The organism is Streptomyces sp. NPDC006476 (assembly GCF_040612015.1).
In the GTDB taxonomy this organism is placed as follows: domain Bacteria; phylum Actinomycetota; class Actinomycetes; order Streptomycetales; family Streptomycetaceae; genus Streptomyces; species Streptomyces griseorubiginosus_B.
In genome coordinates this window covers 54,058-110,116 of the sequence record NZ_JBEXPK010000031.1, presented here as the reverse complement: position 1 = coordinate 110,116, position 56,059 = coordinate 54,058, and the positions used below count along the sequence as shown (strand labels likewise).

The 56,059-nt window shown below is 71.4% G+C and carries 53 protein-coding genes and 5 pseudogenes (2 of these 58 running past the window's edge); 22 read left to right on the top strand and 36 right to left on the bottom strand.

The window, feature by feature from the left end; translation table 11 throughout:
- Positions 1–517, bottom strand: the 5' portion of a protein-coding gene (locus tag ABZZ74_RS31095; protein WP_356770549.1) for a TetR/AcrR family transcriptional regulator. 53 nt of this gene lie to the left of the window's left edge; only the first 517 of its 570 coding nucleotides appear in the window; it begins with the start codon at positions 515–517; its stop codon lies beyond the left edge, outside the window.
- A gap of 136 nt (positions 518–653) precedes the next feature.
- Between ABZZ74_RS31095 and ABZZ74_RS31090 the strand changes: the two genes are divergently transcribed.
- From ABZZ74_RS31090 to ABZZ74_RS31080, 3 genes are all read left to right on the top strand, one after another.
- Positions 654–1,511: a MoxR family ATPase gene (locus ABZZ74_RS31090; protein ID WP_356770569.1), complete on the top strand. Its 858-nt coding sequence runs from the start codon at positions 654–656 to the stop codon at positions 1,509–1,511.
- Entirely contained in the window at positions 1,508–2,863 is a 1,356-nt protein-coding gene (locus ABZZ74_RS31085; protein WP_356770547.1) for a VWA domain-containing protein, read from the top strand. Before ABZZ74_RS31090 ends, ABZZ74_RS31085 begins: the two co-directional genes overlap by 4 nt.
- A gap of 120 nt (positions 2,864–2,983) precedes the next feature.
- Positions 2,984–3,955 (top strand): NAD(P)-dependent alcohol dehydrogenase, encoded by a 972-nt coding sequence (locus tag ABZZ74_RS31080; protein ID WP_356770545.1) that lies wholly within the window; start codon positions 2,984–2,986, stop codon positions 3,953–3,955.
- Between the two features lie 31 nt (positions 3,956–3,986).
- Here the strand turns inward: ABZZ74_RS31080 and ABZZ74_RS31075 are convergent, their stop codons facing one another.
- Positions 3,987–4,349: a cupin domain-containing protein gene (locus tag ABZZ74_RS31075; RefSeq protein ID WP_356770543.1), complete on the bottom strand. Its 363-nt coding sequence runs from the start codon at positions 4,347–4,349 to the stop codon at positions 3,987–3,989.
- 133 nt (positions 4,350–4,482) lie between these two features.
- Here ABZZ74_RS31075 and ABZZ74_RS31070 point away from each other — a divergent pair, with 133 nt between their 5' ends.
- Positions 4,483–4,878, top strand: a complete 396-nt coding sequence (locus ABZZ74_RS31070; RefSeq protein ID WP_356770541.1) for a nuclear transport factor 2 family protein — start codon at positions 4,483–4,485, stop codon at positions 4,876–4,878.
- Here the strand turns inward: ABZZ74_RS31070 and ABZZ74_RS31065 are convergent.
- The 4 genes and pseudogenes from ABZZ74_RS31065 to ABZZ74_RS31050 all read right to left on the bottom strand — a co-directional run bounded on the left by ABZZ74_RS31065 (position 4,873) and on the right by ABZZ74_RS31050 (position 9,725).
- Entirely contained in the window at positions 4,873–5,856 is a 984-nt protein-coding gene (locus tag ABZZ74_RS31065; protein ID WP_356770539.1) for a threo-3-hydroxy-L-aspartate ammonia-lyase, read from the bottom strand. The two genes, ABZZ74_RS31070 and ABZZ74_RS31065, sit on opposite strands and share 6 nt — an antisense overlap.
- A 527-nt stretch (positions 5,857–6,383) precedes the next feature.
- A pseudogene (locus tag ABZZ74_RS31060) lies at positions 6,384–7,070 on the bottom strand (PAS domain-containing protein); the annotation flags it as partial.
- Positions 7,067–8,425 (bottom strand): hypothetical protein, encoded by a 1,359-nt coding sequence (locus tag ABZZ74_RS31055; protein WP_356770538.1) that lies wholly within the window; start codon positions 8,423–8,425, stop codon positions 7,067–7,069. The gene ABZZ74_RS31055 and the pseudogene ABZZ74_RS31060, both read right to left, overlap by 4 nt.
- A 79-nt stretch (positions 8,426–8,504) precedes the next feature.
- Positions 8,505–9,725: a 4-hydroxybenzoate 3-monooxygenase gene (locus tag ABZZ74_RS31050; protein WP_356770536.1), complete on the bottom strand. Its 1,221-nt coding sequence runs from the start codon at positions 9,723–9,725 to the stop codon at positions 8,505–8,507.
- A gap of 199 nt (positions 9,726–9,924) precedes the next feature.
- Here ABZZ74_RS31050 and ABZZ74_RS31045 point away from each other — a divergent pair, with 199 nt between their 5' ends.
- The 3 genes and pseudogenes from ABZZ74_RS31045 (at position 9,925) to ABZZ74_RS31035 (ending at position 12,877) form a co-directional block, all read left to right on the top strand.
- Complete coding sequence (locus ABZZ74_RS31045; RefSeq protein WP_356770534.1) at positions 9,925–11,163, top strand: SpoIIE family protein phosphatase; 1,239 nt, start codon at positions 9,925–9,927, stop codon at positions 11,161–11,163.
- 129 nt (positions 11,164–11,292) lie between these two features.
- Complete coding sequence (locus ABZZ74_RS31040; RefSeq protein WP_356770532.1) at positions 11,293–12,093, top strand: SDR family NAD(P)-dependent oxidoreductase; 801 nt, start codon at positions 11,293–11,295, stop codon at positions 12,091–12,093.
- A gap of 35 nt (positions 12,094–12,128) precedes the next feature.
- A pseudogene (locus ABZZ74_RS31035) lies at positions 12,129–12,877 on the top strand (SDR family NAD(P)-dependent oxidoreductase).
- A 10-nt stretch (positions 12,878–12,887) separates the two neighbouring features.
- Here ABZZ74_RS31035 and ABZZ74_RS31030 read toward each other — a convergent pair.
- The 17 genes from ABZZ74_RS31030 to ABZZ74_RS30950 all read right to left on the bottom strand — a co-directional run bounded on the left by ABZZ74_RS31030 (position 12,888) and on the right by ABZZ74_RS30950 (position 28,359).
- Positions 12,888–13,940 (bottom strand): MBL fold metallo-hydrolase, encoded by a 1,053-nt coding sequence (locus ABZZ74_RS31030; RefSeq protein WP_356770530.1) that lies wholly within the window; start codon positions 13,938–13,940, stop codon positions 12,888–12,890.
- Positions 13,937–15,469 carry a class I adenylate-forming enzyme family protein gene (locus ABZZ74_RS31025; RefSeq protein WP_356770528.1) on the bottom strand — a complete coding sequence of 511 codons (1,533 nt, stop codon included), beginning with the start codon at positions 15,467–15,469 and terminating at the stop codon, positions 13,937–13,939. The genes ABZZ74_RS31030 and ABZZ74_RS31025 overlap by 4 nt, the downstream gene beginning before the upstream one ends.
- A gap of 82 nt (positions 15,470–15,551) precedes the next feature.
- Positions 15,552–15,872: an EthD family reductase gene (locus ABZZ74_RS31020; RefSeq protein WP_356770526.1), complete on the bottom strand. Its 321-nt coding sequence runs from the start codon at positions 15,870–15,872 to the stop codon at positions 15,552–15,554.
- A gap of 9 nt (positions 15,873–15,881) precedes the next feature.
- Positions 15,882–16,262, bottom strand: a complete 381-nt coding sequence (locus ABZZ74_RS31015; protein ID WP_356770524.1) for a hypothetical protein — start codon at positions 16,260–16,262, stop codon at positions 15,882–15,884.
- Positions 16,259–16,642: a nuclear transport factor 2 family protein gene (locus ABZZ74_RS31010; protein ID WP_356770522.1), complete on the bottom strand. Its 384-nt coding sequence runs from the start codon at positions 16,640–16,642 to the stop codon at positions 16,259–16,261. Before ABZZ74_RS31010 ends, ABZZ74_RS31015 begins: the two co-directional genes overlap by 4 nt.
- A 66-nt stretch (positions 16,643–16,708) precedes the next feature.
- A complete protein-coding gene (locus ABZZ74_RS31005; RefSeq protein WP_208785009.1) occupies positions 16,709–17,335 on the bottom strand; it encodes a TetR/AcrR family transcriptional regulator in 627 nt (208 codons plus the stop codon).
- Positions 17,336–18,137: 802 nt separating this feature from the next.
- Positions 18,138–18,977: an enoyl-CoA hydratase-related protein gene (locus tag ABZZ74_RS31000; protein ID WP_356770520.1), complete on the bottom strand. Its 840-nt coding sequence runs from the start codon at positions 18,975–18,977 to the stop codon at positions 18,138–18,140.
- Complete coding sequence (locus ABZZ74_RS30995; protein ID WP_356770518.1) at positions 18,974–19,741, bottom strand: SDR family oxidoreductase; 768 nt, start codon at positions 19,739–19,741, stop codon at positions 18,974–18,976. Before ABZZ74_RS30995 ends, ABZZ74_RS31000 begins: the two co-directional genes overlap by 4 nt.
- Positions 19,738–20,514, bottom strand: a complete 777-nt coding sequence (locus ABZZ74_RS30990; RefSeq protein WP_356770516.1) for an SDR family oxidoreductase — start codon at positions 20,512–20,514, stop codon at positions 19,738–19,740. The genes ABZZ74_RS30995 and ABZZ74_RS30990 overlap by 4 nt, the downstream gene beginning before the upstream one ends.
- Positions 20,511–21,725 (bottom strand): acyl-CoA dehydrogenase family protein, encoded by a 1,215-nt coding sequence (locus ABZZ74_RS30985; protein ID WP_356770514.1) that lies wholly within the window; start codon positions 21,723–21,725, stop codon positions 20,511–20,513. The genes ABZZ74_RS30990 and ABZZ74_RS30985 overlap by 4 nt, the downstream gene beginning before the upstream one ends.
- A 12-nt stretch (positions 21,726–21,737) precedes the next feature.
- Positions 21,738–22,709, bottom strand: coding sequence for a phosphotransferase family protein (locus ABZZ74_RS30980; RefSeq protein WP_356770513.1), 972 nt, complete (start codon positions 22,707–22,709; stop codon positions 21,738–21,740).
- Complete coding sequence (locus ABZZ74_RS30975; protein ID WP_356770511.1) at positions 22,706–23,917, bottom strand: acyl-CoA dehydrogenase family protein; 1,212 nt, start codon at positions 23,915–23,917, stop codon at positions 22,706–22,708. Before ABZZ74_RS30975 ends, ABZZ74_RS30980 begins: the two co-directional genes overlap by 4 nt.
- A gap of 10 nt (positions 23,918–23,927) precedes the next feature.
- Complete coding sequence (locus tag ABZZ74_RS30970; protein ID WP_356770509.1) at positions 23,928–25,076, bottom strand: thiolase family protein; 1,149 nt, start codon at positions 25,074–25,076, stop codon at positions 23,928–23,930.
- Positions 25,073–25,423, bottom strand: coding sequence for an OB-fold domain-containing protein (locus ABZZ74_RS30965; RefSeq protein ID WP_356770507.1), 351 nt, complete (start codon positions 25,421–25,423; stop codon positions 25,073–25,075). The genes ABZZ74_RS30970 and ABZZ74_RS30965 overlap by 4 nt, the downstream gene beginning before the upstream one ends.
- A 5-nt stretch (positions 25,424–25,428) precedes the next feature.
- Entirely contained in the window at positions 25,429–26,217 is a 789-nt protein-coding gene (locus tag ABZZ74_RS30960; RefSeq protein ID WP_356770505.1) for an enoyl-CoA hydratase/isomerase family protein, read from the bottom strand.
- A 92-nt stretch (positions 26,218–26,309) separates the two neighbouring features.
- Positions 26,310–27,446: an acyl-CoA dehydrogenase family protein gene (locus ABZZ74_RS30955; protein WP_356770503.1), complete on the bottom strand. Its 1,137-nt coding sequence runs from the start codon at positions 27,444–27,446 to the stop codon at positions 26,310–26,312.
- Between the two features lie 118 nt (positions 27,447–27,564).
- Complete coding sequence (locus ABZZ74_RS30950) at positions 27,565–28,359, bottom strand: SDR family oxidoreductase (RefSeq protein ID WP_356770501.1); 795 nt, start codon at positions 28,357–28,359, stop codon at positions 27,565–27,567.
- Between the two features lie 61 nt (positions 28,360–28,420).
- On the opposite strand from ABZZ74_RS30950, the gene ABZZ74_RS30945 reads away from it, so the two are divergent.
- From ABZZ74_RS30945 to ABZZ74_RS30920, 6 genes and pseudogenes are all read left to right on the top strand, one after another.
- Positions 28,421–29,488, top strand: a complete 1,068-nt coding sequence (locus tag ABZZ74_RS30945; RefSeq protein ID WP_356770499.1) for an NAD(P)-dependent alcohol dehydrogenase — start codon at positions 28,421–28,423, stop codon at positions 29,486–29,488.
- A gap of 148 nt (positions 29,489–29,636) precedes the next feature.
- Entirely contained in the window at positions 29,637–30,995 is a 1,359-nt protein-coding gene (locus ABZZ74_RS30940) for an FAD-dependent oxidoreductase (protein WP_356770497.1), read from the top strand.
- A gap of 163 nt (positions 30,996–31,158) precedes the next feature.
- The gene (locus tag ABZZ74_RS30935) at positions 31,159–32,028 is read left to right on the top strand and encodes a branched-chain amino acid ABC transporter permease (protein ID WP_356770495.1); all 870 of its coding nucleotides are present in this window, start codon (positions 31,159–31,161) and stop codon (positions 32,026–32,028) included.
- A gap of 12 nt (positions 32,029–32,040) precedes the next feature.
- Positions 32,041–34,563: an ATP-binding cassette domain-containing protein gene (locus ABZZ74_RS30930; RefSeq protein ID WP_356770493.1), complete on the top strand. Its 2,523-nt coding sequence runs from the start codon at positions 32,041–32,043 to the stop codon at positions 34,561–34,563.
- A gap of 25 nt (positions 34,564–34,588) precedes the next feature.
- The gene (locus ABZZ74_RS30925) at positions 34,589–35,797 is read left to right on the top strand and encodes an ABC transporter substrate-binding protein (protein WP_356770491.1); all 1,209 of its coding nucleotides are present in this window, start codon (positions 34,589–34,591) and stop codon (positions 35,795–35,797) included.
- Positions 35,798–36,139: 342 nt separating this feature from the next.
- A pseudogene (locus ABZZ74_RS30920) lies at positions 36,140–36,600 on the top strand (transposase); the annotation flags it as partial.
- Between the two features lie 69 nt (positions 36,601–36,669).
- Here the strand turns inward: ABZZ74_RS30920 and ABZZ74_RS30915 are convergent.
- The 11 genes and pseudogenes from ABZZ74_RS30915 to ABZZ74_RS30865 all read right to left on the bottom strand — a co-directional run.
- A pseudogene (locus ABZZ74_RS30915) lies at positions 36,670–37,041 on the bottom strand (transposase); the annotation flags it as partial.
- A 462-nt stretch (positions 37,042–37,503) separates the two neighbouring features.
- Positions 37,504–37,779, bottom strand: coding sequence for an alpha-L-rhamnosidase C-terminal domain-containing protein (locus ABZZ74_RS30910; protein ID WP_356770567.1), 276 nt, complete (start codon positions 37,777–37,779; stop codon positions 37,504–37,506).
- Positions 37,780–37,817: 38 nt separating this feature from the next.
- Complete coding sequence (locus ABZZ74_RS30905) at positions 37,818–38,432, bottom strand: TetR/AcrR family transcriptional regulator (RefSeq protein WP_356770489.1); 615 nt, start codon at positions 38,430–38,432, stop codon at positions 37,818–37,820.
- Between the two features lie 68 nt (positions 38,433–38,500).
- Complete coding sequence (locus ABZZ74_RS30900; RefSeq protein ID WP_356770487.1) at positions 38,501–39,382, bottom strand: SDR family NAD(P)-dependent oxidoreductase; 882 nt, start codon at positions 39,380–39,382, stop codon at positions 38,501–38,503.
- Positions 39,383–39,388: 6 nt separating this feature from the next.
- Complete coding sequence (locus tag ABZZ74_RS30895) at positions 39,389–40,273, bottom strand: short-chain dehydrogenase/reductase (RefSeq protein WP_356770485.1); 885 nt, start codon at positions 40,271–40,273, stop codon at positions 39,389–39,391.
- Between the two features lie 12 nt (positions 40,274–40,285).
- Positions 40,286–41,212: an alpha/beta fold hydrolase gene (locus tag ABZZ74_RS30890; protein WP_356770483.1), complete on the bottom strand. Its 927-nt coding sequence runs from the start codon at positions 41,210–41,212 to the stop codon at positions 40,286–40,288.
- A 690-nt stretch (positions 41,213–41,902) separates the two neighbouring features.
- Positions 41,903–42,526 carry a response regulator transcription factor gene (locus tag ABZZ74_RS30885; protein WP_356770481.1) on the bottom strand — a complete coding sequence of 208 codons (624 nt, stop codon included), beginning with the start codon at positions 42,524–42,526 and terminating at the stop codon, positions 41,903–41,905.
- The gene (locus ABZZ74_RS30880) at positions 42,502–43,605 is read right to left on the bottom strand and encodes a GAF domain-containing protein (protein ID WP_356770479.1); all 1,104 of its coding nucleotides are present in this window, start codon (positions 43,603–43,605) and stop codon (positions 42,502–42,504) included. Before ABZZ74_RS30880 ends, ABZZ74_RS30885 begins: the two co-directional genes overlap by 25 nt.
- A gap of 32 nt (positions 43,606–43,637) precedes the next feature.
- Positions 43,638–44,174, bottom strand: coding sequence for a hypothetical protein (locus ABZZ74_RS30875; RefSeq protein ID WP_356770477.1), 537 nt, complete (start codon positions 44,172–44,174; stop codon positions 43,638–43,640).
- Between the two features lie 85 nt (positions 44,175–44,259).
- Positions 44,260–44,403 (bottom strand): hypothetical protein, encoded by a 144-nt coding sequence (locus ABZZ74_RS30870; RefSeq protein WP_356770475.1) that lies wholly within the window; start codon positions 44,401–44,403, stop codon positions 44,260–44,262.
- Positions 44,404–44,592: 189 nt separating this feature from the next.
- Positions 44,593–44,880: an AMP-binding protein gene (locus ABZZ74_RS30865; protein ID WP_356770473.1), complete on the bottom strand. Its 288-nt coding sequence runs from the start codon at positions 44,878–44,880 to the stop codon at positions 44,593–44,595.
- A 361-nt stretch (positions 44,881–45,241) separates the two neighbouring features.
- Between ABZZ74_RS30865 and ABZZ74_RS30860 the strand changes: the two genes are divergently transcribed.
- The 4 genes from ABZZ74_RS30860 (at position 45,242) to ABZZ74_RS30845 (ending at position 50,686) form a co-directional block, all read left to right on the top strand.
- The gene (locus ABZZ74_RS30860; protein WP_356770471.1) at positions 45,242–46,912 is read left to right on the top strand and encodes a CocE/NonD family hydrolase; all 1,671 of its coding nucleotides are present in this window, start codon (positions 45,242–45,244) and stop codon (positions 46,910–46,912) included.
- A 306-nt stretch (positions 46,913–47,218) separates the two neighbouring features.
- Complete coding sequence (locus tag ABZZ74_RS30855; protein ID WP_356770469.1) at positions 47,219–48,340, top strand: DUF5937 family protein; 1,122 nt, start codon at positions 47,219–47,221, stop codon at positions 48,338–48,340.
- 56 nt (positions 48,341–48,396) lie between these two features.
- Positions 48,397–49,665, top strand: coding sequence for an MFS transporter (locus ABZZ74_RS30850; RefSeq protein WP_356770467.1), 1,269 nt, complete (start codon positions 48,397–48,399; stop codon positions 49,663–49,665).
- Between the two features lie 676 nt (positions 49,666–50,341).
- A complete protein-coding gene (locus ABZZ74_RS30845) occupies positions 50,342–50,686 on the top strand; it encodes an AraC family transcriptional regulator (protein ID WP_356770565.1) in 345 nt (114 codons plus the stop codon).
- Between the two features lie 113 nt (positions 50,687–50,799).
- Here ABZZ74_RS30845 and ABZZ74_RS30840 read toward each other — a convergent pair whose 3' ends face one another.
- Positions 50,800–51,279 carry a MarR family transcriptional regulator gene (locus ABZZ74_RS30840; RefSeq protein ID WP_356770465.1) on the bottom strand — a complete coding sequence of 160 codons (480 nt, stop codon included), beginning with the start codon at positions 51,277–51,279 and terminating at the stop codon, positions 50,800–50,802.
- A gap of 87 nt (positions 51,280–51,366) precedes the next feature.
- Here ABZZ74_RS30840 and ABZZ74_RS30835 point away from each other — a divergent pair, with 87 nt between their 5' ends.
- From ABZZ74_RS30835 to ABZZ74_RS30825, 3 genes are all read left to right on the top strand, one after another.
- Complete coding sequence (locus ABZZ74_RS30835) at positions 51,367–52,149, top strand: class III extradiol ring-cleavage dioxygenase (RefSeq protein ID WP_356770463.1); 783 nt, start codon at positions 51,367–51,369, stop codon at positions 52,147–52,149.
- A gap of 53 nt (positions 52,150–52,202) precedes the next feature.
- Entirely contained in the window at positions 52,203–52,877 is a 675-nt protein-coding gene (locus ABZZ74_RS30830; RefSeq protein WP_356770461.1) for an SDR family NAD(P)-dependent oxidoreductase, read from the top strand.
- 472 nt (positions 52,878–53,349) lie between these two features.
- Positions 53,350–54,066 (top strand): hypothetical protein, encoded by a 717-nt coding sequence (locus tag ABZZ74_RS30825; protein ID WP_356770459.1) that lies wholly within the window; start codon positions 53,350–53,352, stop codon positions 54,064–54,066.
- On the opposite strand, the gene ABZZ74_RS30820 is transcribed toward ABZZ74_RS30825, so the two are convergent.
- Complete coding sequence (locus ABZZ74_RS30820) at positions 54,063–54,698, bottom strand: TetR family transcriptional regulator (RefSeq protein WP_356770457.1); 636 nt, start codon at positions 54,696–54,698, stop codon at positions 54,063–54,065. The two genes, ABZZ74_RS30825 and ABZZ74_RS30820, sit on opposite strands and share 4 nt — an antisense overlap.
- A 167-nt stretch (positions 54,699–54,865) precedes the next feature.
- On the opposite strand from ABZZ74_RS30820, the gene ABZZ74_RS30815 reads away from it, so the two are divergent.
- Both ABZZ74_RS30815 and ABZZ74_RS30810 read left to right on the top strand, forming a co-directional pair.
- Positions 54,866–55,627: a glucose 1-dehydrogenase gene (locus ABZZ74_RS30815; protein WP_356770455.1), complete on the top strand. Its 762-nt coding sequence runs from the start codon at positions 54,866–54,868 to the stop codon at positions 55,625–55,627.
- Between the two features lie 296 nt (positions 55,628–55,923).
- Positions 55,924–56,059 (top strand): annotated as a pseudogene (locus ABZZ74_RS30810) (IS30 family transposase) (its annotated part continues 74 nt past the right edge of the window); the annotation flags it as partial.

The following is a 56,059-nucleotide window of genomic DNA, read 5'->3' as shown; positions in this document are numbered from 1 at the left end:
CGTCCAGGGTCTCGATCCGGGCGCCAGCCCGGGCACTCGCGCCGTCGAAGACCAGCATCAGCTGGCGGGCGAGGAGGTCGGGATCCGCGGCGCCGCCCAGCTCCGCCTGGGCGCGGAAGGCGTTCTGCAGATGCAGCTTGGCCTCCCGGGCGACCACGCTCGCCGAGTGCTCGGGGTCCTTCAGCTCGACGAGGGCGGCGAGGTAGGGACAGCCCTGGTACTCGGGCTCGACGGAGAGCCTTTCCACCTGGCGGAAGACGTAGAGGATGCGTTCCCGTGAGGTGTCGGCGTCCTGAGGGCCGGGGGTGAGCTGGGCCGCGTAGCCGGGCGCACGGCGCTCCAGGCTGGCCGCGAGGACCTCGTCCTTGCTTGCGAAGAGCTGGTACATCGACCGCTTCGACACTCCGGCCGTCCGGCACAGCGCCTCCACGCCGATGGAGACACCGTCGCGGTAGAAGAGCTCGGCGGCGGCGTCGAGCAGCCGATCCCTGGTGGACGCCTTGTCTGTCGTGGCCATACGGGGAGCGTACCTCCGGAACCACCGGAGGAAACCGATCGGTATACATGCGGGAGCTGCGGATTCCGGGGTGACACAAGCGGTGAACAAGCGCTTAGATAGTAGACCCGGTACCGCCGCCCACCTGGAGGCCCCGTTGTTCACGTCCGTCGACGACGTCTCCGCGCGTCTCGCCGCCACCGGTTACCTCGCCTCCCCGGCCGTGGCCACGACCGTCTTCCTCGCCGACCGGCTCGGCAAGCCGCTGCTGGTCGAGGGCCCGGCCGGGGTCGGCAAGACGGAGCTCGCCAAGGCGGTGGCCGAGGTCGCCGGGGCACAGCTGGTCCGTCTGCAGTGCTACGAGGGCGTCGACGAGTCCCGGGCGCTGTACGAGTGGAACCACGCCAAGCAGCTGCTGCGCATCAGCGCGGGCCGCGACGAGACCTGGGACGAGACGCGCACCGACATCTTCAGCGAGGAGTTCCTGCTCACGCGCCCGCTGCTGACCGCCATCCGCGGCGACGAGCCCAAGGTGCTGCTGATCGACGAGACCGACAAGGCGGACGTCGAGGTGGAGGGCCTGCTCCTGGAGGTGCTCAGCGACTTTCAGGTGACGGTCCCCGAGCTGGGCACCATCACCGCGACCCGACGCCCCTTCGTCGTCCTGACCTCCAACGCGAGCCGTGAGCTGTCCGAGGCGCTGCGCCGCCGCTGTCTGTTCCTGCACATCGGCTTCCCGGACGAGGAGTTGGAGCGCCGGATCGTCCGGCTCAAGGTGCCCGGCCTCGACGAGGCGCTGGCCACCTCCGTGGTCCGGGTGGTGGGCGCGCTGCGCGCCATGGACCTGCGCAAGGTCCCCTCGGTCGCCGAGACCATCGACTGGGCGCGCACCCTGCTCGCGCTCGGCGCCGCCACCCTGGAGGAGACCGTCGTCCGCGAAACGCTGGGCGTGCTCCTCAAGCATCAGGACGACGTCCTCAAGGCCGCCGCCAAGCTCGACCTGGACGCGGTGTGACGGCGCCGGGCGTCGCGGAGCGGCTGACCTCGCTGGTCGGGGCCCTTCGGGCGCACGGTATGCGGATCGGCACCGGCGAGACCGTGGACGCGGCGCAGGCCGTCGCCGAACTGGGGCTGACGGACCGGGAGTTGCTGCGGGAGGGGCTGGCGGCGACGCTGCTGCACGGCCCGGCACAACGCCAGGTGTTCGACCCGGTCTTCGACCTGTACTTCCCGCGCGGCATCGGCGCGCCCGAGACCGGGCCGGCGGACCGGGACGACCTGCGCGACCGTCTCGCGGCCGCCCTCGCCGCCGACGACCTCGCCCTGTTGGGGCGGTTGTCGGCGGAGGCGGTCGACGGCTTCGGCGGGTACGGCACCGCGCCGGGGTCGGACGGCTGGTCGTCGTACCAGACGCTGGAACGGCTGCGCCCGCAGACGCTGTTCGCCCGGGTCCGGGACGACGTCCGTGCCACGAGCGGCGGTTCGGGGTTCACCGACCGGCTGCTCGACGACGAGATCCGTCGGCGCATCGAGGCCTTCCGGCGGCTGGCGGCGGCGGAGGCGCGTCGGCGGGTGGCCGAGCGGCGCGACCGGGACCAGCTGGCCCGGCGCGCGGTGGCCACCACCCCCGACCGGGTCGACTTCCTCTACGCCGGCAAGGACCGGCTGGCCGAACTGCGCCGGACGGTGCATCCGCTCGCCCGCAAGCTCGCCACCCGGCTCGCCGCGCGCCGGCGCCGGGCCGCGCGGGGCAGCATCGATCTGCGGCGCACGCTGCGCGGGTCGCTGTCGACGGGCGGGGTGCCGATGAAGCCGGTGCTGCGCAGGCGCCGTCCGGTCCGGCCCGAACTGGTGCTGCTGTGCGATGTGTCGGGCTCGGTGTCGGGGTTCTCGGACTTCACGATGCTGCTGGTGCAGGCGCTGCACGACCAGTTCAGCAAGGTGCGGGTGTTCGCCTTCGTCAACCGGATCGACGAGGTGACGGGACTGCTGGAGCACGGCGCCGCGGACGCGGAGGGCCTGAGCGCCCGTATCCGGGCCGAGGCGACACTCACGGGCTGGCACGGCAGCAGCGACTACGGCGTCGCGCTGGGCGAGTTCGCCGAGCGCTACGGCGACGCGGTCGGCCCCCGCACGACGGTGTTCGTGCTCGGTGACGCCCGGACGAACATGAGCGACCCCAACCTGGCGGCCGTACGCCACATCGGGGAACGGGCCCGCCGTGTCTACTGGTTGAACCCCGAGCCGCGCGCCCAGTGGGGCACGGGAGACTCCGCGGCACCGGAGTACGCCGAGCTGGTGGAGATGCACGAGTGCCGCAACGCCCGCCAGCTCGGCGCGTTGATCGGCCGGCTGCTGCCCGTCTGAGCACCCGGTCCCCAGGCGGCTCGGCCCGGGCAGCGGGCTCATACCCGGGAACTAGGGCATCTCCCCTATGTCGCCCTGGGCTCCGTTTCCCTACGCTCGCCGGTGGCGGAGGGGGAAGCGATGAAGGCGATCATGCAGGACCGGTACGGATCGGTGGACGTGCTGGAGTACGGGGAGACGCCCCGGCCGGTGCCCGCCGACGGCGAGGTGCTGGTGCGGGTGCACGCGGCCTCGGTCAACGCCTACGACTGGCATTTCCTGCACGGCGACCCGAAGCTCGCCCGTCCCATGATGGGCCTGCTGAGGCCGAGGCAGCGCATCAGGGGCCGTGACTTCGCCGGGCGGGTGGAGTCGGTGGGTGCGGGCGTCACCTCGCTCAAACCGGGGGACGAGGTCTTCGGCGAGGCCGACGGCGCGTTCGCGGAGTACGTGTGCGCCCCGGAGGGCACCGTGGACGTGAAGCCCGCCAACCTCACCTTCGAGCAGGCGGCCGCGGTGCCGCTGGCGGCCAACACCGCGCTCATCGGCATCCGGGACGTGGCCCAGGTGGATCCCGGCGAGACCGTGCTGGTGAACGGTGCCTCCGGCGGCGTCGGCACGTTCGCCGTGCAGATCGCCAAGGCGTACGGCGCACAGGTGACCGCCGTGTGCCGCACCCGCAACGTCGATCTGGTCCGCTCGCTGGGGGCGGACCACGTCATCGACTACACCAACGAGGACTTCACCCGCGGCGGACCGTACGGCGTCGTTCTGGACCTGGTGGGAAACCGCTCCCTGGCCGAGTTCCGGCGCGCCCTGACTCCCACCGGGACCCTCGTGCTGTCCGGCGGAGGCATGTACGAGGGCGGCAGCTTCGTCGGGCCCATGGGACTGTTCCTCAAGCGCCGGGCGGTCGCCCCCTTCGCGCGCCAACGGCTGGTGGAACTCCCGGCGAAGCAGAGCAAGGCGAACCTGGCCGAGCTGCGCGCTCTGGTCGAGTCCGGGAAGCTCGCCCCTGTCGTGGAGCGGGTGTTCCCCCTCAGCGAGGCGGCTCAGGCCATACGCCACCTGGAGGTGGAGCACGCCCGCGCGAAGATCGTCATCACCGTGTGAGCGGCTCCACCCCGCAGGTCGGTCCCGCCCTTCAGCCTTTCGCCTTCGCGTACTCCGTCGCCATCTGGCCCGCGAAATCGTAGACCACGCACGGCTCGTCGCTGACCACCCAGGCGTCGTGGCCCGGTGTCACCACGAACACGTCGCCCGGTCCGACCTCCTGCTCGGCGCCGTCGTCCATGCGCAGGCGCATACGACCGGAGACGCAGTACCCGTTGTGGTGGACCTCGCAGCTCTTCGTTCCGGCGATGGGACCTACGGACTCGGACCAGCGCCAGCCGGGTTCGAAGGTGCCAACGGCGAAGTCCAGCCCGGACATGTGCACCGCTTCGAGGTGTCCGCGCGGGAAGTCGCGCCGCTCGTCGGGCTTGTCGATGGCCTTGATCTCAATCATGTCGGCTCCCTCCATTGCCAGCCCTGCCCACGCCACCATCGTCCGCCCGTGCGGTCGACACCGCCATTCGGGTGAGCGCAGAATGACGGCTGGAAGCCGCAATCGCCGAACCACCAGAAAGGTGGCGATCACCGTGGCTGAACACCCTCACGCACAACTCGTCCGCACGGGCTACGAAGCCTTCTCACGCGGCGACATGGACACCCTGCGCTCGATGATGACGAGCGACGCGACGCACCACGTGCCCGGCAGCCACCAGCTGTCCGGCGACTGCAAGGGGATCGACGCGATCCTCGACTACTACCGTCGGCTGTACGAGGAGACGGGCGGCACCTTCAAGGTCGAACTGCGCAACATCCTGGTGGACGGCCGTGGCCATGCCGTCTCCATGCACCATGTCACCGCCCAGCGCGGCGACAAGCGGATCGACGAGGACGGAGGCATCGTCTTCCGGATCGTCGGGGACAAGATCACCGATCTCGACGAGTGCGTCGAGGACCTCGAACGGGGCGACGAGTTCTGGTCATGACGTCGCCGCCCGGCCGCACAGCCGGGCGAAACGGTCGGCGTCCACATTGCCGCCGGAGACGATGACACCGACCCGGCGGGGCAGCGCATCCACCCGCCCGGCGAGCAACGCGGCCAGCCCGGTGGCGCCGCTCGGCTCGACGACGATCTTCAGCCGCTCGAACGCGAAACGCATCGCCGCGCTGATCTCGTCGTCGGACACGAGAGCGATTCCGTCGACGAGCCGCTGGTTGACGGAGAAGGTCAGCTCGCCGGGCGTCTCCAGCGCCTGCCCGTCGGCGATGGTGCGCGGCACCGGGATGGTGACGCGTCGGCCCGCGTCCAGAGACCGTTTGGTGTCGTCCCCGGCCTCCGGCTCGACGCCGGTCACCCGGATGCCCGGGCTGACGCCCTTGGCCACCGTGGCGCTCCCGGCGATCAGCCCGCCCCCGCCGACAGGCACGATCAGTGCATCCAACTCCCCTGCCTCTTCAAGGAGTTCGAGAGCGGCGGTGCCCTGTCCCGCCATGACGTCGGGGTGCTCGTAGGGCGGGATGAGCGCGAGGCCGCGTTCGTCGGCGAGGGCTTCGGCTACGGCCGTGCGGTCCTCGGTGTAGCGGTCGTAGGTGACGATCTCGGCGCCGTAGCCCTCCGTGGCGGCCCGCTTGGAGGCGGGGGCGTCCTCGGGCATGACGATGACGGCCGAGGTGCCCAGCTCACGGGCGGCCAGGGCGACGGCCTGGGCGTGGTTGCCGGAGGAGTAGGCGGCGATGCCCCGGGCCAGTTGCTCGGGGGTGAGCCGGGAGGCGGCGTTGTAGGCGCCGCGGAACTTGAAGGCGCCCACGCGCTGGAAGTTCTCGCACTTGAGGTGGACCTCGGCACCGACGAGGGCGTCGAGGGTGCGTGAGCGCAGGACGGGCGTCCGGTGGGCGACGCCCCGGAGCCGAGCCGCCGCGTCACGGACGGTGTCGAGGGTGACGGGCGGGGTGGTGGTCGTCACGCGGGTCCTCCAGCGGTGGTCGGGGCGGCGGCGCGGGCCGCGGATCCTGCAGGGGTGCTCGGGCCGGCGGCACCGCGGGCCGCTGACCCTCCGGCGGCGGTCGGGGCCGTGGCACCGCGGGCCGCGGGCCCTGCAGCGGAGCCCGGGGCGGTGGCGGCGCGAGCCCCGGGGCCTCCAGCGGAGCCCGGCGCAGTGGCGGCGCGGGCCGCTGACCCTCCGGCGGCGGTCGGGGCCGTGGCACCGCGAGCCGCGGGCCCTGCAGCGGAGCCCGGCGCAGTGGCGGCGCGAGCCCCGGGGCCTCCAGCGGAGCCCGGCGCAGTGGCGGCGCGAGCCCCGGGGCCTCCAGCGGAGCCCGGCGCAGTGGCGGCGCGAGCCGCGGACCCTGCAGCGGAGCCCGGCGCAGTGGCGGCGCGAGCCGCGGACCCTGCAGCGGAGCCCGGCGCAGTGGCACCGCGAGCCGCTGACCCTGCAGCGGAGCCCGGGGCGGTGGCGGCGCGGGCCGCGGGCCCTGCAGCGGAGGTCGGGGCGGTGGCGGCGCGGGACTGGGAGAGGTAGCTGTACGCGGAGGCGCGGGAGATGCCGAGCCGCTCGGCGACCTGTTCGACGGCGCGGCGCACCGCGAAGACGCCGTGGTCGTCGAGGGCGCGGAACAGGTCGAGGCGTTCGGCGCGGTCAAGGGCGGCCCAGGGACGGTTGCGGCCGATCCGGTGGGCGTCGAGAAGGGCGTCGACGACCGAGTCGATGTCGTTGCCGAAGGTGGTGACCGGTGCGTCGGCCGCGCCGGCGGCGACTCCGGACAGGGCGCCGAGCAGGGCGTGGGCCTCCTGGACGGCGGTGACGTCCACGTTGAGGCACAGGGCGCCGAAGACCGCGCCGGTGGAGTCGCGCAGCACCATCGTGGACGCCTTGACCAGCGTGCCGGAGCGGGTGCGGGTGACGTAGTTCAGCTCGTCCTCGGCCCGGTCGCCGCGGGCCAGGACGCGCAGGCCGATCTCGCTCATCGCGCCGCCCACGGCCCGCCCGGTCACCGAACCGGCGACGGCCACGACCGAGTTCTCCGGGTGGCGATAGTCGTGCAGGACCGCCTCGCACACCGGTCCGAAGGTCGCCGCGATCCCCTCGACTACCGGACGCAGCGCCGCGAGGATCGCGTCCCGCTCTGCGTCGAGGGCCCGCTCGCCCGTGTCGTCCGCGTCGTCGGTGCCATCCGTCACGGACCGTAGACTACAGGTCCAGCTCCTGGACGAACAGTCCAGCCCGAGGGGCTGTCATGGTTCGCGGCGTACGTCAGCGCGTCACGGGCGGCATGGCGGTCGCCGACCGTCTCCCACCACGGGTGTGAGTGCATCTCCTCGGCGAGGCGCCGGCACCGCTCCCGCGCGTCCGCCAGTCGCTCGCGCTGCTCGCCGGTGATCTCGGCGCGGCCCGCCACGATGTCCGCGCCGCTCGGCAGATGCGCGGCGATGTCCGCGGCGTGTTCCAGGGCCCGGGTGAAGGTGCGCCGGGCGGCGACCAGATCACCCGGTATGACGAACTCCCCCACGACGAACGGGCGGGAGAACTCGGACGGTCCCGGCTCGGTGTGCCACAGCGAGGCGTCGATGGGCCGCTCGTCGTCCAGCGCCCCGGTCAGCTCGGCCCGCACGCCCCCGGCGGCCCCCTCCGGGCGCCGCTCCGCGCCGGTCGCGGGCCGAGCAGTCGGCACGACCATGCCCGGGACGGGTTCGGGCCGGCCCTCGAGGAACTCCTCCTTGTCGTTCGGAGTGACCCACATGTGCCAGCCGCGTCGGCCCGCGGGACGGGGCAGGTACAGGGAGACGAGCTCACCGGTGGCGGTGCGCCGGATGACGTCCTCGTAGTAGAGACCCCGGACCGGTTCCCACAGCGCGTGCCGGCCGCCGCAGCGGCCCGCGCCCTGCTGGGGGCAGGGCACCGGGTTGCTCCAGTCGCAGCGGGACATGTGCAGCTGCTTGATCCCGCCGCGCACCGGGAGGGCGGCGCGGTCGGTGACGTCGCGCCAGCTCTGCACGTTCAGCCGGGCCCAGGGGGCGCGATCGATCGGTATCGCGTTCTCGTTGTTGACCAGCCACAGCGGGGTCAGACCCGCCCGGCGCGCCATCCGGGTGCGGTCGTCGACGGAACCGCCCGCTATCGCGGCGAGCTGGATTTCGTAGGCGAGCCGGTGGCTGTCGGCGCCCTCCACGGTGACGTCCACGCGGCCCTTTCCGTGCTCGCCCGCCGCCGGTCGCGTCACACGGAATCCCTCGCCCGACGCGACCTCGGCCGTGTATTCCTCCAGCGCCTTGTGGAGATCGCTTTCCGCCTTCGTCTCGGGGCGTTCCCCTTTTGCCACATGCATCGCGTGCGGACGGCCGTTGACCTTGCGGATGGTCATGAAGCCGGGGCAGATGAACCCCTCGTCCTCATGGGCTTCCAGGCAGTAGAGAAGATCCGGTTGGTAATTGCCGTAGATCTCGTCGAGCAGCCGGGGGTATTCGGGGTGCCCGAGATCGGCCTCGGTCAGATCGAGCGTGATACCGAGGCCCCTGTGCCAGACGCTGTAGGTCATATGGCGAGAGTAGGACGTACCACTGACAATGGGCCTCCGGAAAGATCACGGAGGCCGGGGAAAAGCGCGTTCGGTGTTTTCAGGAACCGACGGAATTGGCCTCCGGATCAAGGCCCGTCATGAGTTCCGCGAAAGCACCCGCCGCGGCTTGTGAGGTGAAGAGCCGGTCGAGGCGGGCACGGGCGAGGTGGCGCAGGAACGGCCCGGCGTCCGTGTCGTCGCCCGCGTCGTGGACCGTGCGGGTCAGCCAGTGGGAGAACTCCTGGTCGTTCCAGACGCGGCGCAGACAGCGGCGTGAGTAGGCGCGCAGGCCGGTGTCGTCGTGGTCGTGCAGGAAGTCCCGTACGGCGCGGGCGAGGACGTCGGCGTCGTAGAGGGCGAGGTTCATGCCCTTGCCGCCCATCGGGGAGACGATGTGCGCGGCGTCGCCGACCAGGAAGAGACGGCCGTACTGCATCGGGTCGTGGACGAGACTGCGCAGCCGGAAGATCTCCCGGTCGGTGATCGGGCCGGAGGGCAGCGCCGGGTCGCCGAGGCGGGTGCGCAGGGCGTCCCAGACTCGGGTGTCGGACCAGGCGTCGGGGTGGTCGTCGGGCGGGCACTGGAGGTAGTAGCGGCTGCTGCGCGGGCCGCGCGGGAAGTGCGCGGCGAAGCCCTGGGGGCTGACGGCCAGGAGGGGGTGGGCCGGGGGCGGTGCGTCGGCGAGGACGGTGAGCCAGCCGATGCCGTGGTCGAAGGCGTGGGTGGTGAGGGCGCCGGCGGGGACCGTGGCGCGGCTGATGCCGTGGTCACCGTCGCAGCCGGCGACGAAGGCGCAGGTCAGGGTGTGGAGCGTGCCGTCGGGGGCGCGGTAGCGGACGGTGGGGCGCTCGCCGGTCAGGTCGTGCAGGGAGACGTCGGCCGCCTCGAAGCGCAGGTCACCGCCGTCGGCGAGATAGTGGGCGGTGAGTTTCTGGACCAGGACCTGCTGGGGGCAGAGCTGGGCGGCCGGGCCGTCGGAGCCGTCGCCGTCGGACACGAAGTGACGCTCGCCGTCCACCCGGAACTCGAGGATGCCGTCGTACGGGACTCCGCCCAGGACGCGGTCGGCCAGCCCCCAGGAGTCGAACATCCGCACGGCCCGGGTCTCCACGATGCCGGCCCGCTGCCGCTGCGCGACGTAGTCGCGGCTGCGCCGTTCCAGAACCACGCAGTCGACGCCGCTGCGCCGCAACAGGTTGGCGACGGTCATGCCGGCGGGCCCCGCGCCGATCACCACCACGGTGGTCGACTCCGCCAACTCCCGCTCGTTTTCAGCCACTTGGCCACCTCCTGGGTCAGGGTAGCCGAGCGGGGCCGATCCCAGGAGGGCGCACGGCCGGGTGAGTACGGCCGCCGGGTTCCGTGATCGCGGTGTCAACCTGCGGACCCCGGACGGCGCACTCTCGCACCCCCGCGGCCTTTTGCCCTCTATCGTGGAAAATCACTCATATAACGGCTCGGGGCGAGGCAGGCAGTGCATGACGGAACCGCAGATCGACTACGCGGCGGTCTTCCGAGGTCTCCCGGGCATGGTGGCCCTGCTGACCCCCGACCTGGTGTACGCGGACGCCAACGAGGACTTCCAGCGCCTGTCCGGACGCACCCGCGAGCAGCTGGTGGGCCGCTACATCTTCGACGTCTTCCCGGAAAACCCGAACGACCCGGCGGCCGCCGGCATGCGCGACGTGAAGGCCTCGATGCTGCGCGCGGTCGCCACCGGCGAGCGCGACACGATGGCCCTGCAGCGCTACGACATCGAGGACCCGGAGCGGCCGGGGCACTGGCAGGAGCACTACTGGAGTCCGGTCAACGCGCCCATCCTCGGCCCGGACGGGAAAGTGGCCCTCATCGCGCACCGGGTGGAGGAGGTCACGGAGCTCCTCCGGGCCCGCGGGGGCACCGGCAGCAGCGACCGGCAGGCCCGTGTGCTGGAGGCGGAGCTCTACACGCGCGCGCGTGAGCTGCAGGAGGTCAACGAACGTCTGCGCCAGGCGCACGCCCGGGAGCGTGAGGTGGCGCTGGCGCTGCAGGCGGCGCTGCTGCCCGCCCCGCGGCCGATCGAGCAGCACCGGACGGCCGTGCGCTACCGGCCCGCCGTCGGCGCGCTGAACGTGTGCGGCGACTGGTACGACCTGGTCGACCTGCCCACCCAGGGCGACCGGATCGCGCTGGCCGTCGGTGACGTCGTCGGCCACGGGCTCGCGGCCGCGTGCGTCATGGGACAGCTGCGCAGCGCGCTGAGCTCGGCGTCCCGGGTCGTGGAGGGCCCGGCGCAGGCGCTGGACGCGCTGGGGCTGTACGCGCGCTACGTCGAGGGCGCCGAGTCGACGACGGCGGTGAATACCTTCGTCGACTGGGACAGCCACACCATCACCTACAGCAGCGCCGGTCACCCGCCGCCCGCCCTGGTGGACCGCGAAGGCACCGTGACCTTCCTGGACCAGGCCACCGACCCGCCGCTCGGCGCCCGCCCGGAGCATCTGCCCCGCCCGCAGGCCACCGTGTCCTTCACCGAGGGCGCCACCCTGGTCCTCTACACGGACGGGCTGATCGAGCGGCGTGACGAGGACATCGACGTCGGCCTGGCCCGCCTCGCCGACTCCCTCGCCCGCCACCGCAAGGCGGACCCGGAGCCCCTGGCCGACGCCCTGCTGGCGGACCTCCTCCGCGCGACCGGCAGCACCGACGACACCGCCCTGGTCGTCCTGCGGCTCTGAGTCGCCGCCACGGCCGGAATCGGGTTCAGTCCGCCCGGGGCTTGTCGCCCCCGCTCAGCCGACCGTAGACTACGAAAAAATGAATCTAGTTCAGTTCATGTCGTAGGTCGGACTCGGGAGGGCGCGGCGGTGGGTTCCCTGGACGGCAAGACCGCGCTGGTCACCGGCGCGGGGCAGGGCATCGGGCGGGCGATCGCCGTGGAGCTGGCCCGTGGGGGCGCGCCCGCCGTAGCCGTCGCCGACCGCGACGCGGAGACCGTCACCGAGACCGCGGCCCTGGTGCGCGCCGCCGGGGCCCGCGCGGAGCCGCTCGTCTGCGATCTGCGCGCCCGCGACGACATCGCCGGCATGGTCACGCGGGCCGCTGAGCGCTTCGACGGACTGGACGTCCTGGTCAACAACGCCGGGGTGATCGAGACCGCGTTCACGACCGAACCGGACCGCGGTGTCGACTCCCTCCCGGAGGAGGTCTGGGACGCGGTCTACGAGGTCAACCTCAAGGCGGTGTGGCTGACGACGAAGTTCGCCGCGCCGTATCTGCGTCGCTCCACGCGCGGGCCCGCCATCGTCAACACCGCCTCCGTCTCCGGCCTCACCGGCTTCGCCAACGCGCCCGCCTACGGGGTCACCAAGGCCGGCGTCATCCATCTGACCAAGGTCACCGCCGTCGACCTGGCGCCGGTGCGGTGCAACTGCTTCTGTCCCGGTGTCATCGAAACACGGCTCACCCGGGACTTCCTCGCCGCCGCCGCGGATCCCGAAGCCGCCGAACGCGAGGTGACCGCGCCCCAGTTGGTGGAGCGGCTCGGACGCCCGGAGGAGGTCGCCGCGCTGGCGTGCTTCCTCGCCTCCGACGACGCCGCGTTCATCACGGGGTCGTCGTACGTCATCGACGGCGGGGCCCTCGCCTGGCTCGGCGTACGGAACTGACCACCACCGACACGCCGAGACGCAAGGGGAATCCGATGCGCTCCAGGATGGCAGGAAAGACCGCGCTGGTGACCGGTGCCACAGGAGGCATCGGCGACGCCGTCGTGCGCCGGCTCGCGGCCGAGGGAGCGGCGGTCGTGGTGACCGACCTCGACGCCGACCGCTGCGAGAAGCTCGCGGAGGAGATAGGGGGCGGCGCCCTGGGACTGGCCCTGGACGTCTCGGACGAGGCGGCCTGGCAGGAGGCCGTCGCCGAGACGACCGCCCGGCGGGGCGAGTTGTCCGTGCTGGTGAACAACGCCGGCATCGCCGCCATGAACACCGTCGTGACCGAGACGATGGAGACCTGGGAGCAGGTCATCGGGGTGACCCAGACCGGTGTCTGGCTCGGCATGAAACACGCCGGGCCGTCCATCGAGCGGGCCGGCGGCGGTTCCATCGTCAACGTCGCGTCGATCTCGGCACGGTCGGCGGGTTCGGCGCCCAGTTCTCGTACCACGCGGCCAAGGGCGCCGTACGTCTGATGACGAAGAACGCCGCGCTGCACTGGGCGAAGCGGGGCGTCCGGGTGAACTCCCTGCATCCCGGGTTCATCGAGACACCGCGCTCGCGCGAACTGTGGCGCGACACGCCCCGGTTGACCGCGATGCTCGAGGGGACGCCGCTGGGCCGGCTCGGCACGCCCGAGGAGGTGGCGGCCGCCGTGGCCTTCCTCGCCTCGGACGAGTCGAGCTTCATGACCGGATCCGAGCTCTACGTCGACGGCGGCTGGACCGCCCGCTGAGCGGGACCCCTCAACCACCCACGGGTGTGTACCGGTTGACCTCGTCGGTCCGGGCGCGGTCGGCCCTTCCCCGGGCCACCAGCACGTCCAGGTGCGCCGCCGTCTCGTTGACGGCGAGCATCTGGTCGAAGGGTCCTAGCTTCGAGAAGGGGACCCTTCGGCGGGTCCATCCCAGCTCCCCCGCCACCTCGTACGCGGTCCGGGCACGGCCGTCGAGGGCGGCCAGCGTCTCGGCGAGACGGTCGTCGTGGTGGGCGAGGAGTTCCCCGACCCGGGTGTGCACGCTGTCGCCGACCGGTCCGTGCGCGGGCAGCAGCCGGGCGTCAGCGAGTGTGGTCATCAGCCGCAGTGAGTCGAGGTAGTCGCCCAACGGCAGCGCGGGGCCGCCGAGTTCGAATCCGATCGAGGGGGTGATGTGCGGCAGGACGTGGTCGCCGGAGAACAGCAGTCCGCGTGCCCGGTCGAGGTAGACGACATGGCCCTGGGTGTGGCCAGGTGTCGGAACGACCGTCAGGCGCACGTCGCCGAAGGGGAGTTCCTCCGCCTGGAGCCAGCGGTCGGGTGCCTCCCAGACGGTGGCGTCGAAGTCTCCGTCGTACATCGCGGCGACCCGCTCGGCGAGCTCGTGGGCGCCGGCCCGGCGCAGGGTCGCCAGCGAGCCGACCGGCTCGTCGGTGCGCAGCTCGCCCAGCAGTTCCAGGCCCCGCCGCTCGCCCGCGCCGAGGTAGACCCGGGAGCCCAGCAGCCTGCGCAGTTCGACGGCCTGGGTGTAGTGGTCGCGGTGGATGTGGGTCACCAGGACATGGCTGATCTCGCCGAGGTCGTGGCCGAGTTCGCCCAGCGCGTTCTCAAGTGCCGTGCGGGACTCGGGGATCGACCACCCTCCGTCGACCAGGACCAGCCCCTCCGTCAGCCCCTCCAGCGCGTAGACGTTGACGGCGCGCAGTCCGTCGTCCGGCAGCGGGAGCGGAATGCGGTGGACGCCGGGTCCCACGGTCTCGGGTCCGGCCTGCGCCCAACGGCCGCGGTCGAAACGGGGGGTGTGGGTCGTGGGGGTGGTCATGCATCTCCTCGGCGGTGCTGTTCGGAGTGGGGGGCGAGCCCCGCGTGCAGGTCGTGGACGAGCGCGCGGGCCCCGGAGCGGTCGAGTTTGCCGACGGTGGTCTGCGGCAGCTCGTGGACGGTGAAGAGGAACTCGGGCCACTTGGCCTTGGACAGGCCGGTGCGGGCGAGGTGCGCGGTGATCTCGTCGAGGCCGAGTCCGTCGTGTCCGTCCTCCACCACCACGAGCACGGCGGCGCGTTCGCCGAGGAGCGGGTCGGGTACGGGGGCCACGCAGGCGCGCGCCACCGCCGGGTGGGCGGCGACGGCGCGCTCGATCTCGGTGATGTCGAGGTTGCGTCCGCCGCGGATGATGACGTCCTTCTCCCGGCCCATGACCGTGACCGTGCCGTCCTCGGCGGTCATCAGCAGGTCGCCGGTGGGGAAGAAGCCGTCCGGGGTCAGGGCCGGCGGTTCGACCTTGCCGTCGCGGGCGTAGCCGAGGAAGAGGGACGGGCCGCGCACCTGGGCGCGACCGGTCGCGCCGGGCCCCAGGACGGTGCCGTCGGCGGCCACGGCCCGGAGGTCGGTGCCGGGGAAGGGCCGTCCGTCACGGCCGAGGCGGATCTCCTCGGGGTCGTCGGGCCGGGGCGAGGTGTGGCCGAGACACTCCGACATGCCGAAGACGCGCAGGATCGTCGTCCCCAGGGAGCGTTCGGCACGGGCGAGGGCCCCGCGGTCCATGGGGCCGCCGCCGACGGTGATCGAGCGGACCCCGTCGAGGACCTTGGAACCGGCGGCCGCCGAGCCCATCTGGAGGACCATGGTGGGCACGCACATCGTCCACCGGACGTCATGGGCGGTCATCCGCGCGAGCGCCTCCTCTCGGTCCCACCGCCCGGACAGCACGAGCGGCCCGCCCAGCATCAGCGCGAGGCAGACCCCGAAGCAGTACGCGGCGGTGGAGGAGAGCGGGACGACGGCGGCTACCGCGTCCCCCTCGCGCAGACCGTTGACCTCGGCGGTGCACGAGCACGCGTAGCGCAGGGCGCTCTCCGACTGGACGACACCCTTGGGGCGCCCGGTGGAGCCGGAGGTCAGACCGATGACGGCTGCGCCGGACCACCGGGAGACATCGCGCGGGCCTCGGCCGGCCAGGACGGTCCAGCCGTCGAGAGCCTCCGCCGCCGACGCGCCCGGCAGCGCTCCCGCGCCGCCCCAGTCCTCGATCGCGGACGGTTCGGCGATCAGGACGTCCGGCCGGATGTCCTCCAGGGCGGAGGCGAACTCGGCGCGGGTGGTGTGCCGGTTGACCAGGGCCAGGACCCCGCCGGTCAGTCCGACGGCGAGCGTCGCGGCGACCGTGCGCCACGAGTTGTCCGCCTGGAGCAGCACGGTGCCGCCCGGTGTGCCGGCCGGCGTCATCGCTTCGGCCAGCTCACTCGCCCGCCGCAGCAGATCGCGCGCGCCGTGACGTCCGTGATCGTCGACGACGGCCGTGAAGTCGGCCTCTTCGGACCGTTCCTGGAACTCCCGCACTGTCTGTCGCATCCGCTTCCTCGCCTCGTCGCGAAGGGCCCACCGCGCGTTGGAGGGTGGGCGGGGTCGGCCCGGGGACGCGTCCCGGGCGTGCTCAGCCGCCGTACATCTCCATCTCGCCGCCCATGACGGCGATCCGGCGTCCGCGCATGTCGCCGACCTGGGCGACGGCCGCCGCCCACTCGGGGCTCCGGAGTGCCGTGCGCAGGTCCTCGGGGGTGTCGAAACTCAGCACGGACACGCCGTCCCAGCCCTCCGAGCGCGGTTCGAGGGCGGCGTCGAGGTCGGTGTGCCGCCAGGACCTGAGACCGGGCAGCCGCCGGGTGAGTTCGGCGTGATCGCCGCGCCACCAGGCGATGAACCGCTCGTGGGTCCACTCGGGCGGCCGGGCCGCCAGCAGGACCAGGTTGTACATCGCGCCTCCTCAGGTGAACAGGACCGCGGGCGAGCGCCCGATCAGCAGCCGACGTACCCTTCCCTCGTCGTCCAGCCGGGCCGAGGCCACGAAGGTCGCCTCCGGTGCGCCCGACCTGCGCACCTCGCCGAGATAGAGCTCGTCCCGGCCGACGGCGGACGCGGTGAGCAGATGGTGGGTGCGCACGCCCACCTCGCGCTGGGCGAGGTAGCCCTCCATCTCGGCCCGTCCGCCGTGGAAGTCAGTGCCGGCGTCGCCCCCGGTGGAGAAGAGGATCGAGAAGGAGAAGTCCTCGCTGATCAGGTCCAGGATGCGGTCGGCGTCGTCGCTGTCGAGGATCCCGAACCAGGTCGTCAGGAACGGGGCGGCGGAGGTGGCCGGCGCGCTCACGGCCGGTCCACGAGGTCGAAGTCGGGCGTGAAGAAGGACTGGTAGCGCGCCATCAGCCCGGCGGGCGAGACCTGCGCGGCGGAGAGGAAGGCCCCGGTCGTCACGCCCTGGTCGACGACGAAGCCGTACGCCGTCTCGACGTCCCCGTCGACCGAGTACCGGACGATCTCGTGCCGGCGGTCCACCGCGTCGCGGCCGGCGAGGTAGCCGGTGAAGTCCTCGCGGGACGTGCCGGTGCGCTGACCGCCGGGGAGGGAGATGAGGAACCGGAAGCCCGGTTCCAGGAGTTCGAGGGCCTTTTCCGGGGTCGTGGCCGTCCATCCTGGCCATGTATTCGCGAAGCACCATTGCCGATCGCTCTCCCTCAGCTCCTGAAACAACCTGAGTTCAGTTCAGTTTGACTGTAAGCCAGCCGCCCCGCCGCCGACAAGGGGCGGGGCCGGGACCTATTCCGCGACCATCCGCACCACACAACCCTCGATCATCTCGCTGATCTCCGACAGGGGGATCGCCCCGCTCGGGCGGTACCAGCGCCAGACGCTGACGATCATGCCGAGGACGGCGAGGCCGAGGGTGTGCGCGTCACGGACCGGGTAGGCGCCCTTGGACATGCCGCGCATCAGCAGGTTCGTCCAGTCCCGCTCGACCATCTGCACCAGCTGGCGGGCGGCGACGCGTTCGGTCTCCTCGCGCTTGGACTTCCGCGGGGTGGCGAGCAGCGACATGTTCGCCTGCAGGATGCGCATCTGGCGGATCTCCTGCTCGGTGACGGCGAAGGCGGTGCGCACGGCGGCGCGCAGTTCCTCCACCGGTTCCGTCTCGTCCTTCGTGGCCTCGACGAACTGGTCATGGGAGCGCTGGAGTTCGAGGCGCATGATGGTGAGCAGGCAGTGGGCCTTGGACTCGAAGTAGTGGTAGAGGGCGGTCTGCCCGATGCCGACCCGGTCGGCCACCTCCGACCACTTGGTGTTCTCGTAGCCGTCCTCCCCGAACCGCTCCACGGCGGCCACGAGAATCGCGCCGCGTTTCGACCTGGGCCCCTCCTCCGGATCCACGATCCGCGCCCTCGCCATCGCCTCTCCCTCTCCTCCACGGACGATTCCGATCACCGCCCGGTCGTCCGAGAGTAGACCCAAGTTCAAGTCGGTCACGAATCGGGGATCTGGCGGGTATGCGCGCGCCGGGGGCGCGGGGAAGGGCGCTGGGGCACAGCGCCGGGGTCGGGTTTCTGGGCCGGGGGTGCGCGGTGGAGGGCACTGGGCAGTCGGGCCGGCTTTCGGGGGGCCGGGGTGCCGGTAGCAGGTGCTGCAGCTGCGGGCGGGTCGTTTCGAACGTCGGCTGAGGCGGACTTGGGCGTGGGCTGGGGCGGCGGCGACTCCACGAGCGGGTCGGGCGTACCGGGGCGAGCCCGCGTCGCGAAGCCGCCACCGGAGCGGGTCATGATGCCGCCGGGGAAGGCGGTGGCCTCGACCGCCGCCGGAGGGCCGCAGTCCGGGGGTTCGCCCGGGAGGACATGGCCTCCGCAGGCTGCCCCACGACATCACCACCGCAGGCGGCCCGACGACATCACCACCGCACACGGCCCACCCCGGTCGCCACCGCACACGGCCCCACGGCAGCACCACCGCACGCGGCCGCCCCGGTCGCCGCCGCACGCCGCCCCACGACATCACCACCGCACACGGCCCACCCCGGTCCCCACCGGACACGGCCCCACGACATCGCCACCGCACGCCGCCCCACGACCTCACCCCCAGACCCCGCCGACAACATGGCCATCGCACACGGCCCACCCCGGTCGCCGCCGCACGCGACCCGACAGTGTCCCCGCCGGCCACGGCCCGGCACCGGCTCCACGCCCCTCGCCGTGCCCCCTCAGATGACACGGTCCTCGGCCCCCGGGAAGTCCCGCCCCCGAGACTCGGCCCTGCCCCCATCGAGCCTCCGAAAGTCCGGTCGGCGGCCCGCGAGGAACGCTGTCACGCCCTCCCGGCCCTCCGCCGACGCCGCCGCGGCTGCGAGGTGGCGGGACTCCTCGTCGAGGTGTTCGGCGAGGTCGGCCGAGAGTGCCCGGGTGACCAGCCGTCGGGTCACGCCGTACGCCGACGTGGCTCCACGGGCCAGTGCCCTGGCCGTCCCCACGGCCTCCTCGGTCAGCCGCTCCGGGGCGACGACCCGGCCCACCAGCCCCAGCCGCAACGCTTCCTCGGACGTCACGCGCCGATTCGTCAGCAGCAGGTCCAGCGCCCGCCGGGGCCCGACCAGCCGGGGCAGGGCCCAGCTGACCCCGGCGTCCGGCGTGTACCCGATCGCGGTGTAGGCGGCCGTGAAACCCGCGTCGGTCGACGCGAGGCTGACGTCCGCCGCCGCGAGCAGACCCAGCCCCGCGCCCGCGACGGCCCCCTGCGCGGCGACCACCAGCGGAGCGTCCAGGCCGGCGAGAAGGCGCAACGCCCCGTGGAGCGCGTCGGTGACCTCGGTGAGATGGTCCGCCAGACGGCCGCCCGACAGCCCGGCGAACTCCTTCAGGTCACCGCCGACGCAGAAGGACCGCCCCCGCCCGGTGAGCAGCACCGCCCGGACCCGCGCCTTCTCGCACTCCCGCGCGGCGTCCAGCAGCGCCCGGGCCATCGCCAGGTCGATGGCGTTGCCCGCTTCCCGGCACATCTCGATCCGTGCCAGCCCGTCGTCGTCGACCTCGACCGTGACCCTCATCGCGCCGTCCACCCGCCGTCCACGGTGAGCACGTGCCCGGTGCAGTACGAGGACGCGTCCGAGGCCAGATAGAGCAGCGCCCCGTCCAACTCCCCCCGCTCACCGCCCCGTCCGAGCATCGTGCCGCGTTCGACCCAGCGCCGTGAGCGGTCGTCGGAGAACAGCTCGTCCGTCATCTCCGAGCGGAACCATCCGGGTGCGAGCGCGTTGACCCGCACCCCCGACCTCCCCCACTGTCCCGCCAGTTCCCGGGTCAGTCCGACGAGCCCGGCCTTGGACGCCGCGTAGGCCGCGCCTCCCAGCGGCGCACCGGAGACCAGTCCCAGGACGGAGGAGACATTGACGACCGAGCGGGTACGGCCGCCGTCCCGAACCGGCGCCTCGGCCAGGAGCCGCGCCAGGTGGAACGGAGCCACCAGGTTCACGTCCAGCACCCCCGCGAAGTCCTGCGCACTCTCGTCCTCCGCGCGTACGGCACCCGGCGCGCCCGCGTTGTTGACCAGGACGTCGATCCGGCCGGTGCCGTCGAGCGCGGTTCCCATCAGCCGGACGCGGTCCTCCGCGCGCGAGACGTCGCAGACGACGGGGTGGATGCGCGGGTCGTCGGCGGCGAGTTCCTTGAGCTTGTGCGGTCGCCGCGCAGCGGCGAACACGCTGGCGCCGGCCGACGCGAGCACCGTGGCGAACCGGGCCCCGAGTCCCGAGGAGGCGCCGGTGACCACGGCCGTGCGCCCCCGTAGCGAGAACAGATCGCCGGGCGTCACGCGTCCACCCCGATCGGCAGCACGGTGGCCCCGCCGTCCAGGACCAGGGTCTGTCCCGTCATCCAGGCCGAGGCCTCGGACGCCAGGAAGACGGCGGCGTGCGCCACGTCCTCCACCGTCCCGAGCCTGCGCAGCGGCAGCCTCGCGGTCAGGGTCGGCTCGCGCGGCTCCCACACGGCGCGGGCCAGCTCCGTCTTGATCAGTCCGGGCGCGATGGCGTTCACGCGCGCCATCGGCCCGAGTTCGTAGGCGAGTTGCCGGGTCATGTGGAGCATGGCGGCCTTGGTGGCGTTGTACCAGCCGATGTGCGGATCGACGATCAGCCCGCCGACGGAGGCGATGTTGACCACCGCTCCCCCGTGCTCGCTCATCCACGCCTGCCAGGCGTACCGGGTCCAGGCGAGCATGCCGTACTGGTTGACCCGTACGGTCTTCTCCGCGCGCGGCAGGTCGAGGCCGAGGAGGTCGCCCATGTAGGGGTTGGTGGCCGCGTTGTTGACCAGGACGTCGAGTCGGCCGAGGCGGGACATGGTCTGCTCGACGCAGGCCTCGGCGTCCTCGGGCTCGCCGACGTTGGCGACCACCTCGTGGACCTCGCCGTCCCCCTTAATCCGCAGCAGTTCCTCGCGTGCGGCGGCCAGCCCGTCCGCCTTGCGGGAGGCGATGACCACATGGGCGCCCGCCTCCCGGTACGCCTTGGCGATCCCGAGGCCGATGCCCCGGGAACCGCCGGTGACGACGGCGACCCGGCCGTCCAGTTGTCGTCCGTTCACGCCGGCTCCTCGGGGTACTTGGCCAGTTCACGCCGTGCCACCGTCCGCAGATGCACCTCGTCCGGTCCGTCCGCGATCCGCAGCGCCCGGGTGATGGCGTACAGCCGGGCCAGGACGGTGTCGTCGCTGACCCCCGCGGCCCCGTGCGCCTGGACCGCGCGGTCGACCACCCGGTGCGCGACCTCCAGCGCGGCCACCTTGATCGCAGCGACTTCCGTCCGGGCGGCCGCGTTGCCCGAGGTATCCATCAGCCAGGCCGACTTCAGGACCAGCAGCCGCAGCTGCTCGATCTCGATACGGCTACGGGCGATCCACTCCCGTACGACGCCCTGTTCGGCGAGCGTGCCGCCGAAGGCGGTGCGGGTCAGGGTCCGGCGGCACATCAACTCCAGTGCCCGCTCGGCGAATCCGACCGCCCGCATGGCGTAGTGCATCCGCCCCGGCCCCAACCGCCCCTGCGCCAGGGCGAAGCCCTCGCCCTCGCCGCCGAGGAGCGCCGAGACGGGCACGCGCACGTCCTCGAAGAGCACGTCTCCGTGGCCGCAGCGGTCGGTGTAGCCGAACATGGGGAGATCGCGCAGCACGGTGACGCCCGGGGTGTCGCGCGGGATGAGCAGCATGCTCTGCTGCCGGTACGTCGGCGCGTCCGGGTCGGTGACGCCCATGAGGATGATCAGCCGGCAGTCCGGATCGAGGATTCCGGACGTGTACCACTTGTGCCCGTTGACGACGTACTCGTCGCCATCCCGGGTGATCCGGGTGCGGATGTTGCGGGCGTCGGAGCTGGCCACCTCGGGCTCGGTCATGGCGAAGCACGACCGGATCTCGGCGGAGAGCAGCGGTCGCAGCCAGCGGTCCTGCTGCAGGGGTGTGCCGAAGAGGGCGAGCAGTTCCATGTTGCCGGTGTCGGGTGCGGAGCAGTTGAACACCTCGGGCCCGATCACCGAGCGTCCGGCGAGTTCGGCGAGCGGCGCGTACTCGAGGTTGGTGAGGCCCGCGCCCCAGTCTCCGTGCGCGAGGAAGAGGTTCCACAGCCCTTCGGCTCGGGCCTTCTCCTTCAACTCCCTCATGACGGGTGGCAGTTGATGTGGGTCGTCGGCCTCGGCGAGCTGCCGGTCGTGGACCGGCTCGGCGGGCAGGACGTACTCCTCCATGAACGCGGCCATGCGCGAACGGAGTTCGTCGGCCCTCGGGGAGAGTGCGAAATCCATGGTGGCGCTCCTTCAGGGCCGTCGGGCGAGGATGCCGTGGGCCGAGCGGATCATCGCCGCGATGGTCGGCGGCAGCCGCTCCTGGTCGGGGTCGAGGTGGGTGCCCTCACGGTGCCGGCGCAGGTTGTGGCCCATGATCGCGGCCATCTTGGTGCGGGCCAGGGCGCGGAACCAGTCGAAGGCGAGGGGTTCGGGGCGGCCGTCGAGGTAGGCGTCGAGCAGTTCCCGCTCGGTGGGCAGGCCGGGGACGGCGCGGCCCAGCAGGGGGAAGTTGCGGTGGTCGGCGAAGAGGAGGAACCAGGCGAGGTCGATGCGCGGATCGCCGAGTCCCCAGATCTCCCAGTCGACGACGGCGGCCGGCCGTTCGCCCCGGCACAGCACGTTGCCGAGGCGGAAGTCGCCGTGGGTGAGCACCGGGAAAACTCCGTCCGGGAGTTGGGAGCTCAGCGCCTCCAGCACGTCCTCGGCCCCGGACCGGAGTTCGGCCGGCACCGCGCGCATGGTGCGGCTCCACCTCTCCAACTCCCCCGCCGGGTCGAGAGGTTCAGTGGCCTGCGGCGGCTTGGTGTCATGGAGATCGCGCAGCACGTCGGCCAGGGCCAGCATCCGCGTCCGGCACAGTCGCGAATCGAGGCGGTGTTCGTCGAGGACCGGCTCGATCGCCTCGCCGTCCACGAACTCCATGGCGAACCAGGCCGGTTCGGTCTCGTCGACGGCGACGATCTCCGGCACGGGAACGGATGATCCGGAGAGGGCGCGCAGGATCCGGGCCTGGCGCAGCACGTCGTTGCGGCCGACGGGCCGCCGACCGGGTGGCACCGCCTTGATGACGTACGACACCGGGCCCGCGGCGATGCGGTAGGTGAGCCCGGAGTGGCCGCCCGGCAGGGTGCGCAGGTCACCGAGGGGCATGCCGGGGTGCCGTGGGGCCAGTCGGCCCCGGACCCGGCCGGCGAGGTCGCTCACCTCGGTCGTGGTGCTCAACGCCCGGCTGCCTTCGGCTCCTTGGGCAGTCCGAGGACGCGTTCGGCGAGGATGTTGCGCTGGATCTCGTCGCTGCCGCCGGCGATGCGGTAGCCGGGTGCTCCCAGCAGATGCTCGGTCCAGGCGAACGTGCCCCACTCCCCCGTGTCGGCGGCCAGCCGCGGCCCGAGGAGTTGCTGGACGAGGTCGGTGGTGGCGCGCATGGTCGCGGTGGCGTGGAGCTTGCCGACCGAGGCCTCGGCACCGGGTGCGCGGCCGGCCGCCAGCGCCGAGGTGACCCGCACGGCGATGAGCCGCTGGACCAGGGCGCGGACGAACAGGTCGGCCGCCTGCTGCCGTTCGCCGTCGTTCAGCGGTCGTGGCAGGTGCCGGGCGAGGTCGAGGGCGCGGTCGGCGTTGTCCAGACCCAGTCCGCCGGAGTCGAGGCGTTCGGCGGCGAGCACGGTGAGGGCGACCCGCCAGCCCTCTCCGACGGGTCCGAGCCGGTCGGTGTCGGGGACGAACACGTCGTCCAGATAGACCTCGTTGAAGCTGGAGCCGCCGGTCATCTGACGGATGGGCCGTACGGTCACGCCCGGCGCGTCCATCCGGACCAGGAAGACCGTGATGCCCGCGTGCTTGGGCCCGTCGGGGTCGGTCCGGCAGACGGCCACGCCCCAGGTGGCGACCCGGGCTCCGGAGGTCCAGATCTTGTGGCCGTTCAGCCTCCAGCCGTCCTCCTCCCGCACGGCGCGGGTGCGGACCGCGGCGAGGTCGGAGCCCGCCTCGGTCTCCGAGAAGAGCTGGCAGGCGAGTTCGTCGGTGCGCAGCAGGGGGCGCAGCAGGCGCCGTTTCTGCTCCTCGGTGCCCCAGATACGGAGGGCGGGGGCGACGAGTTGCTGGGTGACCGGGAAGATCTCGGTGCGCCGCGGTACGTCGAATGCCGACTCCTCGGCGCGGTACAACTGCTCGTAGTGTGCGGGGAGTTCGCGTCCCCCGTACTTAGCCGGCCAGGAGAGCGCGCCCCAGCCCTGGTCGTGGCGGATGCGCTCCCAGGCCCGTGTCCGCTCGGTGTGGGCGCGTTCCTCGTCCTCGGTCCAGTTCTCGAAGACGGCCACCGAGTCGTCGCCTCGGCCCCACTCCAGGTGGGTGGCGCGGGCCGGCGCCACGGTCCTCAGCCAGCTACGGGCCTGCGCCCGGAACTCGTCCGGGCCGGGTATGCCGTCCATGGTCCTCCTCTCAACGGGTCAGCACGGTGCAGGCGCTGACGCCGGGCGCCCCGTACACATGGGTGAAGCCGGTCCGCGGATCGCCGGGCACCTGTCGTTCGCCGGCCCGGCCGCGCAGCTGCTGCACGATCTCGTGGACCTGGCGCAGTCCGGAGGCGCCGATGGGCTCGCCGTTGGCGATGCATCCGCCGTCGGTGTTGACCGGCAGCGAGCCGCCGATCCCGGTCGCCCCGAACGGGATGAGGGACTCCTGCTCGCCGTGCTCGCAGAACCCGCACTCGGCCAGATGCATCACCTCGGCGCCGCTCTCGGTGTCCTGCAACTGGCACAGGTCGATGTCCCGCGGCCCCAGTCCGGCCTGCTCGAAGGCGCTGCGGGCGGCGTCCGCGCTGACGCTCGTCGGGGTTCCGGGGGGCGCCCACGGGCTGAACACCTCGAAGGATCCGAACCGGCGGGTGCGCGTGACCGCCGCACGCAGGGTGACGGCCCTCGCCTCGATCTCGCGGGCCACCGCCGGACTGCACAGGACCAGGGCGACCGCGCCCTGGCCGGGCGAGCAGAACATGTAGCGGGTCAGCGGGTCGTTGACCATCCCGGACGCCAGGATCTCGTCCGCGTCGAGCGGCTTGCGGCGCCAGGCGTGCGGGTTGAGCACGCCGTTCCCGTACGCCTTCTCGGCGACCAGTGCGAGGGTGCGGGCGCTGATGCCGTGGTCGTGCATGTACCGCTGGATCTTCATGGCGAAGAACTGGGTGGTCACCATCAGCCCGTCGCGGCCGTAGGCCTCGTCGAGCCCCCAGTCGGCGGGCCGTGGGTCGAAGGCGCCGCGGGGATGCTTGTCGAAGCCGACGGCGAGCGCCACGTCCGCCGCGCCGGAGCGGATGGCGTGGGCGGCGGAGACGAGCGCGCTGCCGCCGGTCGCGCAGCCGTTGCGCACATTGGTGAACGGCACTCCAGTCAGGCCGAGTTCGGCGACCAGCGTGTCGGCGTTGCCGGCGGCGTCGCTGCCGCCGTACGCGGCCCGCACCCGGGACCACGGCAGTCCGGCGTCGGCGAGGGCGGCCCGCACGGCCCGCACGGCCAGGTGCCGGCCGCTCGCCTCCGTACGGGCGAAGGAGGTGATCCCGGCACCGCAGACCAGCACGTCCTCGCCGCTCATACGGCGGCTCCCGTGGCCCTGGGCACCCCGTCGCCGGCTGTCAGCGTCACCGGCATACCGATCTCCGCGTCCTCGGGACGGATGTCGAGCCTGGTCAACACCCTTACTCCTTCCGGCAGTTCGACGTATCCGACGGTGAACGGTGCGAAGCCGGCGGCGGGTGGGACGTAGGGCGGGGACTTGGGCGCGTAGTGCTGCACGGTCCAGGTCCACAGGGTGCCGGTGGCGGAGAGCACGACCGGTTCGGCTGGTCCCCCGCAGCGCGGACACGCCGGGTCGGCGGGGTAGACGGCCACCGCGCAGTCGGCGCACCGGGAGCCGCGCAGCCGGCCCCCGGTCTCGGGCACTTCGCTCAGCGGCCCTTCCACTGCGGCTCCCGCTTCTCCAGGAACGCCGACACACCCTCCGCGGCGTCCTCGGAGTTGAGCATCACGCCGACGGCGAGGTGCTCCATGACCATCAGCGACTGGATGTCCGCGTCGAGGCTGCGGTCGATGGTCATCTTGGTGATCCACATGGTGAACGGGCTCTTGTCGACGAGCTGGTCGGCGAACTCCTCGACGGTGGCGTCGAGTTTGTCGGCGGGGGCCGAGGCGTTGATGAGGTCGAAGTCGGCCGCCTCGACGCCGGTGAGCAGCTTGCCGGTGAGCATGAGCTCCTTGGTCTTGCGGACGCCGATCATGCGCGGCACCCGGTAGATCGGGCCGGCGCCGCCGAACAGCGCGCGCCGGATGTGGAAGTCGCCGATCAGGGCGTCGTCCGCGGCGATCGCGAAGTCGCAGGAGATCATCAGCTCGAAGCCGCCCGCGGTGACGTGGCCCTCCAGGACGGCGATCGACGGCGTTTTCATCGAGTAGAGCCGGTCGCAGACCTTCGCCGACAGCACGGCGACGTCGATGGCGTTGGAGCGGCCGACGAAGTCGGCCTTGAGGCTGTCCAGGTCGAACCCGGAGCAGAAGGTGTTGCCGCGTCCGCGCAGGATCAGCACGCGCAGCTCCGGGTCCGCGTCGACCTCGGTGATGATCTCGTCCAGCCGCTCGAGAATCGGCACGGTCACGCAGTTCTTCTTGTGCGGGCGGTTCAGCCAGATCCGCGCCACATGCCCGTCCCGCTCGAACTGGATCTCGTCCTCGACTGCCATGAGTTCCTCCAAACTGAACTGAATTGAGTTCGATTCTGTGGGCAGTGGAAGCCCCTGTCAATGGACCGACCGCTGCCGGTCGGCCTGGGAAGTCAGCCGGTGCGGCCGGTGAGTCCCAGCAGCCCGGCCAGGCGCAGACGGTGGTCGTCGCCGGTGCCGAACAGCGCCTCGTCGGCCCGGGCCCGGCGCAGATAGAGGTGGGCCGGGTGCTCCCAGGTGAAGCCGATGCCGCCGTGCAACTGAACGTATTCCGCGGTGGCCAGACGGTAGGCCGCGGTGCACGCCACCGCGGCCGCGCTCGCCGCCACCGGCAGCTCCTCCGTCCGCCGCCCGGCCAGACAGGCGCTCGCGTACGCCGCCGCCGACCGCGCGCCCTCGACCTCGACGAGCAGGTCGGCCAGCCGGTGCTTGACCGCCTGGAACGACCCGATGGGGCGCCCGAACTGGGTCCTGCGCACCACATGCGCCAGTACGGCGTCCAGGGCGTGCGCGCTCCCGCCGACGTGCTCGGCGGCCAGCGCAGCCCGTGTCGCGTCCAGGACCCCGGCGGCCGTGTCCGGCGCCCGTCCGGGCACGCCGACCGGCTCGGCCGGTGCTCCCCGGAAGCGGACGAGCGCCTGCCGGCGGGTCGGGTCGAGGACGGGACGAGCCGTGCGCCCGCAGGTCGCGGGATCGGGTTCGCAGGCGAACAACCGCTCCCCGTCCGGCGTCCGGGCGGCGACCAGCAACAGATCGGCGCCCGCTCCGTCAGGCACGAAATCGGCCTCGCCGCGCAGCACCCAGCCGCCGGAGCCCTGTTCGGCCGTGACAGCGCCCGGATGCGGGAATCCGGCGACCGTGGCGGTGAGCGTGCCGTCGGCGATGCCCGGCAGCCAGCGCGCGCAGGCCTGTCGGTCACCGCTGTCCAGCAGGGCGTGCCCGGCGAGGACGACGGTGCTCAGCAGGGGCGCCGGGCACAGCACGCGCCCGGTCTCCTCCATCGCCACGGCGAGTTCGGCGAACGTGCCGCCGGCGCCGCCGTACTCCTCGGGGACGGCGAGCCCATGGACGCCGATCTCGCCCGCGAGCCGGTGCCACAGGACCTCGTCGTGGCCCCGCGGGCTGTCGGCCTGCTTGCGGACCTCCTCGGGTCCGCAGTTCTCCGCGAGGAAGTCCCGCAGGACGGAGCGCAGTTGGCGCTGCTCCTCGGTCTCCCGCAGCAGCGCGGGGTCGGCGTCGAGCCGGAACATGCGTACCTCCCTCGGCCGCGCCCGCCCCAGGGGGCGCGGGGGTGTGACATCGTGCGGCTGTGCGGGACGGGCACCGGCGTCCGCCAGGATCGGGCGGTCGCCCACGACGGTTCGGTGCTCACACCGTGAACCGCCCGCCGTTGGCGAGCAGCACCGCGCCGACGACATTCGCCGCCTCCTCACTCGCCAGGAACAGGGCGACATCGGCGATCTCCTCCGGTGTGGCGTACGGCCGTACCCGGCCGTCCGCGAAGCCCTGCCGCAGCGCCGCGGGCGTTCGCGCCGCCATGCCGGTCTCGGTCGGCCCGGGTGCCACCGTGTTGACGCGGACGCCGAAGGAGATCGCCTCCTTGGCGACGGACTGGCTCAGCGCGTGGGCCCCGGCCTTCGAGGCCGCGTAGTGCGGATAGCCAACCAGGGTGTCGAAGGCCGAGGAGGAGCCGACGGTGACGACGGCCCCGGACCGGTGCGGTGCCATGACCCGCACGGCCGCGCGCAGCACATGGAAGGTGCCGTCGAGGTTGACGCGCATGACGCGGCGCCAGGCCTCGTCGCCGAGCCGCGCCGTCACCTCCGGAGGCCGGTCCGCGCGCAGCGCCTCGGCGATCCACTCCTTGGCGGCGGGATCGTCGACGCCAGCCGCGTGCACGACGACGTCGAGCCGCCCGTGCCGCCGTACGGCCTCCTCGAAAGCCGCGTCGACCTGGGCCGGTTCGGCCACGTCGACGGTCAGGGGGTACGCCCACGGCAGCTCCTTGGCGACGGCCTGGGCCGCCTGGCCGTCGATGTCCGCCACGAGAACCTGGGCACCCTGTGCGGCGAGTCGCCGGGCAGCCGCCGCGCCGATGCCGGATCCCGCGCCGGTGACGAGTGCGACCCGCCCGCCGAAGCGCCCGGCGTGCTCACCCTCCACGTACGGTCACCACCCCACGGCCGACTACTGAACTGACTTCATTTTTGTTAATGTCCCGGGTATGTCAACAGGCAGGACGAGAGCGGTCCGGCTGACCCGCTGGGGCGGTCCACCGGAACTGACCGAGGTGCCCCGGCCGAGCCCGACGGGCGAAGAGGTCCTCATCGAGGTGGAGGCAGCGGGCGTGTGCCGTTCGGACCTCCATGTCATCGACGCGCCGCCGGGCGCCCTTCCGTACCGGCTCCCGTTCACCCTCGGGCACGAGACCGCGGGCCGCGTGGTCGAGCGCGGCCCGCTCGCCACGGGCCCGGCGATCGGCGAGCGCGTGGTCGTGTACGGCCCCTGGGGCTGCGGGAGTTGCGCGCGCTGCGCGGCGGGAGCCGACAACTACTGCGACCGGCGCCCGGCGCTGGACGCGGACCGCGTGGGGACCGGGGCGGGCCTCGGGCGGGACGGCGGGATGGCCGACCTGCTGCTCGTGCCGTCCGGGCGGCTGCTGGTGCCGGTGGGCGACCTGCCGGCCGTACAGGCGGCACCCCTGTCGGACGCCGGGCTCACGGCCTGTCACGCCGTAGCGGCGGTCCGGGGCGCGCTGGACGAGGACGCCTGCGTGGTCGTTATCGGCATCGGCGGCCTGGGGCACCTGGCCGTTCAGCTGCTGCGGGCCACGACGACCGCGCGGGTGCTGGCCGTCGACGTACGCGAGGAGGCGCTCGCCCTGGCCGAGGAGCGCGGCGCGCACTTCGCCACCCTCCTGCGGCCCGACACCGCGGCGGCCCTGCGGAACCGGACGGGCGGCGCGGGTGCGGCGGCCGTGCTCGACTTCGTCGGCGACCGCTCCAGCCTGGAGCTGGCGGTGGACGTGCTGCGACCGGGCGGGGAACTGGCCGTGGTGGGCAGCGGCGGCGGAGAACTGACGGTCCGCAAATCGGGCGCACTGCCTCCGGGGACGCGGATCTTGCTGCCGTTCTGGGGAACCCTGCCCGAACTGCGGACGGTGGTCTCTCTGGCCCGCGAGGGCGTCCTGCGGGTGGGGATCGAGCGGTTCCCGCTGTCGGAGGCGCCACGGGCTCTCGCGAGGCTTCGGTCCGGCGACGTACGGGGGCGCGCGGTCCTGGTTCCCGACTGACATGCCGATGGCCGACCCGTCCGGCCCGGCCTCCCATGCGGCCGGAACCCGTACCGTCCCACCTCGCGCCATCCACCCTCTCGACTCCAGAAGTGAGTTCAATTAGCGTCTTGTCCCACTCGGCGACACTAAGGCGGTGGGACCCGCTATGGATGCGGAGACAGTGGATCTTCTGGTGATAGGCGGCGGCATGGCCGGTCTCTCTGCCGCCGCGAGAGTGGCCGCCGAGGGCGGCACGGTGGTCCTGGTGGAGAAGGCGGAGCGCACCGGCGGCTCCGCACGCTTCGCCGGCTTCGCCTGGACGACCCCGTCGGTCGAGGAGATGCGCCGGGTCAACCCGGACGGCGACCCCGAGCTGGCCACCGCCCTGGTGGACGGGTTCGCCGACGGGGTGGCCTGGATCCGGTCGCTCGGCGTGGAGTGCCGGCCGCCGGTGCCCGTGCTCGGCTTCGGCCGGGGGCACCAGGTCGACACCAACCACTACCTCGACACGTGCGAACGGCTGATCCGCGACCGGGGCCAGGAGGTGCTGACCGACACCTGGACCCACGCCCTCGTGACGGACGACGGCGTGGTCAAGGGCGCGGAGTGCGTCCTGCCGGACGGATCGGTGCGCCGGATCGAGGCCACCTGGACCCTCCTGGCGACGGGCGGCTTCCAGGGCGATCCGGGCCTGCGCGCCGAGCACGTCCACCCGCGGGCCGCCGACATCGGACTGCGGGCCAACCCGCACAGCAGGGGCGACGGCCTCACCCTCGGCCGTTCGGCCGGCGCCGCGTTCGGTAAGAAGGACGCGGGCTTCTACGGCCACCTGATGCCGGCGGGCGTCTCCCTGGCCGACCCCGCGCGCTTCGTCGACCTTGCGCTGTACTACAGCGAGCACGCCCTGCTCTTCGACACGACCGGCGAGCGCTTCGTCGACGAGACGGTCGGCGACCATCTGACCGCGATGGCGCTGCTGGAGCGGCCCGAGGCCCGCGCCCTGCTGGTCGCCGACGCGCGCGTGCACCGGGAGTGGATCAGCGCCTCCTACGTCGAGGGCATCCCCGGCGTGGACAAGTTCCAGCTGTGCCACCGCGCCGGCGCCCGCAGCGCGGTGGCCGACAGCCTGGAGGACTTCGCGTCGATGCCCGAGGAGTGGGGCTATCCCGGCGCCACGATCCGCGACCGCGTGCAGGAGTTCAACGCGGCCGTGCGCGCCAACGCCACGACCGCACCCGGCCGGCTGCTGGACCGGCAGCCGCTCGACGAACCGCCCTTCTACGTCGTCGAGGCGGCCCCCGCGATCACGTTCACCTTCGGCGGCCTGCTGATCGACACGGAGGCACGCGTGCGGTCCACGGAGACGGACGGGGCCGGTCCGGTGCCGGGGCTGCTGGCGGCGGGTGCCGACGCCGGCGGCCTGTACCGGCGCGCCTACGCGGGCGGCCTCGCCCCCGCCCTGGTCTTCGGTCTGGCGGCGGCGCGGACCGCGCTCGCCGGGGCGCCGGTGACCGCCACCCGCTGAGCCCCTTCGGGCCACCGCGCACAAATCCCGTGCACGAGGCTTGCCCGCCCGGCACCGGAGTGCCTAGCTTACTGAATTGAGTTCACTTTAACTTCGCGGTCCGTGAGGTGATCATGCCGCTTGCATGCGTGGCGCGAACGCGCCCTTCCTCGGGGGAGGGACTATGAGTCAGTTCCTGCTTGTCCTGGTCAGCGGTCTGGCCAGTGGAGCCGTCTACGGCCTCATGGGCCTGGGGCTGGTCATCATCTACCGGGCCACGGACGTCGTGAACTTCGCGATGGCCTCGCTCGCGACACTGGGCCTGTACGTGGCGGTCTCGCTCCACGACCACGGTGTGGCCACGGTGCTCGGCATCCTCGCCGCCGTCGCCATCACCGTCGCGGCGGGCCTGCTCGTCCGTGAGACGGTGATCCGGCCCCTGGGGCAGGGCCAGTTGTTCTCGGCACTCGTCGTCACGATGGGCGTGTCCCTGATCGCCGAGAGCACCGCCGGATCGATCTGGGGCGACCAGCCCAAGTCCTTCCCCAGCCTGGTCGACGGGACGGTGCGCTGGTCGGGTGCCGCGGTGCCGGTGCAGAGTCTGGTCACGATCGGCGTCGCCGCCGTGGCGATGACCCTGGTGGGCTACCTGTTCGCCCGCACCACGCTCGGCTCGGCCATGCGCGCCGTCGCCGAGTCCGCCGACACCGCCCGCGTGGTCGGACTGAGCGCCCAGCGGCTGGCACGGATCTCCTGGGCGCTCGGCCTGGGGCTGGCCGCGCTCGCCGCGTCCCTGTACGCGCCGCGCTCGGGTCTGGTGCCCACCGCGCTGGTCGCCCCGCTGTTCCGGGCCTTCGCCGGGATCTTCCTGGGCGGTCTGACCAGCATGTACGGGGCGGTCCTGGGCGGGCTGACCATCGGCGTCCTGGACAACCTGGCGGCCAACTACGTCTCCGCCAGCTTCCGGGACACGTTCGTGTTCACGTTCACCGTGCTGGTCCTGCTGATCCGTCCGCAGGGCATGTTCGGCACCCGCACCTTCCAACGGGTCTGAGGGGTCGCATCCATGGTCTTCAACCGTTCCCTCCTGGCCAGGGCCGCCCTGGGTCCGGCCGCCGGCGCGGTGCTGATGGTGTTCATGGCCTCCGGCGCGATCCCCGCGTACCAGATGTACTCCGTCGGGCTCGCGGCCGTGTACACCGTCGTCGTGCTCTCGGTCGGCCTGCTCGCCGGCTGGTCCGGCATCTGGTCGGTGGGCCACCCCGCGTTCTTCGCCATCGGCGCGTACTTCGCGGCGTACGGCAGTGCCCACGACTGGCCCCTGGAAGCGGTGGTGCTCGGTGCCGTCGCCACCGGCGCCGTCCTGGGCGCCTTCCTCGGATACGCGGGCGCCCGCTTCTCGGTGCTCTACATCGCCCTGCTGACCCTCGCCTTCACCATGGTCACCCTCGAACTGGTCAACCGCTGGAGCAGCGTGACCGGCGGCGACCAGGGAGTGCCGGTCGTGCAGCTGCGCAGCGCGCTCGGCCTGGGCACGATCCTGGGCGGAAGCACCGAAGCCCAGTACCTCGCGGTCGGGGCGGCCGCCGTGGTGCTCGCGCTGGCGGTGCCGGCCGCAGCCTCGGGGCTGCGGATGCGGCTCGTGGCCGCCAAGTCGCACCCCCTGGCCGCCCGTACGATCGGCATCGCCCCGGAGGCGCAGTCGTCGCTGTCCTTCGCCGTGAGCGCTGCGTGCACCTGCCTGGCGGGCGTGCTGCTCGGGCTGCTCACCGGCTTCGTCAGCCCGGACCCATTCTCGCTGTCCTTCGGCATCTCGCTGATCGCGGCATGCGTGCTCGGCGGGGTCGGCACCATCGTCGGTGCCGTGGCCGGAGGCGTCTATCTCACGTGGAACCCCTCGCTGTCCTCCGCCGTGGGGCTGCCCCAGCCGGTCGTGCAGGGCCTCGTCCTGATCTGCGTGCTGCTCTTCCTGCCCGGCGGCGTCGTACCGTTCCTCGGCAAACCCGTGCGCAGTGCCGCGCGGAGCCTGCTGCGCCGGCCGGACACCCGACTCCCCCTGCCCGCCGAGGAGTCGCCCGACCCCGCACCCCTCCGGCCCCCCACCGACGACTCCGTCCTGCTGCGCCTGGAGCACGTGTCGGTCTCCTACGGCGGACTCCAGGCCCTGGAGGACGCCTCACTGACCCTGCGCCAGAACGAGATCCTGGCGGTCATCGGACCCAACGGGGCAGGAAAGACAACCCTGTTGAACGCCCTGTCGGGACTCACCGGCAACGGCCGGGTGAGCGGAACCGCCGACTTCGCCGGCCGGCCCCTGCTGCGGACCAGGGCGACCGCACGCCGGCGGCTGGGCATCGGCCGTACGTTCCAGCACGCGGAGGTCTTCTCCGAACTCACCGTCGCCGAGAACGTGTTGTGCACCCGTCGCCGGATCACCGCCCGGGACCGGGCCGACGTCGCGCGGCTGCTGCACTCCGTCGGACTCGCGGAGGTTGCCGACCGCCGCCCCGGGGAGCTGCCGTTCGGCCTGCAGAAGCGCCTCGACCTCGCCCGCGCGATGGCCGAGGACCCGAAACTGCTGGTGCTGGACGAGCCGTTCGGCGGCCTCGACACGAGTGAACGTGCCCTGCTCGCCGGGCACATCAGGCGGCTGCACGCCAGCGGCACCGCCGTGGTGGTCATCGACCATGTCCTCGACGACCTCTTCTCCGTCGCCCATCGGGTCCTCGCCTTCGACTTCGGCCGCACCATCGGCGAGGGAACCCCGGACACCGTGCTGCAGGACCCGAAGGTGCGCTCGTCGTATCTGGGGACCGTCGACGGCAGGACCCGGCCGCCCGAGCACACCGGGGAACGCAGCATGATCCGCCTGCACGGCATCGGCCACAGCTACGGCGGCGTGGTCGCCCTGCGCGACGTCGACCTCGACGTCCGCCAGGGCGTCGTCCTCGGCGTCGCCGGAGCCAACGGCGCGGGCAAGAGCACCCTGGCCGGCGTCCTGCACGGCTCCCTCACCCCCGCGCACGGGGTCAGGGAGGCGGGCGCGGGCGTCCGCACCAGTCTGGCGCCCGAGGGGCGGGCCCTGTTCAAGACGCTGTCCCTGCGCGAGAACCTCGAGGTCGCCGCGTACGCGGGCGGTGTCACCGGCGCGCGACTGCGCGAGCGGCTGGAGGAGACCGTCGAGTGGCTGCCGGTGCGGCTGCGCGACCGTATGTCCGCGCCGGCCGGCGGGCTGTCCGGCGGCGAGCAGCAGATGCTCGCCATCGCCCGGGCCCTCATCGTCGGGCCGGACGTCCTGATCGTGGACGAACCGGCTCTCGGGCTGGCCCCGGCGCTGGTCGACGAGGTCTACGACCGGCTGGCGGGCCTGGCCCGGGAGGGTCTGACCGTCGTCCTGCTGGAGCAACTGCTCAGCCGGGCCCTGTCCGTGTGCCACGAGGTGGCCGTGCTGCACGAGGGCGTGGTCGCCGCCCACGGCCGGCCGCGCGATCCCGCGTTCGGGGCCCAGGCGGAGGCGGCGTACTTCAGCGGCGGCCTGGAGGCCGCACCGAACGCGGCGGCTCCCGCCCGGACCTCACGAGTGAACTGATTCCTGTAGCGATACGAGGTGGACCATGTTCCGGACCGTAAGAAGACTCCGCCGCGCCGCGGGAACGGCGGCCGTCCTGGCCGCGGTGGCGCTGACCGCCAACGCCTGCGCCGGCCAGGACTCCTCGGGAGCCGCCGCGAGCTCCTCCGAGATACACATCGGCGCGTGGCTGCCGCTGACCGGCTCCACCGCCGCGTACGGCGTGCCCGAGAAAGCGGGAGCCGACGCCTACTTCAAGATGCTCAACGCCCAAGGAGGCATCAACGGACGCAAGATCCGGTGGACCGTCAAGGACAACGCGGCCGACCCGCAGCAGACCGTGCAGATCGCCCGTGAACTGATCGGCCAGGACAAGGTCGTGGCCATCGTCAACGCGAACGGCACCTCCCAGGCCGAGGCGGCCTTCCCGTTCGTCCTCAACCAGTCCAGGGTCCCGATCCTCAACGAGGTCGGCGGCGCCGAGAACTGGTACAAGCCGCCGCGCCCCGGCTTGTTCGGCACACAGACCCTCTACGAGGACCAGGCCGCGGCGGTCGCCGCGTGGGCCGTGCAGGACGGCGCGAAGAAGATCCTCGTGGTGCACAGCGACCCGGCCGCGTTCGTGAACGTCGCCAAGCAGGTGGAGCCCGTCGCGAAGAAGGTGGATCCCTCGGTCGAGGTCGACCGGCTGCCGGTCAAGTACCAGACCACCGACTACACGCCGGTGATCAGCAAGGTGAAGGCGGCGAAACCCCAGGCGGTGATCCTGGTCCTCACCTCGCCGGAGGCGGCGGCCTTCGTCAAGGAGGCCAGGCTGCAGGGGCTTTCCCTGCCCACCTACGCCTACGCGCCCGTCGCCGCCGAGTCGACGATCTCCCTGGCCAAGGACGCCGCCGAGGGCCTCAAGGCGGTGCAGCTGGTGAAGGCGCCCTCGGATCCCGATCCGTCGGTCAAGGAGTTCCGTACCGCAATGGCGAAGTACGAGCCCGGTCAGGACGCCGGGTTCCTCGCCCTGTGGGGCTGGAGCAACGCGAAGGTGTTCGCCCAGATCGCGAAGACCGTCAAGGGGCCGTTCACGTCCCAGGCCCTCATCGCCGCGTACCAGAAGGCGTCGTCGGTGGACCCCGGGGTGTCGCCGGTGATGAAGTTCGGCGCCGACGACCATCTCGGCACCCGCAGCGTGCAGCGCGTGGTCGTCAAGAACGGCGTCTGGACCTCCGTCGGCTCCTTCTACACCCCTCCCACCCGCGACTGAGCACGCCGGCTGCCATGAACGCCGTGTCCCTGACGGGGACACGGCGTTCCCCTGTGCCCGCCGTACGCCCACCGCATCAGTACCGCGGTACGGGTCCCCGCGCGGATGGGGTCCCGTGGTGCCGGGGAGAGGCCGGGATCATGAGCGTGCCCGATCTCGCTCTTGTTGGCCGCGTCGGTGAGTTTCCCCCCTTGGGTGCCTCGAAGACGACCCGGGCGGTCGCTCCGCCGCCGGACGCCTGTGGGCCATGCACGGCCTCGGCGGCGCTTCGTCGATCCACGAGGACCGCCCCTGCAGCGCCGGCTCCGGGACGCCGTCACCGCCCACCTCCAGGTCGCGCCGACCGGCAGCCTCAACCTGCCCTACCGCTACATCACCCAGGGCCGCGCCGAGGGCGACAAGCCGGTCACCACCCCGCAGCGCTTCGCCCGCCTCCTGCTCAACCGCCCCGAGAACCTGCGCGACAAGGACACCGCACTACTGCGGAACTCACCGAAGCCTGCCCCGAGCTGACCGAACTCGCCAGCCTTACCGGCGAGTTCGCTCAGCTACTTACACCAGCGGAGGGCAACGACGCCAAGCTCACCGACTGGATCACCACAGTCCGCGCCGCCGACGTGCCCCACCTGCACTCCTTCGCGAACGGCCTCGAACTCGACCGCGCTGCCGTCGACGCCGGACTCACCCTCCCGTACCACAACGGCCGCACCGAGGGCGTCAACACGCGAACCAAGCGGATCATGAGGCAGATGCACGGCCGAGCCGGGTTCCCCCTGCTCTGCCACCGCATCCTCCTCCGGTGATCACTACACAGCGCTACCACCGATTACGGGACAGAGCCAAACGAGTGGTGTAACTGGAGGTAGTTGGGGCTACTGGTGGGCTGCTGAGAGGCGGCCGTCGAAGGTGATGTCGAAAGCGTTCAGAGCGGTCTTCCAGCGCATGGTCCAGCGGGCCTGGTCTCGGCCGGTGGGATCGAGAGACATGATCGCCATGTAGACGCACTTCAACGCCGCCTGCTCGTTGGGGAAGGGTCCACGGGCCGTGACCGCTCGCCGGATCCGCGCGTTGACCGACTCGATCGCGTTGATGGTGCAGACGATGCGCCGGATCTCGGTGTCGAACATAAAGGAACGGGGTGAATTCCTCCGAGGCGTTCTCCCACAGTTTCACGATCGCTGGATATCCAGGGCGGCTTCTTCGGTCGGCGCCGTGTAGACGGGCTTGAGGAGACCCCGAATCGCACCCGGATGCGGCTGCCCTGCTCGACCAGCTCCTGGATCCGATCAGCGGCTTGCTGGAACGGTTCGGCGAGTTCTTCGAAGCAGCTGGGGAGAAGGCCAAGGAAGCAGGGAAGACGACGGTTTCGAACTGTCCTGCGACCTCGCCGACGCCGCCGCCGAGATCCGCAATCTCGGAGAGGTGCTGCACGTCGCGGAGGACCGGATGCGGGCACTCACCCCGCTCATGCCGGCACCGCGGCCCCCCTCCACCGCGACTCGGGCGCCCTGCCCTTCCAGGTCGGCCAGGAACTTCTCGCCGTCAGGCAGCATTCCGGCGATCGCCCGTACGGTCGTCCAGGCCGGAGCTCCGGTGCCGCTCTCGATGACCTCTGCGGCCTCCGGGAAGTACGAGACGAGCAAGTCCTTGAAGACACGGACCGCATCTTCGCGGTCCATGAGTTCCCCCATCGTCATGTCCAGGGACTACGGTGCCCGCTCAACCGTGTGTGCCCCCAACGCCGCTGTCCACGTGTGCCTCCCGGAGCCCACCTCGATGACGCCCCTGCCGTCCGGCAGGACGACGTCGGCCGTGGTGTTCGGAGGGACGACGGCCTCCACGGTGAGTTCACGCCCGGAGAGAGCCCAGGACACCTCGGCGGTGCCGTACGGCGTGTGCAGACGTGCTCCGGCCTGGGTGATACCGCCACCCGGAAGGGGAGCGATCCGCAGACGGCGGTATCCCGGCGCGGCGGGAGCCAGGCCGTGTCACCGTACGGTGACACGGCCCCGGGCGGACTTCAGCGGGCGACCAGTCCGCTCAAAACCACCCTTTCCACGGCTGCGACGAGTTCCGTCAACTGGGAGGCGTCAGCGCGGAGTCGGTCCGCGCGCCAGGAGAGGCCGAGGACGCCGTTCATGGCAGCCCACAACGCGGTGGCGGTGGTGCCGGGATCGAGGTCGGCGGCGAGCGAGCCGTCGGCCACCCCGTCGGCCAGGGCGGCGGCGAGTTTGGCGTTCTGCTCGTCGACGAGCGCGGCGACCCGTTCCAGGGCCGCGGGTTCGTCCGGCGGCTCGGCCAGCAGGCGGAACTGGTGTGGGCGCTCGGCGGCGAAGCGGACGTACGCGGCCGAGGCGGCCCTGATGCGTTCCACCGGGGTGCCCGGGGCAGCGTAGGCGTCGTCCATGTAGGTCCGGTTGTCCTCGAGTGCCCGCTCGGCAACCGCGATGAGAACGGCCGCGCGGCCGCCCACGCGGTTGTACACCGTCTGCACGGCGACATCCGCGCGTTCGGCGATGCCTTCCAAGGTGACCGCGTCGGGGCCTCCGGAGGCCAGCAGCTCCTCGGCGGCGTCGACGATGGCCGCACGGGTCGCGGCGGCCCGACGTGTCGTGCGTGTGACCTTGATTGTCATGGTCTTCGCTACTTTACGAGGTTGCTTGAACGGCCGGACCCCCTGGGCCGCTTCCTTCAGCCCGGAATTCAGCGGGAACCGGCCTGGTGGCGCTCATGCACCGCCGGGTCGTGCCAGCCCGACGCCGAGGCGAGGCCGAGGGCGCGCTGGACCGTCTGCGGGCGGAAACCGACCCGTTCGAGTATCGGCCGGAACAGACCGGGAGCGTTCACGGTCAGGGTGAGGGACCTGGGGACGACGACGCGGTCCGCACGACGCTCGATGCCGCGGACGATACCGGCGATGACCTTCTCCAGCGGCACCATCTTCCACAACCCCTTGGAGTTGCCGCCCCAGAGGACGTGCCCGGCCGGGTCCGCGGTCACGTCGTCCATCATCGGAGTGCGGAAGAACGTGGGGTGGGCGCTGCCGACAGCGACACCCAGGTGGCGAACCTCCAGGCGAAGGCTGTCGCACATCGCCCACACGCCGGCCTTGCTCGCGGTGTAGGAGATCTGGAGCGGCGAGTGCACGAAGGCGGCCATGGAGGAGATCGCGAGGAGATAGCCGCGTTGGACCTCGACGTGGGGCAGAGCCGCGCGGAAGGTGCGCCAGACGCCGTTGAGGTTGACGTCGATGACACGTTCGTAGGCCGACGGGTCGATGGTCGCCATCGGGGCCATGGTGTCGATCCCGGCGCCTGCGATGACGATGTCGAGGCGCCCGAAGTGCGTGGCGGCCTCGTCCATGGCTTGCTGCAGGCCGGCGAGGTCGCGTACGTCGGCGTGCCAGCCACGGGCGACCGTTTCGTCTCCCAGGTCCTGGGCTTGGGCCGTGGTGGCCGCGAGGCTGAGGTCGAGCAGCGCGAGGTTGGCGCCGCGCCCGCGCAGGGCCCGGGCGAGGGCGGCGCCCAGGCCGCCGGTGGAGCCGGTGAGGGCGACGGTGCGCCCGGCCAGGTCGTAACGGGTCATGACGGCCTACCTCGGTGAGTTGGTCTGCGGGGACTTGCCTGTGGGGCCGGCGGATTCCTCGAGTCGGCGCAGGAGTCGGCGCAGTTCGGGGTGGCGTTCGGCGATGAGATCGGTGACGGGGTTAAGGACGCCGCGCAGGGCCGAAAACGGTACCCACCTGCGGGGGACCATGACACGGGCCGAGCGGTTCTCGATGCCGCGGACGACGGCGTCCGCGACGCGCGTGGGGGAGATGGCCTTGCCGAGCAGGGACGGGAAGGCGATCTCGCGCATGCGGGTGGTGATGTCGTTGCTTCCGAAGGCTGCTCCAGCGATGGGCGTGTGGACCCAGCCGGGGTAGAGCACCCCGGCGCTGGCGCCGTGGATGCCGAGTTCGGCGCGCAGGGCGCGGCCGAACTGCTCAACGCCGGCCTTCGACATGGCGTAGGGGGCGTTGGTCATGCCGTTGAAGTAGGCGTACACCGAAGCGGTGACCAGGACGTGCCCGCGCGCCGCGATGACGTGCGGCAGTGCGGAGCGAACGGTGCGCCAGACGCCCAGCAGGTCCACTTCGACGACGCGCTCGAACATGGCCGGGTCGATGGTGGCGATCGTCGCCGGCGGATCGGCCGCGATCCCCGCGTTGGCGAAGACGACATCCAGGCCGCCGAACCGGTCGACGGTACGTTCCACCGCGTCGGCCAGTGCGGCGCTGTCGGTGACATCCACCGACAGCGCCAGTGTCCTGTCGCCGCCGAGGTCGCGGGCGAGGGCCGATATGGCGTCGATGCCCCGGTCGGCGAGGACCACGTTGGCTCCGCGCGAGTGCAGCGTGCGGGCGGTGGCCGCACCGATACCTCCGGCTGCGCCGGTGATGAAGACGGTCTTCCCCGCAATCGGGTAGGTGAGCACCTCGTACCTCTTTCAGGGTGTCGTGGGTCCCGGGGCTTCACCGGGTGCGGATCCGATGGGGACGTGCCGCGCCAGGAAGGCGAGCTGGTCGTGGAGGACGCGTTCGAAGGGCTCGCCGAGGTAGATGTCGAAGTGGCCGTCGGGGTAGAGGCGGATCTCGCCGCGCGGAGCCCTGCGGGCATGGCGCAGGGTGGGCCGCGCGGGGGCCACGCTGTCGTGCTCGCACACGCACAACAGCACCGGACATGCGATCTTCGCGGTCCGGCGGCCCGGTCGGTAGCGGAGGATGTCCAGGGCGAACCGCGCCGCAACCTGGTTGGAGAAGGGCGCGTCGTTGGGCACGAGGGCCAGGTAGCCGGGCTCGGCGTCCGCAGCGGTCATCAGCGCGGCGGATCCGGGCGGCCCCGCCGTCGCGACCATGACGGGAGGGCGCCCTAGGCGGGCGCCGACCACGTCACGGACCGCGCGGGCCATCACCTTCACCGAGGTGTCCGGGCGCATCGCCAGGGCAGAGGCGACACCGTCGGTGAACAGGCCCTGGGCGATGACGGCGACGACGGCCGGGTCCTGGGCGGCTGTCGCCAGGACATGGCCACCGCCGAAAGAGGTGCCCCACAGGACCAAGCGCCGGGGATCGGTCTCCGGCCGGGAGCGCGCGTACGCCACGGCGGCCCGCCAGTCCTGGAGCTGTCGTCTGATGCTCAGGAGCTGTCGCGGCTGACCGCCACTGGCCCCGAAGTGCCGGTAGTCGAACACCAGGCATGCGTAGCCGGCGGCGGCGAAACGCTCGGCGTAGGCGTCCAGCCGCATCTCGCGGACCCCACCGAGACCGTGTGCCATGACCACCACGGGGCGCCGACCCCCGCCCTCGGGCAGGTACAGCCAGGCGTGACACTCGTCCGGCCCCGAAGGAAACGTCACATTCAATCGGTCGGTCATCGGACCTCCGTACCACCGCTCGCATCGTTGGGCTCGCGGAAACTTGGAACCAATTCCAACATTGGAAGTTAATCCAACATTGCGAGGGTGTAAAGCAAACCGACGGCAACGAACCCGTCACGTCTCCGCCGGGTTCTGAGCCACGCCCTACTTCAGCGCCACACCCAGCAGGCACTGGTCGCCTTCGGCCGCTACAGCGACGCCACCCCCTGAGTGCCGCCGTCCCCGGCTCCGCGACCGAGGCTTTCCTCGCCATGCCTGGCGCCGGTTCCTCGTCGTCGTCGGTCACGCCCCGACGCTGATCGACCGGTGCCGCCCTGCCAGCAGCCCGTGGCCCGACGACGCCACGGCGCTGTCCCGCCTGGCCGACGCCCTGGGCGATGCCGAGGCCCTGCTCGACGAGGTAGTTCACGGTGGTCCGCCGCAGGAGCGCCGTGCACGCGCGTGGCCGGCCATCGAGACCTGGCTCACCGACGGTGAGACGTTCTTACGCCAGGCCCGCGTGAGCGCAGCTCACCGCCGCCCGGCACAACCGCGAAGGCAAGGTCATCTGCGCGGGGCAGCTGATTCCAGCCCCTCCCACCGAGGTCTCGTCCGCTCTGGCGTAGGTGCTGCACTCCCGCTTGCCCCCGCCATGCTCACCACGGAGGACGGCACGACCAACAAGTGCCGTTGCCCGCTCATCCTCCGTCACAGCAGGCCATGCGTGCGGGCATTGGCGATGAGGTGGGCCCGGTTGCGGGCGGCGAGCTTGTGCATCACTTCCCGGAGATAGCTCTTGACGGTGTTGACTGACAGGTTCAGCTCGTCGCCGATCTCAGGGTTGGTGTATCCGGCCGCGACCAGGCGCAGCACGTCGTACTCGCGCGCGGTGACGGGAGCCGCGGAGGCGTCGGGGAGGTCGGCGCGGAAGACGCCGGTGCGGGCCACGCTGCGGATCGCGTCGCGCACGGCCGTGCCGCCGGCGTCCTTGACAAGTAGTCCGCTGGCTCCAGCGGCCAACGTTGGTGCGACGGCGGCGTGTTCGGGGAAGGCGGTGAAGAGCAGGACGCGGCTGTCGGGACTGACCCGGTGCACCGCCGGGACGACGTCAGCGGCGAGGCGGTCGGGGAGGCGCAGGTCGAGCAGGACCACGTCGGGCTGTTCTCGCGCGCACAGTTCGACGGCGGCGGCGCCTGTTTCGGCATGGCCGACGACGGCCAGGTCGGTGCATCCGTTCAGCTGCGCCACGACCCCGTCGCGGACGACCGGGTGGTCGTCCACGATGACGATCCGCGTGGGCCGGCCCGTCAGCATGGCAGCTGCGCCCGCCATACCGTGCCGCCGTCCGGGTCGCAGAGGAGGCGGACGGAACCGCCCAGTCGGCCGAGGGCCTCGGCGGTCTTGGTCAGCCCCAGGCCTGACTCGTGGTCCGGTGCCAGGCCGGTACCGTCGTCGTGCACGGCGACGGTCAGCAGCCCGCCGCTGCACCCGACCGACAGGGTCACCGCACTCGCGTGGGCGTGTTTCTCAACGTTCAGCAGGGCTTCGCGGACCGCTGCCAGGAGAGCGTCCGAGCGGGACGGGGGCAGCTCGGGCGGGTCCCCGTCCAGGACGACCAGTTCGGCCGGGATGCCGGTGCGGTCGGAGAAGGCGGTGCAGTCCGCGCGCAGGGCGACCCCGAGGGCCAGGGCGGCCGGGGAGGAGCGCAGCGTGCGCAGGGATTCGCGCAGGGCGGTGGTCGCGTCCGCGGCCTGGCTCCGGAGACGGTTCAGCCGTGCCCGCAGGTCGGGGTCGGTGTCCCCGGCTTCGGCGAGGTCGGCCATGCCGGACCCGATGGCGAACAGCAGTGCGCCGACGCTGTCGTGGAGGTCGGCTGCGAGCCGTTGTCGCTCCTCGTGGACGGCGAGCTCCCGGGTCAGGCGGGCGCGTTCGGCGATCGACAGGGCGAGGGCGGCCTGTGTGGCCACTGCCGAGACGCGTTCGACTTCGCGGTCGCCGAAGGTACCCTCCCGGCGGAGGCCGAGGGCGAGGACGCCAAGTGGCTCGCCGTCTCTGATCAGGGGGACGGCGAGGACTCTGCGGACGCCCTCGGCGGCAATGTGCCGGTCGAAGGTATGCGTGATCTCGGCGCTGGAGAAGTAGTCGTTGACCCACTCGGCCTGTCCGGACCGGTGGACCTTGCCTGTCAGTCCGGCGCCCGGGGGCACCCGTAGAGCCCGCAGCATTCCGGTCCTGTCGCCGACCAGCTGCTCGATGGTCAGTTCCTGCATCGAGCCGGGCCCGGCAGCCCACGCCACCCGCGAATCGCCGGCGAGGAGCGCGAGGGCGCGGCGCAGGGCCTCCCCGCGGTCCAATGCCGCGAGGAGCTCCGCGTACTGCTCGCCGAGATGGTGCAGCGGGTAGTCCGGCATACCGTCATCAAACACCGCACGTCTCGTCCCTGTCACGGCTGGAACTGTTCGATCAGCTCACGTCGCATGATCTTGCCTGTGGACGTTCTGGGCAGGTCGTCGACGAAGCGGACCAGGCGCGGCCGTTTGTACGCGGCGAGTGACTGCCATGTGAAGGCGAGCACCTCGTCCTCGGTGGCGTGCGCTCCCGGGGCGAGTACGACGTACGCGCACGCCAGCTCACCCTTGACCGGGTCCGGCACGGACCCTACCGCAACCACGGCGACCGCGGGATGCGTGGCGACGACCCGCTCGATCTCGGCCGGGTAGACGTTGTAATCCCCCGTGATGATCATGCCCTTGCGGCGGTCGACGATGAAGAAGTGCCCGGTGTCGGTCGTGGAGGCGATGTCGCCGGTGTGCAGCCAGCCGTCCGGCCCGATGGTCTCGGCGGTGGCCTGCGGATCGCTGTGACAGCCGAGCATGACGATCGGGCCGCGCACCATGAGTTCACCAGGTTCGCCGAGGGGAGCGTCGTGTGTGACGTCGTCCAGATCCGCGACGCGCACCTCCACACCGGGCAGGGACACGCCAATCGGTCCAGGGGACGGAAGGGGCATGCAGGGTATGGGTGGTGCCCAGGCCTGCGGTCTCGGTCATCCCCCCACAGCTCGATCAGGGGGTACCCGAGCGGGCCTGCCGTCGCCCGATTGCGGACAGCGCTATGGCCTGCCCGCCGACGGTGCAGCGGGTCAGCGACGACAGATCGGCTCTCTCCAGCGCGGCGTCGGCGAGCGTCGTCGCGTACATCGCGGGCATCCCTCGAACATCGTCGCGGAGTGCCGGCCGATCAGCCGCAGCGCCTCGCCTAGGCTGAACCGCTCCACCAGCACCACAGTGGCCGCCGGCCGGGAAGGTGCCGTTGATCACCACGTTGCGCGGCGGGCAGCGCCGTCACCACCACGTCCGCGGAGGTACAGCCGTGCATGGTCTCGGCCAGCGCGCAGTTCAGCAAGACTGCCCGATGGCTCTGCTCCGCCCCTTGGGGCGCCCGGTGGTGCCGGAGGTGTAGCCGATCGCGGAGGCCGCGGCCGGGTCCGGGGCGAAGGCGGGGAACGACGTGTCGGAGGCGAGCAACTCAGCGAAGCCAACGGCTCCCTGGGGCGGATCGTCAAACGCTACAACCATGCCCAGGTCCGGCAGGCTGCGAGTCAGTGCCAGGACGTCAGCCCCCTGCTCGGAGCTGGTGAACACCACGGCGGCATTGCAGTCACCGAGCACGGACGCCAACTCCACGGGGTGAGCATGATGTTGACCGGATTGACCACGGCTCCCGCCTTGTAAGCGCTGCGTCCCGCACACCGCGTGCGGCCAGCGCCGCCGCGATGCGGTTGCTTGCCGCCTCGAGCTCACGGAAAGTCATCATGCGAGCCGCCGTCACCAGGGCGACCTTGTCGCCGTGTCGTGCTGCCGCACGGCGCAGGATGCCTCCGGGTGAGACCGTGTCGTCCACCACGCACCTCCTCGTCGTCCGAGCCGCGGAGACCGCGGATCCGCGCAGCCCGCCACACCCGAATGGGTGTGCCGGGGCCGGTTCCCGCTTGAAAGAGTGCGGAGGATTCCCACTCGCACAGCGCAACACGAAGGAGGCCGGCACATGGACGTGACGGTCGAGTACGACGTCCCCGCCACCATGCGAGACGGCACCGTTCTGAGGGCCAACATCTACCGGCCCGCCTCGGGCGGTCCGTATCCGGTGCTGCTCGCCCGGCTGCCCTACGGAAAGAACTTCGCATTGGTGAGCGCCATGGTGGACCCGCTCGGCCTGGCACGCGGTGGGTTCATCGTCGTCATCCAGGACACCCGGGGCCGTTTCGCCTCGGACGGCGAGTGGGAGCCGTGGACATACGAGGCCGATGACGGCTATGACACGGTCCGCTGGGCGGCCGCCCTGCCGGACACCAACGGCCGGGTCGGCATGATCGGCGGCAGCTATTTCGGCAACACCCAGTGGATGGCGGCGCTGTCCAAGCCTCCAGAGCTGCACGCCATCGCCCCCCAGATCACATTTTCCGAACCGAACGACGGGCTCTTCGCCCGTGGCGGGGCCATCGAGCTGGGCATCACCCTGCCGTGGTCGCTGATGCAGGGCATGGACACCGTGATGAAACGGCACGCCGACGACCCGGCCGCCCTGGGGCCGGCGCTCGGGGCCCTGATCCACGACACGGACCGGACGGCCCCCTCCGGGTACTGGGAACTCCCGTCCGGTCGCCACCCCGCCTTCCAGCGTCACGGCATCCCGGACCTCGGCTTCGAACGCGCGCTGAACGATCCGGAGTGGAGTGCGGCCTGCCGGGTCGCGGGGCGCCAGGCGGAAGTCGACCTGCCCAGTCTGAACATCGGCGGCTGGTACGACATCTTCTGCCAGGGCACGCTGGACAACTACACCGAGAGCCGCGCGGCGGGACGGCCAGCGACCTTGATCATGGGACCCTGGACGCACATGAACCGCACAGGGCAGATTGGTGACGTCAACTTCGGGATGGCGGCGAGCGCCGATCTCCTCGGTTTTCGCGGCACACTGACCGGCGTCCAGACCAAGTGGTTCCGCAAGTGGCTCACCTCCGGCGCCGCGCCGTCAGCACCTGAGCTCCCGCCGGTTCTGCTGTTCGTGATGGGGAAGAACGAATGGCGCGAGGAGCAGGAGTGGCCGCTCGCCCGTGCCGTGGACACGGACGTGTTCCTGCACCCGGACGGCGGGCTCGCGTTCGACGCTCCGGGACCCGACGGGGGCATCAAGACGTACGTCCATGATCCGGCCGATCCGGTGCCGACGGTCGGCGGCGCGACCCTGATGTCCAGCGAGTACCGATCGGGTCCGCTCGACCAGGCCCCCGTGGAGGGCCGACCGGATGTCCTGGTGTACACCAGCGAGCCCCTCGCCGAGGACCTTGAAGTCACGGGCCGGGTCCGCGCCTTCGTCCACGCCGCGACCGATGCCCCTTCAACGGACTGGGTGGTCCGGCTCTGCGACGTCGACTCCCAGGGCGTGTCCCTCAACGTCGTCGACGGAATCGCAAGGGTGAAGACCATACCCGGTCAATTCGCCGCACACGTCGTCGACCTGTGGTCGACCAGCTATGTCTTCCGTGCCGGTCATCGTCTGCGCGTCCACGTCACCTCCAGCAACTTCCCACGCTGGGACCGCAACCTCAGCACCGGCGCGTCCCCTGACAGCGGAACGGACTTCCACCCGGCACGCCAGGAGATCGCGCACGACGCGGCACGGCCCTCGCGCATCGTTCTTCCCGTCGTCCGGCCTTGACGCTCTCCCCGTGAAGGAAGGGTGGATGCACAGATCACCGCGTTCTGGCCGCCGAATACTCGGAGAACGAGCAGATCAGGCAACAGTCACATGATCGGCCGGGCTGGCTCGTTCTACGGTCCGTGCGGGCGGTCGCGTGATCACCGACTGGTGATCGACCGGATACGGAAGTACTCGAGCTGCCGAACGGCCCTGCGGCGATTCCCGCTTGCCGCAGGGCCGCCCGCCGCGCGCAGGTAAGCGGTGCAGAAGCCGCCCCGGCGCGTGTCTCCCGTTGTGGACGCGGTGCGGCAAGGATGACGGGCTATGACGATCGTGTTCCGGGTCCCTGCCGGCGGTGCGGGGCGGGTGGGGTTCGCCTATTCGCCGACGATGGAAGCCGTACTGAGTCTCCATGTGCTGGTGGAGCCCAAGCACCACCCCGTCCAGCACGGCTGGGTGCGTGCGATGCGCAAGCTGTCCCCGGCGCTGAAGCGGGAGATCGAGGCCTTCTCCTACGCGGTGCGCTCGTACTTCCCCGAGTTCCTCTTTCCGCAGCCGACCGGCCGACTGGCGGACTTCGAAGACGAACTGGCCGGCCTGCGCGGGGCGGATCCGGAACTGGTCCGCCTGGAGTTCTCCGTCCCCCTGCTCACGCCCTGGCCGGGCAGCGGCGCGGGCAGGGATCCGCAGGTGCTGCACGAACCGGAAGTACGCCGCCTGCTGCGCGAGCGCCTCGCACGGGAAAGCGACGAAGCCATGGCCACGATGCTCCTCGACGATCCCCGCGCGCTGCTCGAACGGTTCCTGAGCATGCTGGAGCGCTACTGGCAGGAGGCCTTCGAGGAGGAATGGGCACGGCTCGAACCCGAACTCGCCGCCGGCGTCAGCGAGGCCGGACGCCAGATCGAGGAACGCGGCCTCTACGGGATGCTGCGCGGGCTGTGGCCCGAAGTGCGCAGCGACCCGCGCGCTGAACGCTTCTGGCTGGAGCGACCGCACGACCACGAGGTCGCCATCGGCCCGGACAACACCCTCGTCCTCGCCCCCAGCGCCTATGTGTGGCCGCACGTACGCGTCAACTGCGACGGGCCCTGGCCCCTCGGCCTCGTCTTCCCCCTCTCCTCGATTGTCCGGGAAGCCCGCCCGAGAATTCCCCCCACCCAACTCGTCGGCACCTTGCGGGCGCTCGCCGACGACACCCGGCTGCGCGCCCTCCGGCTGCTCGCCGAACGCCCGCGCAGCACGCAGGAGTTGGCCCCGCTCGTCGGTGTCAGCGAGGCGGCCCTGTCCAAGCATCTGCGCGTGCTGGCGGACGCGGGCCTGCTGGAGCGCCGCCGCGAGGGCTACTACGTCCTGTACCGGCTGGTGCCCGGACAGGTGACGGGCCTGACCCCCAGCCTGGAAAGCTTCCTGCACGGCGATGGCGAGACGACCGGGTCCGACTGATTAGCCATCTGCCTAATAAGTGGATCATGCCCCCGACGGGACCCGACAGTGGCCGCATGTCACTGCTGAAGGACCGCAACTTCCTGCTTCTCTTCGCCGGCCAGGGCATCTCGCGCTTCGGCGACGGCCTGTACACCGCCGCGACCGCGTGGCTGGCGTGGTCTCTGACGAAGGACCCCACCGCCGTCGCCGTGGTGAGCGTCGCTGCGTTCGCGCCCGCGTTCGTGGCCACCTTCGTCGCTGCCTCGTACGCAGACCGCCGCGACCGCCGGAAGCTGATGATCGCCACCGACCTGGCCCGGCTCGCCGTGGTGGCCGTGGCTTTCGTCCTGCTCTCTTTCAACCTGCTGAACCTGGTCTTGCTCGTGGCGACCACAGCGCTGCTGGCGCTGATCGGCGCCCCGTTCGCCCCTGCCCGCAACGCCATCGTCACTCAGATCGTGCCGGACGACCGCCTCCAGCAGGCCAACGGGCTGCTGCAAGTCGCCTTCCGGGCCGCCTTTTTCGTCGGACCGCTCATGCTCGCGCCGCTGCTGGCCCTCGGCTCGCTGCAGTCGGCGCTGGTGGTCAACGGACTGACCTTCCTGGGCTCGGCCGCCGCCGTGGCCGCCATCCGCGTGACCCGCCCGGCCCCGACCAGCGGTCAAACGGGGCTGTGGTCCGATCTCAGCGCCGGGCTCAGGGCCGTGCGGGCCGCCCCCGACGTACTCGTGGTCATCGTGACCTTCGTGCTCGCCCTCGCCCTGACCAACGGGTTCCTGACCGTCGGGCTGGTCGCGGTCGTGGGACAGGGCGGCCAGTACGGCCTGCTGCTCGGCGTCGCCGGGGTCGCCGAAGTGGTGGGCGCCCTGCTCCTGGCCGGCCTGCGCATCCGCAGACTCGCACTGGCCGCGGTGCTGGCGTGGGCCCTGCTCGGGATCTTCCGGGCCCCGCTGGGAACGGTCACCTCCCATGCAGTGGCGGCGGTTCTGCTCACCGCCACGGGGCTGGCCTCGGCCCTCACGGACATCCCCCTGATCGCACTGGTGCAGCAGCGCATACCCAGCCACCATCTGGCGAAGGCGCTCGGCCTGTGGGAGGCCGGAGTGGCAGGAGCCCTGGCGATCTCCCCCTTTGTCGCCTCGACCACCATCACCCTCGCCGGAGCCGCGAACGCCTTCCTGCTCTCGGGAGCCGCCGTTGTCGTCCTGGCCGTGGCCGCCGCGCTCACCCTCGCATGCGCCGGCGCACGGCAGCCCGGTCAGGAACCCTTCGTCACAGCGGACGGCACGGCAGGCGTTGCGGGGCCCGACGAGACAGCGGTCAGCGCGGCCAAGCCGGAGTGACTGCGCGGATCAGCTCAGGACGCTGAGGACCGGCCGCCAGTGGTACGAGGCACTGTCCACGGCGCATAAACGGATACCAGTCGGCCCTGCACCGCCGCCTGCTGGAGCTGTCGGTCCATGTGTGGTGGCACGCCCCTACCGGCAGCAGGCCGGGACCGCGCAGCAGGCAGCGCTGCGCTTCTCGGCGCGGGGGCTGGAACCAGGGACTTGGTAGGTGGACAGCCCGCACGGCGACGACCGGCGAGCGGCTGGATGCACTCCGGCCGACATAGCGCTGACGCTGCCGGACGGGCAGGAGGTCTCCTGGAAGATGCTGTGGCACGAGACAGATCTAGTGGGGTTGCTACAGCTCAGCGCCAGGTTCTCTGACGCCAGCAACCGCAACAGGGGTTGCACGATCGCTGTTTCGGGTGATGCGCCAACACGAGAGCGCACCTGCTCCGGCGTCGGGAATAGCCCGACCATGGCGGGTGAAGATGACCCAGCAACGCGACGATCATTCCGCACAGATGGATGTCGCCCGGCGGCGTATCCGGGAGCTGACGGCAGGCCGCTGGGTTGCCCATCTTCTCTCGGCACTGTCCTGCGGCCTGCCTCAGACGTCGGCCCCGGAGTGCTTCTGCCGGGTCGGCTGGGCAGGGGCAGCCGAACCTGGGCGAAGTAGCCGAGCACTCGGATCCGCGGCGTCATCGCCTGGCTCGGTGACCGCATCACCGAGCCGGTGAACATCGACCAGATCGCCGCCGAGGCCGGTATGAGCCCGGCAACCCTCCACCGGCATTTCACGGCTGCGACCGGTATGAGCCCGCTGCGCTATCAGAAACACCTGCGGCTACTGTCAGCCAGGCGCCAGCTGTTGGCCGGCGACGTCACAGCCGCGCAGGTCGCCCACACCGTGGGATACACCAGCGCGACCCAGTTCAGCCGCGAATACCGGGCCTTCTACGGACTGCCGCCGGTTCGGGACATCACCCGCCTGCGCGCCGGTACTACCTCGACCGCCCCCGCACATCCTTCGTGAAGCCACAGGCGGGCACCGAACCGGTCGGCGTATTGGCGGCCTGCGCGGTAACGCACGATCAACGAACCTTGCGCCCACCCTGGCTTCGCCCTCCCGGCGCCGGAGAAGCGGCTCTACCCGCGCCCCGGCACTGCCGGGCTGTCCATCATGCGCCTGACGACGTGGCTGAGACCGTCGGCCACGGCTGTCAGCTGCTCTTGGGTGAGCGCATCGAACAGCAGCTTTCGTACCAGGTCGACGTGGCCTGGGGCGGCGCGGACCAACAGGGACCGGCCCGCATCGGTCAGACAGGCGTAGACAGCCCGGACATCGTCCACGCACGAGCGGCGCCGCACCAGTCCCGCCTTCTCCATCTGAGTGACCTGGTAGGTGAGACCGCTCTTCGAGTTGTAAAGGGCGCTGGCGAGCTCTGTCATACGGAGCTCGCCCTCTGGAGCCTCGCTGAGTCGAACCAGGACCTCGTACTGCAGATGCGAGATCCCCACATCCTCCTTGAGCTGTTGGTCAAGGCGCCGGTTCAGGAGCGCTCCGGCCGCGACAAAGGCCTGCCAAGCCCGCGCCTCTTCCTCGTTCAGCCACTTCGGTCGGCTCATGGGCGGATACTACCAGGTTGTTCAAATTCAAATAATCAAGTACCTTCAGGATAGTTCGAATTTGCACTAACCGCGAAGGAGCATGTCATGTTTGCGGAAGCTCCTGGCCGACTGCCGGCCCTCTACGTCTCCCATGGCGCGCCCACTCTCATCGATGACCCACTCTGGCCCGACCAGCTTGCCGCCTGGTCCGCCGATCTGCCCCGCCCCGAGTCGATACTGATGATCTCCGCACACTGGGAGGACGCCCCACTCTCCATCGGCGCCACACGAACCGTGCCGCTGACCTACGACTTCTGGGGCTTCCCGGAGCGGTACTACCAGGAGACCTACGCGGCACCGGGCGCACCGCAGCTCGCCGACAAGGTGCGAAAGCTGTTGCAGGGGCCAGATATGCCGGTCCGTGACGTACCCGAGCGGGGTCTCGACCACGGCGCCTACGTTCCGCTCAAGGAGATGTACCCGGACGCCGACATCCCTGTGCTCCAGATCTCGATGCCCACGCTGGATCCGCGGCAGTTGATGGAGGTCGGCCGTCGGCTGGCACCGCTGCGGGACGAGGGCACTCTGATCGTGGGGAGCGGCTTCTTCACCCACAACCTCAGCGCCCTGGACTACGGCAATAACGTCTCCTCCGTGATGGCGGAATTCGACGACTGGGGCCGCCGGGCACTCGACGCAGGCGACCTGGATGCGCTCCTCGACTTCGAGCACAAGGCTCCAGGCGCCCACTACGCACACCCGCGCACCGATCACTTCGCTCCTCTCTTCGTCACCCTGGGAGCCGGCCACGAAGAGCTCACGGCCCAGCGCACCGTCATCGACGGCTTCTGGGTCGGCATGGCGAAGCGATCGATCCAGATCGGCTGACGCCCCCTCCCTCCGACCTCACGACGCCTTTCGCGCTACAAGGAATCACCTTCATGAAAACGATCGCGATCGTCGGCGCGGGCCCCGGACTGGGCCGCTCCATCGCCAGGCGATTCGGAACAGGCGGTCACCGGGTGGCCGTGCTGGGCCGCACCCCCGAGAACCTGGACAGGCTGACAGCCGAACTCCGCGCACTCGACATCACCACGCGCGGCTATCGCGCCGACGTCACCAGGCCTTCCGCCCTGACCGATGCCCTCCACGATGCGGACTCGGACCTGGGAGGCATCGATGTCCTGGTGTACAACCCGGCTCACGCCAAGCTCCCGTCGATCCCCGCCGACCGCATCACGCCCGATGACGTCCGGTCCGAGGTCGAGCAGAAGGTCCTCGGCGCCGTCACCGCCGTGAACACGGTGCTGCCCGGGATGCTCAAGCGCGGACGAGGTTCCTTGCTGTTCACCGTCGGCTCCTCGGCCCTCTACCCAGTGCCTACCATCAGCGCCGTGGGAATCGCCTCGGCGGGGCTGCGCAGTTACGCCCTGAGCCTTCACCACGCGCTCGCGCCGCAGGGTGTCCACGTCGGCGTGGCCGTAATCGACTTGTTCATCAGCCGGGGGGACGGAGAGGCCGATCCGGACCACATCGCCGAGCGGCTCTACGAGTTTCACCGGGGCGACAGCGGCGCAGAAATGAAGATCGGGCATCTGCGCGAGCCACGGCCCTGAAGTCCCGCCCGAAGCTCGTGTCCGTGGGAAGACCAGCGGCAGCGCACGGCGTCGGCTGCTGGCAACCCTCCGTCTGCGGCTTGTCCGCCGGCGGAATCCGAGGAACGCCCAGGACGGGACCCATGTGAGGCCTTCGCCGAACCGCAGGCCCCTGCACGGCCGTGGCCTCACGCCGCCCCTTTGATGAAACCAGCGCGCTGAACCTCCACAGGCCAGTTCCCAGGGAACTTTGCAATCGCCCTGCTTCAACAACCCGAGGAACGCCTGCCACCGCTAACGATCACGGATCCGGTATTGGTTCTTCCCGTTTGCCAGATCCAGCCCCGAGCAGGTGCCGAACACCGTGGGCGCGGTGGTAGGTCGCCCGCAACCGCCTTGGCCTGTGCCGGGGCAACCAGCCCTGACCAGCGCGGGGTTGCAGGTTCAACGGCCCGAACTCAGCGACATAGACCACCCGTCCGTAGGCAGGTCGGTGGCCGCAAAGGTCGAGGATGCGGTTCATTTTGGCGCTGAACTCGGGATCGGTGCCGCTTTCCAGGTCTTGACTGCGTGCCACGACACCCCCCTCGGCTTTCAAGATCAGCCTTCCTCCGCCGTCGGCGCCGCTACCGAGAGCACAGCGGCACAAGCCCAGGGGCGATTTCAGCTTCTTCACCCGGATGCCGACGACCGCTGGCTGTGGCTGCACGGAACCCTCCCGTCGGCCCGCGAGCGGATCGCGGCTGCCCTGGGCGTGCCGCAGGACATCGAGAACGTCGCCGCGATCGTACGGAGGAACAGCAAGGCCGACGAGATCGAGCGGCGCCTCGTCGATGGTCGCTGCGTCGCGCCAGCCAGCCGAACGCCGCAGGAATGGCTGGCCAGCCCGGCCGGTGCGGCGGTCGACGCGGAACCGCTTGCCCACATCATCGACCACCCCCGGAACGGAAGCGCCTGGCGCCCCACACCGCGCCGCCCGCTGGCCGGCCTGCGCGTACGCGACCTCACCCAGGTGTTCGCCGCCCCTACCAGCACCCGTTTCGTGGCCGCGCTCGGCGCCGAAGTGCCCGACGCTGTCATTACATGCGGCGTGGGCACCCGTTGGTGGGAGGGCTGGTCCAGGACCGTCCCAACCATGCCCACATCCCGCTACACTCCCACCGCCAAGCCGTTGACCAGGAGAAATACAGAATTCCGGCTGGAGTACTAGGCGAGCCCGTCCGCCACGACGGCGAGGGCCGCGCGCATGGTCGCTGTGAGCTCGGCTTCCGCTGTGGCCGCATCCGTCGCGCCTTGGGCGACACGCCAGGCGTAGTACTCGACGGCCGCGCGCAGGGCCGCGTTGACCATGGCCGCCTGGATGGTGGGGACGAGGGCGTCCGCGGGCAGCCCGGAGCGTTCGGCGAGGGCGCGGGCGAACGCCGGTTCGGCCGCGTCATATGACTGCAGCCATTCCGCGCGCAGACCTGGTTCACTGCGGGTCAGTCTTACCAGGGAGCAGATGGTGGCGCGGTCCGGGCCGTGCACGAGGCGGTTGTCCGTCGGCAGGACGCTGCCGAAGACGTCCTCCAGCGGCCGATCGGGGCGCCAGCGGCGCAGTACGTCGGCGATCGCTTCGATGCCGGCCGCGAACAGCGGTCGCACGCATGCCTCCTTGCTCGGGAAGTAACGCCACACCGTGCGCGCCGAGACCCCGACCGCCTGCCCGATCTGCTCGCCCGTGGTCGCGGCCACCCCCTGGGCGGCGAACAGGTCCACCGCGGCGCGGGCAATCTCCAGTCTGATCTCGGCCTTGCGCTCCTTGCTCAGGGGCGGCCGTCCCGTGCGTCCCCCTGCGGTCATCTGTCCCTCCGGTGCCGGTGGCTGCTGCAACGCGATTCTCCCCCGAGGAGCCGGAACGACGAGAAAGAGCCCCTGCCCCGACTTTATGTCACCCAGAGACATTAAGTCGTATGGTGTGACTGCACCGGGCGCCGAGCGCCCTCGGAACCACCTGATAGGAGCACCACATGGACAGCGGACTTGACGAGCGCAGCGTCATCGTCACCGGCGCGGGGTCAGGGATCGGGCGTGCCGCCGCCCTGGCTTTCGCGAAGGAGGGCGCCCGGGTCGTGGTCGCCGACCTGAACGCCGAGAGCGCAGGCACGGCGGTCAAGGAGATCGAGGCGGTCGGCGGTACGGCGGTGGCCGTCACCGGCGACCTCAGCGAGCAGTCGGTGGTGGACCAGGTGGTCGCGATCGCGGTGGAGCGGTTCGGCGGGATAGACGTCCTGGTGAACAACGCCGGGATCATGGACCGGATGTCGGCACTTGCGGACGTGACCGACACCGAGTGGGAGCGGGTCATACGGGTCAACCTCACCGCGCCGTTCCTGCTCACCCGGGCGGTGCTGCCGCACATGCTGGCGTCGGGCCGTGGCGCGATCGTCAGCACCGCCTCCGAGGCCGGTCTGCGCGGCAGCTCGGCCGGTGCCGCCTACACGGCCTCGAAGCACGGCATCGTCGGACTGACCAAGAGCCTGGCCGTGATGTACCGCAACCAGGGCATCCGAGCCAACGCGATAGCGCCGGGCGGCACCAAAACCGGGATCCAGGTGGACGTGGAGGACGGCGCGCACGGACCGGCCGCGCTCGCGCCCTACTCCAGCAACGTGGGCCAGCTCTCCGAACCCGAGGAGCAGGCCGCCGCGATCGTCTTCCTGGCATCGGACGCGGCCAGCAACATCAACGGCGCGATCCTGCCGGTGGACAACGGCTGGGCGGCCGTCTGACCGCCCCGGTTCCTCCAGGGCCGGGCAGACGGTCACCCGCCGCCCGGCCAACCGGGCCTCCGGCCGCTCCCCCTCCGCCTGCACCGCCGCACGGCCGCCGCCGCACGGTCCTCGATGGGCTCGGCCCGGGCCCTTGAACAGGGCAGCACGCCATGACACGAGTTCGCGAAAGGGCCGCTTCCGTGGTGGTGCCGAAGCCTGCGTAGTGGACATTGAGATCGAAGCCCGCGCCGGCCCATTTGGCGGCATCAGCGACGACGTCCGTGACACCGAGGGAGCGGGCCCTGTCCCTGCGCAGCCCGTGGCAGCGCGGCACCAACGAGAACACCAACCGGTTGCTTCGACAGCACCTGCCCAAGGGCGCGGACCTCCGCGCCTTCAGCCAGGCCGACCTGGACGCCATCGCCTACGAGCTCACCCATCGCCCGCGCA

Excerpts from the sequence above, each read along its gene's own strand:
- ABZZ74_RS31080 (WP_356770545.1), top strand. The coding sequence starts at position 2,984 with ATGAAGGCGATCATGCAGGACCGGTACGGATCGGTGGACGTGCTGGAG.
- ABZZ74_RS31075 (WP_356770543.1), bottom strand. The coding sequence starts at position 4,349 with ATGATTGAGATCAAGGCCATCGACAAGCCCGACGAGCGGCGCGACTTC.
- ABZZ74_RS31055 (WP_356770538.1), bottom strand. The coding sequence starts at position 8,425 with ATGACCTACAGCGTCTGGCACAGGGGCCTCGGTATCACGCTCGATCTG.
- ABZZ74_RS31045 (WP_356770534.1), top strand. The coding sequence starts at position 9,925 with ATGACGGAACCGCAGATCGACTACGCGGCGGTCTTCCGAGGTCTCCCG.
- ABZZ74_RS31030 (WP_356770530.1), bottom strand. The coding sequence starts at position 13,940 with ATGACCACCCCCACGACCCACACCCCCCGTTTCGACCGCGGCCGTTGG.
- ABZZ74_RS31025 (WP_356770528.1), bottom strand. The coding sequence starts at position 15,469 with ATGCGACAGACAGTGCGGGAGTTCCAGGAACGGTCCGAAGAGGCCGAC.
- ABZZ74_RS31020 (WP_356770526.1), bottom strand. The coding sequence starts at position 15,872 with ATGTACAACCTGGTCCTGCTGGCGGCCCGGCCGCCCGAGTGGACCCAC.
- ABZZ74_RS31005 (WP_208785009.1), bottom strand. The coding sequence starts at position 17,335 with ATGGCGAGGGCGCGGATCGTGGATCCGGAGGAGGGGCCCAGGTCGAAA.
- ABZZ74_RS31000 (WP_356770520.1), bottom strand. The coding sequence starts at position 18,977 with ATGAGGGTCACGGTCGAGGTCGACGACGACGGGCTGGCACGGATCGAG.
- ABZZ74_RS30985 (WP_356770514.1), bottom strand. The coding sequence starts at position 21,725 with ATGGATTTCGCACTCTCCCCGAGGGCCGACGAACTCCGTTCGCGCATG.
- ABZZ74_RS30975 (WP_356770511.1), bottom strand. The coding sequence starts at position 23,917 with ATGGACGGCATACCCGGCCCGGACGAGTTCCGGGCGCAGGCCCGTAGC.
- ABZZ74_RS30970 (WP_356770509.1), bottom strand. The coding sequence starts at position 25,076 with ATGAGCGGCGAGGACGTGCTGGTCTGCGGTGCCGGGATCACCTCCTTC.
- ABZZ74_RS30960 (WP_356770505.1), bottom strand. The coding sequence starts at position 26,217 with ATGGCAGTCGAGGACGAGATCCAGTTCGAGCGGGACGGGCATGTGGCG.
- ABZZ74_RS30955 (WP_356770503.1), bottom strand. The coding sequence starts at position 27,446 with ATGTTCCGGCTCGACGCCGACCCCGCGCTGCTGCGGGAGACCGAGGAG.
- ABZZ74_RS30945 (WP_356770499.1), top strand. The coding sequence starts at position 28,421 with ATGTCAACAGGCAGGACGAGAGCGGTCCGGCTGACCCGCTGGGGCGGT.
- ABZZ74_RS30940 (WP_356770497.1), top strand. The coding sequence starts at position 29,637 with ATGGATGCGGAGACAGTGGATCTTCTGGTGATAGGCGGCGGCATGGCC.
- ABZZ74_RS30935 (WP_356770495.1), top strand. The coding sequence starts at position 31,159 with ATGAGTCAGTTCCTGCTTGTCCTGGTCAGCGGTCTGGCCAGTGGAGCC.
- ABZZ74_RS30930 (WP_356770493.1), top strand. The coding sequence starts at position 32,041 with ATGGTCTTCAACCGTTCCCTCCTGGCCAGGGCCGCCCTGGGTCCGGCC.
- ABZZ74_RS30925 (WP_356770491.1), top strand. The coding sequence starts at position 34,589 with ATGTTCCGGACCGTAAGAAGACTCCGCCGCGCCGCGGGAACGGCGGCC.
- ABZZ74_RS30905 (WP_356770489.1), bottom strand. The coding sequence starts at position 38,432 with ATGACAATCAAGGTCACACGCACGACACGTCGGGCCGCCGCGACCCGT.
- ABZZ74_RS30900 (WP_356770487.1), bottom strand. The coding sequence starts at position 39,382 with ATGACCCGTTACGACCTGGCCGGGCGCACCGTCGCCCTCACCGGCTCC.
- ABZZ74_RS30890 (WP_356770483.1), bottom strand. The coding sequence starts at position 41,212 with ATGACCGACCGATTGAATGTGACGTTTCCTTCGGGGCCGGACGAGTGT.
- ABZZ74_RS30885 (WP_356770481.1), bottom strand. The coding sequence starts at position 42,526 with ATGGCGGGCGCAGCTGCCATGCTGACGGGCCGGCCCACGCGGATCGTC.
- ABZZ74_RS30880 (WP_356770479.1), bottom strand. The coding sequence starts at position 43,605 with ATGCCGGACTACCCGCTGCACCATCTCGGCGAGCAGTACGCGGAGCTC.
- ABZZ74_RS30870 (WP_356770475.1), bottom strand. The coding sequence starts at position 44,403 with ATGCCCGCGATGTACGCGACGACGCTCGCCGACGCCGCGCTGGAGAGA.
- ABZZ74_RS30860 (WP_356770471.1), top strand. The coding sequence starts at position 45,242 with ATGGACGTGACGGTCGAGTACGACGTCCCCGCCACCATGCGAGACGGC.
- ABZZ74_RS30855 (WP_356770469.1), top strand. The coding sequence starts at position 47,219 with ATGACGATCGTGTTCCGGGTCCCTGCCGGCGGTGCGGGGCGGGTGGGG.
- ABZZ74_RS30850 (WP_356770467.1), top strand. The coding sequence starts at position 48,397 with ATGTCACTGCTGAAGGACCGCAACTTCCTGCTTCTCTTCGCCGGCCAG.
- ABZZ74_RS30840 (WP_356770465.1), bottom strand. The coding sequence starts at position 51,279 with ATGAGCCGACCGAAGTGGCTGAACGAGGAAGAGGCGCGGGCTTGGCAG.
- ABZZ74_RS30835 (WP_356770463.1), top strand. The coding sequence starts at position 51,367 with ATGTTTGCGGAAGCTCCTGGCCGACTGCCGGCCCTCTACGTCTCCCAT.
- ABZZ74_RS30830 (WP_356770461.1), top strand. The coding sequence starts at position 52,203 with ATGAAAACGATCGCGATCGTCGGCGCGGGCCCCGGACTGGGCCGCTCC.
- ABZZ74_RS30820 (WP_356770457.1), bottom strand. The coding sequence starts at position 54,698 with ATGACCGCAGGGGGACGCACGGGACGGCCGCCCCTGAGCAAGGAGCGC.
- ABZZ74_RS30815 (WP_356770455.1), top strand. The coding sequence starts at position 54,866 with ATGGACAGCGGACTTGACGAGCGCAGCGTCATCGTCACCGGCGCGGGG.